At 36.8% G+C, this 57671-nt stretch carries 51 protein-coding genes, 8 tRNA genes, 1 rRNA gene and 2 pseudogenes (1 of these 62 running past the window's edge); 44 read left to right on the top strand and 18 right to left on the bottom strand.

What is annotated here, in order from left to right:
- Window positions 1-173: 173 nt before the first annotated feature.
- The 17 genes from rrf (at window position 174) to B9N79_RS22595 (ending at window position 10158) form a co-directional block, all read left to right on the top strand.
- Window positions 174-289: ribosomal RNA gene (gene rrf, locus B9N79_RS22515) — 5S ribosomal RNA — on the top strand.
- Window positions 290-298: 9 nt separating this feature from the next.
- Window positions 299-373: transfer RNA gene (locus B9N79_RS22520), tRNA-Asn, on the top strand.
- Between the two features lie 3 nt (window positions 374-376).
- Window positions 377-449, top strand: a tRNA-Thr gene (locus B9N79_RS22525).
- A 25-nt stretch (window positions 450-474) separates the two neighbouring features.
- Window positions 475-546 (top strand) — tRNA-Glu (locus B9N79_RS22530).
- Window positions 547-573: 27 nt separating this feature from the next.
- Window positions 574-649, top strand: a tRNA-Val gene (locus tag B9N79_RS22535).
- A gap of 23 nt (window positions 650-672) precedes the next feature.
- Window positions 673-745: transfer RNA gene (locus B9N79_RS22540), tRNA-Thr, on the top strand.
- A 12-nt stretch (window positions 746-757) separates the two neighbouring features.
- Window positions 758-842 (top strand) — tRNA-Tyr (locus B9N79_RS22545).
- A gap of 49 nt (window positions 843-891) precedes the next feature.
- Window positions 892-966 (top strand) — tRNA-Gln (locus tag B9N79_RS22550).
- Between the two features lie 2 nt (window positions 967-968).
- Window positions 969-1041, top strand: a tRNA-Lys gene (locus tag B9N79_RS22555).
- Between the two features lie 377 nt (window positions 1042-1418).
- Window positions 1419-1982, top strand: a complete 564-nt coding sequence (gene sigW / locus B9N79_RS22560) for an RNA polymerase sigma factor SigW (RefSeq protein WP_085118993.1) — start codon at window positions 1419-1421, stop codon at window positions 1980-1982.
- A 12-nt stretch (window positions 1983-1994) separates the two neighbouring features.
- Window positions 1995-2600 carry an anti-sigma factor family protein gene (locus B9N79_RS22565; RefSeq protein WP_019395606.1) on the top strand — a complete coding sequence of 202 codons (606 nt, stop codon included), beginning with the start codon at window positions 1995-1997 and terminating at the stop codon, window positions 2598-2600.
- A gap of 241 nt (window positions 2601-2841) precedes the next feature.
- Window positions 2842-3663, top strand: coding sequence for a diadenylate cyclase CdaA (gene cdaA, locus B9N79_RS22570; RefSeq protein ID WP_019395605.1), 822 nt, complete (start codon window positions 2842-2844; stop codon window positions 3661-3663).
- Window positions 3656-5128, top strand: coding sequence for a CdaR family protein (locus tag B9N79_RS22575; protein ID WP_048896667.1), 1473 nt, complete (start codon window positions 3656-3658; stop codon window positions 5126-5128). The genes cdaA and B9N79_RS22575 overlap by 8 nt, the downstream gene beginning before the upstream one ends.
- A 15-nt stretch (window positions 5129-5143) precedes the next feature.
- A complete protein-coding gene (gene glmM / locus B9N79_RS22580; protein ID WP_085118996.1) occupies window positions 5144-6493 on the top strand; it encodes a phosphoglucosamine mutase in 1350 nt (449 codons plus the stop codon).
- A gap of 488 nt (window positions 6494-6981) precedes the next feature.
- The gene (glmS, locus tag B9N79_RS22585; protein WP_019395602.1) at window positions 6982-8784 is read left to right on the top strand and encodes a glutamine--fructose-6-phosphate transaminase (isomerizing); all 1803 of its coding nucleotides are present in this window, start codon (window positions 6982-6984) and stop codon (window positions 8782-8784) included.
- Between the two features lie 287 nt (window positions 8785-9071).
- On the top strand, window positions 9072-9506 hold the full coding sequence (locus B9N79_RS22590) for a MarR family winged helix-turn-helix transcriptional regulator (protein ID WP_019395601.1): 435 nt from the start codon (window positions 9072-9074) through the stop codon (window positions 9504-9506).
- A 13-nt stretch (window positions 9507-9519) separates the two neighbouring features.
- Window positions 9520-10158 (top strand): nitroreductase family protein, encoded by a 639-nt coding sequence (locus B9N79_RS22595; protein WP_046218268.1) that lies wholly within the window; start codon window positions 9520-9522, stop codon window positions 10156-10158.
- A gap of 526 nt (window positions 10159-10684) precedes the next feature.
- On the opposite strand, the gene B9N79_RS22600 is transcribed toward B9N79_RS22595, so the two are convergent.
- Window positions 10685-11527, bottom strand: a complete 843-nt coding sequence (locus B9N79_RS22600; protein ID WP_019395599.1) for an aldo/keto reductase — start codon at window positions 11525-11527, stop codon at window positions 10685-10687.
- Between the two features lie 166 nt (window positions 11528-11693).
- On the opposite strand from B9N79_RS22600, the gene blaOXA reads away from it, so the two are divergent.
- Complete coding sequence (gene blaOXA, locus B9N79_RS22605) at window positions 11694-12497, top strand: class D beta-lactamase (RefSeq protein ID WP_040059913.1); 804 nt, start codon at window positions 11694-11696, stop codon at window positions 12495-12497.
- 44 nt (window positions 12498-12541) lie between these two features.
- Here the strand turns inward: blaOXA and B9N79_RS22610 are convergent, their stop codons facing one another.
- Window positions 12542-13966 carry an NAD-dependent succinate-semialdehyde dehydrogenase gene (locus B9N79_RS22610; RefSeq protein WP_040059911.1) on the bottom strand — a complete coding sequence of 475 codons (1425 nt, stop codon included), beginning with the start codon at window positions 13964-13966 and terminating at the stop codon, window positions 12542-12544.
- Between the two features lie 125 nt (window positions 13967-14091).
- Between B9N79_RS22610 and B9N79_RS22615 the strand changes: the two genes are divergently transcribed.
- The 4 genes from B9N79_RS22615 (at window position 14092) to B9N79_RS22630 (ending at window position 18319) form a co-directional block, all read left to right on the top strand.
- Complete coding sequence (locus tag B9N79_RS22615; RefSeq protein ID WP_019395583.1) at window positions 14092-14952, top strand: LysR family transcriptional regulator; 861 nt, start codon at window positions 14092-14094, stop codon at window positions 14950-14952.
- Window positions 14953-15068: 116 nt separating this feature from the next.
- Window positions 15069-15854, top strand: coding sequence for a DUF2628 domain-containing protein (locus tag B9N79_RS22620; protein ID WP_231573173.1), 786 nt, complete (start codon window positions 15069-15071; stop codon window positions 15852-15854).
- A gap of 487 nt (window positions 15855-16341) precedes the next feature.
- The gene (gene kdgT / locus B9N79_RS22625; protein WP_046218273.1) at window positions 16342-17337 is read left to right on the top strand and encodes a 2-keto-3-deoxygluconate transporter; all 996 of its coding nucleotides are present in this window, start codon (window positions 16342-16344) and stop codon (window positions 17335-17337) included.
- 31 nt (window positions 17338-17368) lie between these two features.
- The gene (locus B9N79_RS22630) at window positions 17369-18319 is read left to right on the top strand and encodes a sugar kinase (RefSeq protein WP_040059910.1); all 951 of its coding nucleotides are present in this window, start codon (window positions 17369-17371) and stop codon (window positions 18317-18319) included.
- 43 nt (window positions 18320-18362) lie between these two features.
- On the opposite strand, the gene B9N79_RS22635 is transcribed toward B9N79_RS22630, so the two are convergent.
- Entirely contained in the window at window positions 18363-19133 is a 771-nt protein-coding gene (locus tag B9N79_RS22635) for an IclR family transcriptional regulator (protein ID WP_040059908.1), read from the bottom strand.
- 204 nt (window positions 19134-19337) lie between these two features.
- Here B9N79_RS22635 and B9N79_RS22640 point away from each other — a divergent pair, with 204 nt between their 5' ends.
- The 8 genes and pseudogenes from B9N79_RS22640 to B9N79_RS22670 all read left to right on the top strand — a co-directional run bounded on the left by B9N79_RS22640 (window position 19338) and on the right by B9N79_RS22670 (window position 25800).
- Window positions 19338-20177 carry an aldo/keto reductase gene (locus B9N79_RS22640; protein WP_019395578.1) on the top strand — a complete coding sequence of 280 codons (840 nt, stop codon included), beginning with the start codon at window positions 19338-19340 and terminating at the stop codon, window positions 20175-20177.
- Window positions 20178-20377: 200 nt separating this feature from the next.
- Window positions 20378-20800, top strand: coding sequence for a hypothetical protein (locus B9N79_RS22645; RefSeq protein ID WP_040059907.1), 423 nt, complete (start codon window positions 20378-20380; stop codon window positions 20798-20800).
- An 11-nt stretch (window positions 20801-20811) separates the two neighbouring features.
- Window positions 20812-23238, top strand: coding sequence for a molybdopterin-dependent oxidoreductase (locus B9N79_RS22650; protein ID WP_040059906.1), 2427 nt, complete (start codon window positions 20812-20814; stop codon window positions 23236-23238).
- A gap of 106 nt (window positions 23239-23344) precedes the next feature.
- A complete protein-coding gene (locus B9N79_RS22655) occupies window positions 23345-24046 on the top strand; it encodes a YjjG family noncanonical pyrimidine nucleotidase (protein ID WP_040059905.1) in 702 nt (233 codons plus the stop codon).
- 11 nt (window positions 24047-24057) lie between these two features.
- Window positions 24058-24510: pseudogene (locus B9N79_RS26615) on the top strand (GNAT family N-acetyltransferase); the annotation flags it as partial.
- A gap of 39 nt (window positions 24511-24549) precedes the next feature.
- A pseudogene (locus B9N79_RS26620) lies at window positions 24550-24879 on the top strand (nuclear transport factor 2 family protein); the annotation flags it as partial.
- Between the two features lie 179 nt (window positions 24880-25058).
- Complete coding sequence (locus tag B9N79_RS22665; protein ID WP_040059904.1) at window positions 25059-25490, top strand: DUF5391 domain-containing protein; 432 nt, start codon at window positions 25059-25061, stop codon at window positions 25488-25490.
- Window positions 25491-25524: 34 nt separating this feature from the next.
- Window positions 25525-25800 (top strand): hypothetical protein, encoded by a 276-nt coding sequence (locus B9N79_RS22670; RefSeq protein ID WP_048896668.1) that lies wholly within the window; start codon window positions 25525-25527, stop codon window positions 25798-25800.
- A gap of 40 nt (window positions 25801-25840) precedes the next feature.
- On the opposite strand, the gene B9N79_RS22675 is transcribed toward B9N79_RS22670, so the two are convergent.
- From B9N79_RS22675 to garR, 3 genes are all read right to left on the bottom strand, one after another.
- On the bottom strand, window positions 25841-27160 hold the full coding sequence (locus tag B9N79_RS22675; RefSeq protein ID WP_019395571.1) for a gluconate:H+ symporter: 1320 nt from the start codon (window positions 27158-27160) through the stop codon (window positions 25841-25843).
- Between the two features lie 67 nt (window positions 27161-27227).
- Window positions 27228-28667 carry a four-carbon acid sugar kinase family protein gene (locus B9N79_RS22680; RefSeq protein WP_048896669.1) on the bottom strand — a complete coding sequence of 480 codons (1440 nt, stop codon included), beginning with the start codon at window positions 28665-28667 and terminating at the stop codon, window positions 27228-27230.
- A complete protein-coding gene (gene garR, locus B9N79_RS22685) occupies window positions 28648-29562 on the bottom strand; it encodes a 2-hydroxy-3-oxopropionate reductase (protein ID WP_048896670.1) in 915 nt (304 codons plus the stop codon). Before garR ends, B9N79_RS22680 begins: the two co-directional genes overlap by 20 nt.
- A gap of 243 nt (window positions 29563-29805) precedes the next feature.
- On the opposite strand from garR, the gene B9N79_RS22690 reads away from it, so the two are divergent.
- The 3 genes from B9N79_RS22690 (at window position 29806) to B9N79_RS26625 (ending at window position 31310) form a co-directional block, all read left to right on the top strand.
- Window positions 29806-30417: a GntR family transcriptional regulator gene (locus B9N79_RS22690; RefSeq protein WP_019395568.1), complete on the top strand. Its 612-nt coding sequence runs from the start codon at window positions 29806-29808 to the stop codon at window positions 30415-30417.
- A gap of 195 nt (window positions 30418-30612) precedes the next feature.
- Entirely contained in the window at window positions 30613-31077 is a 465-nt protein-coding gene (locus tag B9N79_RS22695; protein WP_046218265.1) for a MarR family transcriptional regulator, read from the top strand.
- A complete protein-coding gene (locus B9N79_RS26625) occupies window positions 31074-31310 on the top strand; it encodes a hypothetical protein (protein WP_048896671.1) in 237 nt (78 codons plus the stop codon). Before B9N79_RS22695 ends, B9N79_RS26625 begins: the two co-directional genes overlap by 4 nt.
- Window positions 31311-31661: 351 nt before the next feature.
- On the opposite strand, the gene B9N79_RS22705 is transcribed toward B9N79_RS26625, so the two are convergent.
- Both B9N79_RS22705 and cyoE read right to left on the bottom strand, forming a co-directional pair.
- Window positions 31662-32501, bottom strand: a complete 840-nt coding sequence (locus B9N79_RS22705; protein WP_019395565.1) for a manganese catalase — start codon at window positions 32499-32501, stop codon at window positions 31662-31664.
- 111 nt (window positions 32502-32612) lie between these two features.
- A complete protein-coding gene (cyoE, locus tag B9N79_RS22710; RefSeq protein ID WP_094041318.1) occupies window positions 32613-33530 on the bottom strand; it encodes a heme o synthase in 918 nt (305 codons plus the stop codon).
- Window positions 33531-34017: 487 nt separating this feature from the next.
- On the opposite strand from cyoE, the gene B9N79_RS26810 reads away from it, so the two are divergent.
- Window positions 34018-34149, top strand: coding sequence for a hypothetical protein (locus B9N79_RS26810; RefSeq protein WP_272541786.1), 132 nt, complete (start codon window positions 34018-34020; stop codon window positions 34147-34149).
- A 205-nt stretch (window positions 34150-34354) separates the two neighbouring features.
- Here B9N79_RS26810 and B9N79_RS22720 read toward each other — a convergent pair whose 3' ends face one another.
- Window positions 34355-34975 carry a MarC family protein gene (locus tag B9N79_RS22720; protein WP_019395563.1) on the bottom strand — a complete coding sequence of 207 codons (621 nt, stop codon included), beginning with the start codon at window positions 34973-34975 and terminating at the stop codon, window positions 34355-34357.
- A gap of 527 nt (window positions 34976-35502) precedes the next feature.
- On the opposite strand from B9N79_RS22720, the gene B9N79_RS22725 reads away from it, so the two are divergent.
- Window positions 35503-36684, top strand: coding sequence for a pyridoxal phosphate-dependent aminotransferase (locus B9N79_RS22725; protein WP_040059925.1), 1182 nt, complete (start codon window positions 35503-35505; stop codon window positions 36682-36684).
- Window positions 36685-36719: 35 nt separating this feature from the next.
- On the opposite strand, the gene B9N79_RS22730 is transcribed toward B9N79_RS22725, so the two are convergent.
- The gene (locus B9N79_RS22730; RefSeq protein ID WP_040059898.1) at window positions 36720-37622 is read right to left on the bottom strand and encodes a dienelactone hydrolase family protein; all 903 of its coding nucleotides are present in this window, start codon (window positions 37620-37622) and stop codon (window positions 36720-36722) included.
- 129 nt (window positions 37623-37751) lie between these two features.
- Between B9N79_RS22730 and B9N79_RS22735 the strand changes: the two genes are divergently transcribed.
- The gene (locus tag B9N79_RS22735; protein WP_040059897.1) at window positions 37752-38315 is read left to right on the top strand and encodes a DUF6434 domain-containing protein; all 564 of its coding nucleotides are present in this window, start codon (window positions 37752-37754) and stop codon (window positions 38313-38315) included.
- Between the two features lie 110 nt (window positions 38316-38425).
- Here B9N79_RS22735 and B9N79_RS22740 read toward each other — a convergent pair whose 3' ends face one another.
- Both B9N79_RS22740 and B9N79_RS22745 read right to left on the bottom strand, forming a co-directional pair.
- Entirely contained in the window at window positions 38426-40042 is a 1617-nt protein-coding gene (locus B9N79_RS22740; protein ID WP_040059896.1) for a glutamate/serine transporter AimA, read from the bottom strand.
- A gap of 281 nt (window positions 40043-40323) precedes the next feature.
- Window positions 40324-41271 carry an iron-hydroxamate ABC transporter substrate-binding protein gene (locus B9N79_RS22745; RefSeq protein WP_040059923.1) on the bottom strand — a complete coding sequence of 316 codons (948 nt, stop codon included), beginning with the start codon at window positions 41269-41271 and terminating at the stop codon, window positions 40324-40326.
- A gap of 231 nt (window positions 41272-41502) precedes the next feature.
- Between B9N79_RS22745 and B9N79_RS22750 the strand changes: the two genes are divergently transcribed.
- Together B9N79_RS22750 and B9N79_RS22755 are read left to right on the top strand one after the other, a co-directional pair.
- Entirely contained in the window at window positions 41503-42558 is a 1056-nt protein-coding gene (locus B9N79_RS22750; protein ID WP_048896673.1) for a FecCD family ABC transporter permease, read from the top strand.
- The gene (locus tag B9N79_RS22755) at window positions 42558-43577 is read left to right on the top strand and encodes a FecCD family ABC transporter permease (RefSeq protein WP_048896674.1); all 1020 of its coding nucleotides are present in this window, start codon (window positions 42558-42560) and stop codon (window positions 43575-43577) included. The genes B9N79_RS22750 and B9N79_RS22755 overlap by 1 nt, the downstream gene beginning before the upstream one ends.
- Before the next feature lie 12 nt (window positions 43578-43589).
- On the opposite strand, the gene B9N79_RS22760 is transcribed toward B9N79_RS22755, so the two are convergent.
- A complete protein-coding gene (locus B9N79_RS22760; RefSeq protein WP_040059894.1) occupies window positions 43590-44306 on the bottom strand; it encodes a MerR family transcriptional regulator in 717 nt (238 codons plus the stop codon).
- Between the two features lie 5 nt (window positions 44307-44311).
- Complete coding sequence (locus tag B9N79_RS22765) at window positions 44312-44638, bottom strand: magnetosome magnetite crystal formation protein family (RefSeq protein WP_019395549.1); 327 nt, start codon at window positions 44636-44638, stop codon at window positions 44312-44314.
- A gap of 144 nt (window positions 44639-44782) precedes the next feature.
- On the opposite strand from B9N79_RS22765, the gene B9N79_RS22770 reads away from it, so the two are divergent.
- Window positions 44783-45751 (top strand): 2-hydroxyacid dehydrogenase, encoded by a 969-nt coding sequence (locus tag B9N79_RS22770; RefSeq protein ID WP_046218261.1) that lies wholly within the window; start codon window positions 44783-44785, stop codon window positions 45749-45751.
- Between the two features lie 34 nt (window positions 45752-45785).
- Here B9N79_RS22770 and B9N79_RS26980 read toward each other — a convergent pair whose 3' ends face one another.
- On the bottom strand, window positions 45786-45926 hold the full coding sequence (locus B9N79_RS26980) for a GNAT family N-acetyltransferase (protein WP_082864677.1): 141 nt from the start codon (window positions 45924-45926) through the stop codon (window positions 45786-45788).
- On the bottom strand, window positions 45871-46566 hold the full coding sequence (locus B9N79_RS22780) for a GNAT family N-acetyltransferase (RefSeq protein ID WP_046218260.1): 696 nt from the start codon (window positions 46564-46566) through the stop codon (window positions 45871-45873). The genes B9N79_RS26980 and B9N79_RS22780 overlap by 56 nt, the downstream gene beginning before the upstream one ends.
- Before the next feature lie 190 nt (window positions 46567-46756).
- On the opposite strand from B9N79_RS22780, the gene B9N79_RS22785 reads away from it, so the two are divergent.
- The 5 genes from B9N79_RS22785 to B9N79_RS22805 all read left to right on the top strand — a co-directional run bounded on the left by B9N79_RS22785 (window position 46757) and on the right by B9N79_RS22805 (window position 54602).
- On the top strand, window positions 46757-48661 hold the full coding sequence (locus B9N79_RS22785) for a PTS mannitol transporter subunit IICBA (RefSeq protein WP_019395552.1): 1905 nt from the start codon (window positions 46757-46759) through the stop codon (window positions 48659-48661).
- Window positions 48662-48746: 85 nt separating this feature from the next.
- On the top strand, window positions 48747-50837 hold the full coding sequence (locus B9N79_RS22790; protein ID WP_040059888.1) for a BglG family transcription antiterminator: 2091 nt from the start codon (window positions 48747-48749) through the stop codon (window positions 50835-50837).
- A 5-nt stretch (window positions 50838-50842) separates the two neighbouring features.
- The gene (locus B9N79_RS22795) at window positions 50843-51988 is read left to right on the top strand and encodes a mannitol-1-phosphate 5-dehydrogenase (protein WP_040059887.1); all 1146 of its coding nucleotides are present in this window, start codon (window positions 50843-50845) and stop codon (window positions 51986-51988) included.
- A 369-nt stretch (window positions 51989-52357) separates the two neighbouring features.
- On the top strand, window positions 52358-53773 hold the full coding sequence (locus tag B9N79_RS22800) for an MDR family MFS transporter (protein ID WP_040059886.1): 1416 nt from the start codon (window positions 52358-52360) through the stop codon (window positions 53771-53773).
- A 97-nt stretch (window positions 53774-53870) separates the two neighbouring features.
- Window positions 53871-54602 (top strand): vWA domain-containing protein, encoded by a 732-nt coding sequence (locus B9N79_RS22805; RefSeq protein ID WP_040059885.1) that lies wholly within the window; start codon window positions 53871-53873, stop codon window positions 54600-54602.
- A 50-nt stretch (window positions 54603-54652) separates the two neighbouring features.
- On the opposite strand, the gene B9N79_RS22810 is transcribed toward B9N79_RS22805, so the two are convergent.
- Window positions 54653-55876, bottom strand: coding sequence for a 3D domain-containing protein (locus B9N79_RS22810; protein ID WP_085118999.1), 1224 nt, complete (start codon window positions 55874-55876; stop codon window positions 54653-54655).
- A gap of 485 nt (window positions 55877-56361) precedes the next feature.
- Window positions 56362-57671, bottom strand: partial view of an immune inhibitor A domain-containing protein gene (locus B9N79_RS22815; protein ID WP_046218269.1) — the 3' portion only. 988 nt of this gene lie beyond the right edge of the window; the window shows 1310 of its 2298 coding nt (coding positions 989-2298); the start codon falls outside the window, past its right edge; its stop codon occupies window positions 56362-56364.

A 57671-nucleotide genomic window follows, 5' to 3' on the forward strand; every position in this document is an offset into this window, starting at 1 on the left:
CTGACTAATACTAATCGATCGAGGACTTAACCTAAGAATTGATCATAATCGGATATGTTTTTCCTTGCCTTGTTATTTAGTTTTGAGTGAGCAATTTTTTTAAAAAACGCTTGCTTTTTCGAAAGAATGCTTGTATAATAGATAATGTTGCGTCACTTAACCAAAAGAATTTGTCTGGTAACCATAGCCAAGAGGTCACACCTGTTCCCATGCCGAACACAGAAGTTAAGCTCTTGAGCGCCGATGGTAGTTGGGACTTTGTCCCTGTGAGAGTAGGACGTTGCCAGGCTAACTATATTCCACAGTAGCTCAGTGGTAGAGCTATCGGCTGTTAACCGATCGGTCGTAGGTTCGAATCCTACCTGTGGAGCCATTTGCTTCCATAGCTCAGTTGGTAGAGCGCTTCCATGGTAAGGAAGAGGTCATCGGTTCAATCCCGGTTGGAAGCTTGCCGAGCACATATTAAGCAGTTATGGCCCGTTGGTCAAGCGGTTAAGACACCGCCCTTTCACGGCGGTAACACGGGTTCGAATCCCGTACGGGTCACTTTTATTACATAGCAACAATTTGAGCGGAGGATTAGCTCAGCTGGGAGAGCATCTGCCTTACAAGCAGAGGGTCGGCGGTTCGAGCCCGTCATCCTCCACCATTTAAAATAATATAGTAACCTATGCCGGTGTAGCTCAATTGGTAGAGCAACTGACTTGTAATCAGTAGGTTGGGGGTTCAAGTCCTCTTGCCGGCATCCTTATTTCTTGGAGGGGTAGCGAAGTGGCTAAACGCGGCAGACTGTAAATCTGCTCCCTCTGGGTTCGGCGGTTCGAATCCGTCCCCCTCCACCATTTTTGTTTAAAACAAAAGAAATTGGGTACACTACATATAGAATAATATTGGGCTATAGCCAAGCGGTAAGGCAACGGACTTTGACTCCGTCATGCGTTGGTTCGAATCCAGCTAGCCCAGCCAATGAGCCATTAGCTCAGTTGGTAGAGCATCTGACTTTTAATCAGAGGGTCGAAGGTTCGAGTCCTTCATGGCTCATCTTGATTCATTGGAACTTAAAGCCGTGAAGATTTTCATATTCTGTGAAAATCTTCACGGCTTTTTATATATTAAAAACAAATGCTTTCTATATTAACTAATCTTATCGTCTTGATTCTATTTTCCCTCTTATTTAAAGTTTAAAGGTGATAATTCTTTTGTTCTTTGTTTCCAACCCAAAAAGCTTTCTTTTTCAGAAGGTTTCTCTTTTTATACAGATAAAAGTAAAAATGGTAAAAAATTAAATTTTGTCTCTTTTGTAATATAAAAAATGTTAAAATGTATCATTGGAATGAAAAATATTTGCGGAGAAATGAAACCTTTTAGAAAAAGAATCGTACTACAATTATCCCGCAATGGGCGGAGGTACTCAGGAGATGGATTTGTTTATAAAAAGCAAGATAAAGAAAGTAAAAAAAGGGGATCAGAACGCTTTTGCTGAGGTTGTAGAATATTATAAAGATAAAATCTACCAGCTTTGCTATAGGATGTTAGGGAATGCTCATGAAGCAGAAGATATGGCACAGGAAGCCTTCTTACGCGCATATGTTAATATTGATAGTTATGATATTAAGCGTAAGTTCTCAACATGGCTTTATCGAATTGCTACAAACCTTTGTATTGACCGTATTCGAAAAAAGAAACCTGATTACTTTCTTGATGCTGAGGTTGCTGGGACTGAAGGACTGAACATGTACTCTCAAATTGCTGCAGATGGAGAGCTCCCAGAAGAAAGTGTAGAAAAACTTGAGCTTCATGAATATGTACAGCAACAAATTGCCCAGTTGCCTGAAAAATATCGAACAGTTATTATTTTAAAGTATGTAGATGAACTTCCTTTAAAAGAGATTAGCGATACTATGGAGTTACCAATTGGGACAGTGAAAACAAGGATTCATCGTGGACGAGAGGCTTTAAGAAAGAAGCTCCGTCATATGTAAGGGGTGATTGCTATGGAATGTAAAAATGTTTCACTATTTATGCATGAATATCTTGATGGAGATATAGAGGCAGCTGATGAACAGAAGCTAAGAAAACATCTCCAAGAGTGTGAGGAGTGTAGTGAGCATTTTCGTGAGCTGAAACGAACAATTGCTTTTATTCAAAGTACTTCACATGTTAATGCTCCAGCAAACTTCACAGAAGGAGTCATGAACCGTTTACCTGTAGAACGTAAACGAGCAAAAGCAAGAAGATGGTTACAAGGCCATCCCCTCCTAACCGCAGCGGCTGTTTTTTTCGTTCTAATGCTTGGAGGAGCCCTTTCTAGCTGGTCGAATAACAGTGAGTTCTCTGTGTCAAAACAGGACAACGTTGAAGTGAAAGGACATACGGCAATTGTCCCAGAAGGAAAGACTGTTCAAGGAGATCTTGTTGTGAGAAACGGTAATACCCGCATAGAAGGTAAAGTAAATGGAAGTGTGACCGTCATTAACGGTTCTAATTATCTTGCATCAGCAGGGGAAGTAACCGGTGAGATTAGAGAGTTAGACCAAATGTTTGAATGGTTATGGTACAAAATGAAGTCGACAACGGATAATATTGTGCATGCTTTTTAGAAATTAGGGAAGATGATATAAAAAGGCAGTTATTTTACTACTTTGCCTTTTTTATATCATCTTTTTTTCAACTTGTTAACAACGCTCATATTAATATGTTTTATGATATAATAAAAAAGTTATGAAGCTTTTGAAATCACTATGATAAAGCATATTAAAGTATTCACAAAACTAAATACACGAATAATAATTAGACGGTATAAAAAATAGGGTGATGATTATATAAAGAGGAAGTGAGATCATGCTCTTTGGAGAGCTACCGGTTTTGAATTATGTAGGAAATGTTATCGATGTTCTCCTAGTCTGGTTCGTTATTTATAAAATCATTATGGTAATTCGAGGTACAAAAGCCGTTCAACTTTTGAAAGGGATTACGGTAATTATTGTCGTCCAGTTCTTAAGTAAATTTTTAGGGTTAAGAACGCTCGAATGGATTATGGACCAGGCACTTACATGGGGATTCTTAGCAATTATTATCATCTTCCAACCAGAGCTAAGACGTGCTTTAGAACAATTAGGACGCGGAAAGCTCTTTTCTCGAGGATCGGTTCCTGAAGAAGATGAACAAACAAAAGTAATTGAAGCAGTTGTAAAAGCAACAAGTTATATGGCGAAAAGACGTATTGGTGCTCTTATTTCTATTGAACGTGAAACAGGAATGGGAGATTATATTGAAACAGGAATAGATCTAAAAGCGAAGGTATCATCTGAATTACTAATTAACTTATTCATTCCGAATACCCCGCTGCACGATGGTGCGGTTATTTTACAGCGCAATGAAGTAGCAGCAGCAGCTTGTTATCTTCCACTTTCAGAAAGCCCTTTTATTTCTAAAGAACTAGGAACCCGACATCGTGCAGCTGTTGGAATAAGTGAAGTGACAGATAGTATTACAGTAATTGTTTCTGAGGAAACAGGTGGTATTTCTGTGACTAAAAACGGTGAGCTTCATCGTGAATTAACTCCAGATTCTCTTGGTGAAATTCTGACAAGCACACTTATTGGCCAAACGAGATCATCCTCTGGAGCTCGCTGGCAGTGGAGGGGGAAAAGAGATGGATAAACTTATGAATAATCATTGGTTTATGAAAATCATCGCTTTACTATTAGCTTTTATGCTGTATCTATCCGTCACATTAGAAGAAACAGGAAGCAGCAGCTCTCCTTTTAACTCTTCAAGTAGCAGTGGAAGTACAAGCAATGAAGAAACCCAAACCATTCAAGATGTTCCTGTTACAGCTTATTTTGATGATGAGAAATATATTGTATCAGGACTGCCTGAAACAGTAGATATTACCTTAAAAGGATCAAAGAGTGACATTAAACTTCAGCGAGATGTAAAAGTATATGCTAACTTAGAAAACTTAAAACCAGGTAATCATCAAGTTAAACTTCATGATAATATTGATGATGGTTTAAGTGTTGAAATTGATCCGAAAACTGTGCAAGTTACAATCGAGCAAAAAGTATCAAAAAAGTTTCCACTTGAGGTTAGCTTAGCCTCAGACCAGATTAAATCTGGATATGTTGCCGGCACTCCTTCTGTTTCACCTAAAAGCGTTGTTGTAACAGGTGGAAAGTCACAGATTGAATCTATTTCTTCTGTGAAAGCATTAGTTGAAGAAGATGATGCAGATAGCACAATAAAGCAACAAGCAAAAGTTGTAGCTTTTGATCGTAACTTAAATAAACTTAACGTTGATACAAATCCAGAGTTTGTACAAGTTAATATACCAATTAAAAGGGAAAGCAAAAGTGTCCCATTAAAGTTCGAGGCATCTGGAACTCCCAGTGAGGGAGTGAAGGTAACAAGCATCGAACCACAGACAAAAGAAGCTGTTATTTATGGAGATGAAGATGCTTTAAAAAGTGTGAATGAAATTTCAGAAATCCCTGTTGATGTTAGTGATATTAGAGGTACAGAGACCGTAGAGGTAAACGTCCCTTTACCAGAGGGCATCAAGCGAGTAAGTCCTGAAAGTGTAAAAGTCAAAGTCAATACTTCTGAAGGTAGTACAAAGGAAGAAGAAGCTAAAGAAGACGAAAAAGAAACAGTAGAAAAAGAATCAACGGAACCAGAAGAGACTACTACAGAAGAGGAAGAGAAAGAACAAGAGAAGGAAGATGAAGAAGAGACGAATTTAACGAGAACTATTAGTGGTGTTAGTCTCTCAATTGGAGGTCAATCGGATTCTTTTCTTTATCAAATGTTAACTCCATCAAATGGGACAATTAGCATAAGTGCAACAGGACCTAAAAATACGGTTCAATCTCTAAGTGCAGGAGATATTAGTGCAAGTGTGAGTGCAAGCGGGTACGAAGCAGGTACATATACATTGCCTATTAGCGTAAGCGGACCAAGTGGAGTACAAATCACCCCGAACACGAGCACTGCCAAAGTAGAGATAACAGCTAAAGAAGAAGAAGAAGAAGAGCCTCCACCAGAAGAGGAAGAAGAAGAGCAGCAAGGTGAACAAACAACAAATTACGAACAGCAACAAGAACAAAATCCAGCAAACAGTGAATAAAGGAGAGAATATGAAATGGGTAAATATTTTGGTACAGATGGAGTTCGTGGGGTAGCGAACAGTGAATTAACACCTGAATTAGCCTTTCGGGTAGGACGCTTTGGGGGATATGTCCTAACAAAAGATATGGAGCGACCAAAAGTCCTAATTGGCCGTGATACACGTGTTTCTGGCCATATGTTAGAAGGAGCTCTTGTAGCAGGTCTTCTTTCCATTGGAGCTGAGGTTATGCGTTTAGGCGTTATCTCAACACCAGGAGTAGCATATTTAACAAAAGCAACAGGTGCACAAGCAGGAGTGATGATTTCCGCTTCACATAACCCTGTTCAGGATAACGGAATCAAGTTCTTTGGTTCTGATGGTTTTAAACTTTCAGATGAGCAGGAAGAGGAAATTGAAGCTCTTTTAAATAGTACTGAAGATACATTACCACGTCCAACAGGAGCCGATCTTGGTCAAGTAAATGATTACTTTGAAGGTGGTCAAAAATATCTTCAATACTTGAAGCAGAGTGTTGATGAGGACTTCTCTGATATCCATGTTGCACTTGACTGTGCACATGGAGCAACGTCTTCTCTAGCTGCTCATCTTTTCGCAGACCTAGAAGCAGAAATTTCAACAATGGGAGCTTCTCCGAATGGTACGAACATTAATGACGGGGTTGGATCTACACACCCTGAAGTGCTTGCTGAATTCGTAAAAGAAAAAGGTGCTGACGTTGGACTTGCTTTTGATGGAGACGGAGATCGTTTGATTGCTGTTGACGAAAAAGGGCAGATTGTTGATGGAGACCAGATCATGTATATCTGTGCAAAATATTTAAATGAGCAAGGTATGCTGAACGAAGGTACTGTTGTGTCAACAGTAATGAGTAACCTTGGCTTCTATAAAGCACTTGACGAGCACAGCGTAAAAAGTGTAAAAACTGCGGTAGGAGATCGCTATGTTGTTGAAGAGATGAAGAAGAATGGATACAACTTAGGAGGAGAGCAGTCAGGACATATTATTTTCCTTGACTACATTTCAACAGGGGATGGAATGCTTTCTGCTATCCAGCTTGTGAATATTATGAAGGTAACGAAAAAGTCGCTTTCAGAGCTTGCAAGTGAAATGAAGAAATTTCCGCAAATCTTACAAAATGTTCGTGTAACAGACAAGCATAATGTAACATCTAATGAAAAAGTAAAAAATATTATTGAAGAAGTAGAGAAAGAAATGGGAGACCATGGGCGTGTACTTGTAAGACCTTCTGGTACAGAACCATTAGTGCGCGTGATGGTAGAAGCTCCTACAGATAAAGAATGTAAAGAATACGTAGATCGCATTGTAAAAGTCGTTGTAGACGAAATGGGTCTAGACGCTTAATCCTTTATGCATAGGAAGTGGAACATTTTCACTTCTTATGCATATTTTTATTAATGTCTGATACTTTATGGTAGATGACAAGCCTGTTATACAGTTGTAAATATCGTCATAAAATGCTTAACAGGAGGGATGGATAAAGGATTTTATACTGTAAAAAAACAATTTTGTAAAAGAGTTCACAAAATTTTAATTGACGGTTTTTTTGGACTATTGTAATATAAAGCTGTTCGTCTCTTAAATATGGAAAAAGAGGCAACGCTACATTTAACGTATTTATAAAAGCGCCTGAACTAAGCAAAGAGACGGAACTGTTGCTTAGTTGACGAGGAGGAGGTTTATCGATATTTCGGCGGATGCCTCCCGGCTGAATGTGACCACAGCCGTAATTTTCTTGTCTAAATCAGCGAGGTGACTCGTTGGACAACGACAGAAAAGTGGTTTCTTTTGTATTTAAACTTGTTCGGTTTAACTTAAGGAGGAAAAAGTTTATGTGTGGAATTGTCGGCTATATTGGAACTCAAGATTCAAAAGAAATTTTATTACGTGGATTAGAAAAACTTGAATATCGTGGCTATGATTCAGCAGGTATTGCTGTAATCGGAGACAACGGTGTTCAACTTTTTAAAGAAAAAGGACGTATTGCGAAATTACGTGACGCAGTTGATTATGACGTAGTAGCACCGGCTGGAATTGGTCATACACGTTGGGCAACACACGGAGAGCCAAGTAAATTAAATGCTCACCCTCATAAAAGTACTTCAGGTCGTTTTACATTAGTGCATAACGGCGTTATCGAGAACTATTCACTATTAAAAAATGAATACTTACAAGATGTAACATTTGTAAGTGATACAGATACAGAAGTTATTGTGCAACTTGTTGAAAAGTTTGCGAACGAAGGATTGGATGTTGATGCAGCTTTCCGTAAGACAGTAGGTCTTTTACATGGTTCATACGGTTTAGCTCTTATCGATGAAAAAGATCCTGATACTATTTTTGTAGCAAAAAACAAAAGCCCACTTCTTGTTGGTCTTGGTGATGGATTTAACGTTGTAGCAAGTGATGCAATGGCAATGCTACAAGTAACAGATCAATATTTAGAGCTTATGGATAAGGAAGTTGTTATTGTTCGTCGTGATAATGTAACAATTGAAACCTTAGAAGGCGAAATCATGGCACGTGAGCCTTACACTGCTCTAATTGACGCAAGTGACATTGAAAAAGGAACATATCCTCACTATATGCTAAAAGAAGTTGATGAGCAGCCTGGTGTTATTCGTAAAATTATTAGCGAATACCAAGATGCTAACAACGAGCTTAAAATTGATGAAGATATCTTAAAAGCAATGAACGATGCTGATCGTCTTTACATCGTTGCATGCGGAACAAGCTATCATGCAGGTCTTGTTGGTAAGCAGTTCATTGAGCAATGGGCAAAAGTTCCTGTAGAAGTTCACGTGGCAAGTGAATTTTCATACAATATGCCGCTTCTTTCTGAAAAGCCGCTATTTGTTTTTATCTCTCAAAGTGGAGAAACAGCAGACAGCCGTTCAGTACTTGTTCAAGTAAAAGAAATGGGTCATAAAGCTCTTACAATTACAAATGTACAAGGTTCAACACTTTCTCGTGAGGCAGATTACACACTTCTTTTGCATGCAGGTCCTGAGATTGCTGTAGCTTCTACAAAAGCATACACAGCGCAACTAGCTGTTCTATCTATTCTTTCAGCTGTTACAGCTAAATCAAAAGGAATTGAGCTTGGTTTTGATTTCTTACAAGAACTTGCTATTGCAGCAAACGCAATCGAAACACTTTGCGATGATAAAGAAGAAATGGAAAAAATCGCACGTGAATTCCTATCAACAACTCGTAATGCTTTCTTTATCGGCCGTGCAGTTGACTACTATGTAGGTCTTGAAGGATCACTAAAACTTAAAGAAATTTCTTATATCCAAGCAGAAGGTTTTGCTGGTGGAGAACTTAAACATGGTACAATCGCTCTTATTGAGAACGGTACGCCTGTTATTGCTCTAGCAACGCAAGCACATGTAAATTTAAGTATCCGTGGTAACGTGCAAGAAGTAGCAGCTCGTGGTGCTAATCCTTGTATCATTTCTATGGAAGGCTTACAAACAGAAGAAGACCGCTATGTTCTTCCTGCTGTACATGAAACACTTGCACCGCTTGTAGCAGTTATTCCTCTTCAACTTATTGCGTACTATGCAGCATTACACCGCGATTGTGATGTTGATAAGCCACGTAACTTAGCAAAATCTGTTACAGTTGAGTAAGTAAGACAGTTTTATAAATAAAAACATAAAAGCCGATACTGAATTCAGTATCGGCTTTTTGTATTGTTGAAGATATTTAGAATTATACTATTATCAACTAAGCCCACTATAGCTGTGGTCTCTGATCTCATGCTTCAGTTTTTTACGAATTGAGATAAAGGAGATAGAACAAAATAAAAACTACCATAAACAAAACACTTGCCAAAAAGAAAAATACAGTGTATATTATTGATACATCAATTATTGACGTATCAATTAATTTATTTGGAAGAAAGAAGGGATAATTTTTGACAACAAGGTGTTCACAAGAAGGGGAAATTTTGTATCAACTACACTACTTAAGCAAAGTGATTGGCTTGAAATTTGAAGAATGTACTGGCATTAGCCAATCTCGATTAGAATTGCTTACATTGCTTTATCAAGTTGATGAAATCAGTCAAAGTGACCTTCAAAAAAAGGTGAATATTGATGGGGCTGCTATTACAAGACACGTCAAACAGCTTGAGAACAAAGGAATGGTATCAAGAAGAAGGAAACCTGAAGATAACCGAATAACGCTTGTTAAGTTATCTAACCAAGGACGAGAACGAATCGAGTCTTACAAGAAAGAGAAAGAGCGTTTCATGGAGGAAATGCTTGTTAATATTAGCACAGAAGAACGTAATGTACTTCTTCATTTACTATCACAAATGAAAAAAAATATAGAAAATATTAAAGCATAGAGGAGTTTTACAGATGGGGACTACAGTAAAAACAAATGATTTTATGAAAATCATGAAAGAACGTCGATCTATACGTAACTATGATCCAACAGTTAAAATCAGCAAGGAAGAAATGACTGCAATATTAGAAGAAGCAACTACAGCACCATCTTCAGTCAATGCGCAGCCATGGCGTTTTCTTGTTATTGAAAGTGACGAAGGAAAAGAAGAACTTGCGAAACTAGCTAAATTTAATCAATCACAAGTTACTACTTCCTCTGCAGTTATCGCAGTATTTGCAGACATGCAAAATGGTGAATATATCGAAGAGATTTACTCAAAAGCCGTTGAGCTTGGATATATGCCACAAGAAGTTAAAGAAAGACAAGTACAAGCTTTAACTGCGCATTTTGCGAAGCTGCCGGCACAAGACAACCGTGAAACGATTCTAATTGATGCAGGACTTGTTTCAATGCAGTTAATGCTGACAGCTCGTGCTCATGGATATGACACGAATCCAATTGGAGGATATGAAAAAGAAAATATGGCCGAAGTTTTTGGAATAGAAAAAGAGCGTTATGTACCTGTTATGCTTTTATCAATTGGAAAGTCAGTTGATGAAGGATATGCTTCATATCGTTTCCCTATTGATAAAATTACACAGTGGAAATAATACAATTTTACATTAGAAAATAGTAATGATTATTTAATTAAGATTCATATGTGTTTGAAGATTACAAAATGCTCTCTAGAATATATTAGGTATTTAAGAAAGTATAAATATCTAGTCTAATAAATAAAAAAGAGCAGACAAATTTGGGAATTTAGGGCTATTTAATCAGAATCCATTTTGAAAAACCTTTTTCAAAGTGGATTCTTTTTATTTACTGGAGAGGGTAAGTTCCGAGAAGTTTTTAGCTAATTCTAAAGTTAGTGGTTAAAGAAATAGTATGCATGTACTTGTTGGTACGGGCAGGTGCTTTGCTTCTTCTTTATCTTTTGAACTGTTTTACATTATACATTTTCATTTAGAGAAATTATATCTAGAGGACTTTATCTATTATTATGAGGTTTAATTTTTCAGCTTTTATGGGAGTAAGGATGCTTTGCTTTTATTTATATGACGGGTTCTTATTATAAGAATTATTGTCAGTTTTCATTAAAAAACCTTGCTTCTTATAAAGCAAGGTTTTTCCATATTAAAATTCCTCATATATAGCAGGATCTTGATCGTTAATTCTTCCATCTGGACGAGAAAGGGAAGCAATTTCTTTCATATCTTTCTCATCAAGAGAAAAGTCAAAGATAGAAATATTCTCAAGCTGGCGCTCAGGAGAGGCTGACTTCGGAATAGGAACCGCTCCTAGCTGATAGTGCCAGCGCAAAATAACTTGAGAGATCGTTTTGTTGTGTTTTTCGGCAATGTGAGCAAGTTGATCGTTACGAAGGACATCACTTGCACGAGATAAAGGACTCCATGATTCTGTTTTTATATTCTGTTCTACATGCCATTTATGTTGGTATTCCTGATTAAAAGCCGGATGAAGTTCAATTTGATTTATACTTGGCTTCACACCTGTTTCACGTTCAAGTCGTTCAATATGTTCAGGTAAGAAATTGCAAACACCGATTGAGCGGATAAGACCCCATTTTTTAGCTTCAATTAGTGCTTGCCATGCTTCTACATAGTGATCTTGTTTTGGGTTTGGCCAGTGAATAAGATATAAATCATAGTAATCCAAGTTAGCTCTGTATAGAGACTCTTGAATTGTTGTAACAGCTTTATCATATTCATGATAACGACCAGGAAGTTTGGATGTAATTCTTAACTGTTCTCTTGGAATGGAGCTACGGCGAATTGCTTCCCCAACAGTTCCTTCATTCTCATAGTTATAAGCAGTATCAATTAAGCGATATCCAATGTCAATAGCACTCTTAATCGCATTAGATCCCACATTTCCATTAAGAGCGTATGTACCAAAACCGATAGCAGGGATTGTTGTACCATCATTAAGCGTAACTTCTGGTATTGACTTACTCATTATGAATCACTCCTTTTATATTTAATTTACCACTTTTTGGGCAATTGAAACAATTTTAAAAGCTTATCATGGTAATGTTATGAACTTAATAGGAATTTGTCATCTTCATAATAGAGAAAAATTGGTAAGATGAGTGTAGGATTAATTTTAGTGAGGTGGAGTGGAGATGAAGAAACTAATTAGTTATATCACTGTTTTCTTGCTTGTTTGTAGTACTGTGACCATTTTTCTTGGACAACCTTCTCAAAGGGTACATGCAGCGAAAAATTCAAATGTGAAAGAGCTTAATGTAGGAGAGTTTTTTAATGATAAAAACGGTACATTTGTACTCCGAGATATGAAGACTGGAAAAACACTCTTTTATAACAAAGAGAGAGCTCAAACAAGATTTGCCCCGCAATCTACATTCAAAATTCCAAATTCACTTATCGGCCTGCAAGTTGGAGCTGTAAGGGATGAATATGATATTAAATATTGGGATGGAGAAAAGCGTGAGATTGAAGAGTGGAATCGAGACCATACGCTTGGATCTGCTTTGCGTTATTCAGTTGTTTGGTACTATCAAGAGATGGCTCGTGATATTGGAAACGATCGAATGAAAGAGTGGATAGAGAAAATATCTTATGGGAATAAGGATATTAGCGGTGGAATTGATCAGTTTTGGTTAAGTAGCTCCCTTAAAATCTCACCACTAGAACAAGTAGATTTTATAGAAGAACTGTACAAAGAAGAGCTTCCCTTTGATTTAGATGTAATGAGAACTGTAAAACGAATGATGGTTCAAAAAGAAGGAAGAACTTACACCATCCATGCGAAAACAGGTCAAGGAAGCGAACAAGGATGGTATGTTGGGTACGTTGAAAGAGAAGGACATGACTATGCATTTGCCGTTAACCTTGATGGTACATCTGCAGAAGCTAAGAGGATTACAGAAGAAGTATTGAAGAAATATAATATAATCAAAGAATAAGAAAAAGGGTAAGAAGCTGGTTGCTTCTTACCCTTTTATATGAATTAAAGCCCTGTTGAAATATATTTTACTTCAAGATAGTCTTCGATGCCGTAATGACTTCCTTCACGTCCAAGTCCACTTTCTTTAAAGCCTCCAAATGGAGCTTGTGCAGTAGATGGCGAACCATCATTTACACCAACAATTCCATATTCAAGTTCTTCAGAGATATATGTTGCTTCTTTTAAATCTTGAGTAAATACATAGCCTGCTAAGCCATATGGACTGTTATTTGCACGTTCAACAGCTTCTTCTGTTGTTTTAAACGTTACGATTGGTGCAAGTGGCCCAAATGTTTCTTCAAACATACATTTCATATCTTCTGTTACGTTTGTGATAACAGTTGGTTCCATAAAGGAGCCACCTTTGTTTGTAATAGCATTTCCACCTACAAGCACCTTAGCTCCTTTTTCAGTTGCGTCTTTAATTTGAGCAACTACTTTATCAACAGCTTTTTGATTAATAAGTGGCCCAACATTTGTATCTTTTTCAAGCCCGTTTCCAACTTTAATTTCTTTCACTTTTGCAACGAATTTTTCTGTAAATTCTTCGGCAATATTTTCGTGAACAAAAATACGGTTTGGACAAATACAAATTTGTCCGGCATTAGAGAATTTAGCAGTAGCCAATCCTTGTACAGCAGCGTCAATATCAGCATTCTCTGTTACGATAAATGGAGCATGTCCACCAAGTTCAAGAGAAAGTTTTTTCACTGTATCAGCAGCACCACGCATTAAATGCTTACCAACAGCTGTTGAACCTGTAAATGTTAACTTACGAATACGGCCATCTTTTTGCCACGTATCACCAATTGCAGCTGCATCACCTGTTACAACGTTAATAACGCCGTTTGGAACACCAGCTTCTTCTGCAAGCTCTGCAAGACGGAATGCTGTGAATGGTGTTTCTTCAGACGGTTTTACAACAATTGTGCATCCTGCTGCAAGAGCTGGAGCAACTTTGCGTGTGATCATAGCAGCTGGGAAGTTCCAAGGCGTAATTGCTGCAACAACACCAACCGGTTGTCTTTTTACAGTAATACGTTTATTAGGATGACTTGCCGGAATTGTTTCACCGTAAAGACGCTGACCTTCAGCAGCAAACCAAGCGATATAATCATTTCCATAGGCAATTTCACCTTTTGCTTGAGCTAATGGTTTCCCTTGTTCTGTTGTCATAATTTGAGCAAGATTGTCCGTATCTTTCTCAATTAATTCATGCCATTTCATTAAAATTGCACTACGTTCTTTTGCTGTTTTCTTAGACCATGTTTTAAAAGCTTTATGAGCGGCATCAGCAGCATCTTTTGCCTCTTGTGCTCCTGCATTTGGAATAGCTCCAATAATTTCATTTGTAGCAGGATTAATAACGTCTATTGTTTTTTCTACTGTTGACCATTTTCCATTAATATATAATTTATTTGGATACATTGTACAACCTCCTAAGTATGAATAAGTCTTGTTGTTATCTACATTATCTACACTAGCACCATTTTTGCTTTGGGGGAACTTCCCTTATATACTAAGGGTATAACCAAATGTTATAGGTGATGCAAATGAGAACAGAATGGCTTCAATCTTTTATAGAAACAGCTAAAAAAAGAAGCTTAAGCAAAGCAAGCGAGGCTCTGCATATGACACAGCCTGCGCTTAGTAAGCAAATGAAAAAACTAGAAAATGATTTAGGTGCAACCTTATTTATTCGCTCAGCTTCAGGAGTTGAGCTCACGAAAGCAGGAGAAATATTGTTTCGAGAAAGTGAGGACATCTTGTCTAAAATACATGCCGTTGAAAGGAGCATTAGAGCTTCTGAAGAGCAAGGGAATATTACTATTGGAACATGGCAAAGCATGGCGGCTTTTTATTTACCATACAAGCTAGCACTAGCTAACGATGAAAAGTCTCACATTGATATTAAGATTGGACATCACTATAAAGATTTGCTAACGCAGTTAGACACTAATGAAATTGATGCTGCTCTTTTTGATGACCGGGCAATTCAACATTCGCATTGGAGTAAGAGCTTACTAAAGGAGCCCTTTTATCTTTTTGTAAATGAACAACATCCGCTTGCTAGGAAAAAGAGCGTGTCTTTTTCAGAGTTTCAGCAAGAGAAGATTGTTGTTCTCCCTTCAGGATGTGATGTAAGAACGCTTGTGGAGAAAGAATATGAGCATCATGGTATCACTCTTAGAGTTAGCAGTGAAATCGAGTTTGCTCAGAGTATTATCGGGTTTATTTCGGCAAACTTAGGCATTTCTATCCTCCCAGAAATTTTCACGAAAGATATTGGACGTTCAAATATTAAGGCTCTGCCAATTGAGGATTTTCATCTTCAAAGAGAAACTTCTTTGATAACAAAAAATCCGGACATAGGGAAAAAACTTTATAAGTTATTCTTTAGTTCAGATATTTGATCCTGTTATTCCTCCTAGAGATAAGGAAGGTTTTCTTTAGTGTGAAATACTATCAAAACAGTAATATTCATGTATAATGATAGAGCTATGATTTTCTATTAGATGGAAGAGGAGAAATGGAAATAATGTTGGACGAAGATATCGTAAAAGAGCCTGTGTCATTTGAAGAGCAGCATCAAGTTGTTCGTAGAAACACAGGATTCTACGACTTGAAATGGGCTAAAAAGTTTGACCCAGCAAGCAGTTTTTCATGGAACTGGGCGGCTTTTTTTCTAAATACATTATGGTTTGCATATCGAAAAATGTACAAACAATTCTACATCTTTTGTGGCCTTGAACTTATTTGGTTTTCTTTATCTTTTTTAGTTGAAATTCCACTGTGGTCAGATGTTGGGTTTTATCTGATTTGCTCACTTGTTATTGGCATGTGTGCTAATGGTTGGTATTACAAACAAGTGATGAACATTTTATCAAAAGCAGAAGAGTTTCCTGAAATAAGAAGAGAAGCTTATTTTCAAACAAAAGGTGGTACACATATTGGCGTTGCTCTTGGACTAACAGCGCTTGCTATTGCTGTATTTCTAGGGGCAGGTACTTGTCTGTCTTATATACCAACAAAAGCTAATGTAAAATCAATTGTCAGCTCTAGTGATGAAGGGATAACGCTTGAAGCTTACAATGATGATCCAAAGTGGACATATGTAGAAGAAAGAGGACGTCATTATGTTGTTGAATTCTCAGGCTATGATTATGCTGAAAAAGAAAATGTCCTTATTACATTCAACGTTTACTTAGATAAACAGCTATATGAATGGAAGGATATTTATATTGATGGGAAGAAATTAAATCAAGATGATGCATATGATTATGAAACATGGATTGAAGAAAATTCATCCTGGTAAACATTAAATATAAAAAAAGTCAGTGCTTATTACGCTGGCTTTTTTTATATTTAATTATCTAATAATTCTAACTATAAGCTGGATATTTGCATATAGAAGCGCTATAATTATATTATGGAACGACGTATCATAATGCGGAACAAATATTGTGTTTGGGTATTGGTTTTTGAAAGCGCTTTATATAATGTATTTTATAATTCATTTCTACATTCAAGAAACTACTAGAAGCAAGGAGAGAATAAAAATGGTAGAGCCCTAATAGATGTTTGGCTAGTAGAAAAGAGTGATGACCCTACATTTATTACGAGTAATCATAATCCTATGTTGTTGACAAGGAAATTAAAGATGTGTTCATCCGAAGTTGTAGAAATCGTCATTTATCTAAAGAAGATCTTATACGAACATGCCCCCTAGAAAAGCATCACGTCTAAAATCTTAATTTCCTAATGTTTACCCCTATTAAAAAAGAAGAGTGAGGTAAATGATGATGAAAATTATGAAGACGATTGAAAAGATTCCTGGTGGTCTTATGCTTGTGCCGCTTTTTCTTGGAGCTGTTATCCACACATTTGCCCCGAAATCTGGTGAATATTTTGGATCCTTTACAAATGGCTTAATGACAGGTACTGTTCCAATCTTAGCTGTTTGGTTCTTCTGCATGGGAGCAGGAATCAATATAAAGGCTACAGGAATAGTTCTTAGAAAATCTGGTACACTCGTTGTCACAAAAATTGCTGTTGCTTGGGTTGTAGCAGTGATTGCCGCTTTGCTTATTCCAGATGGAGGAGTTCAATCAGGCTTTTTTACAGGACTTTCTGTGCTTGCTTTAGTTTCAATGATGGATATGACAAACGGGGGACTTTATGCATCAATTATGCAGCAATACGGGACGAAAGAAGAAGCAGGTGCATTTGTGCTGATGTCGCTTGAGTCTGGTCCTCTTGTTACAATGCTAATCCTTGGTACAACAGGTCTAGCTGCATTTGAACCACAGACGTTTGTTGGAGCTGTTTTACCTTTCTTAATTGGTTTTGTGCTTGGAAATATAGATAATGATTTTCGAACCTTTTTTAGTAAAGCAACACATACAATGATTCCCTTCTTTGGTTTTGCCCTAGGAAATACGATAGACCTTGGCGTAATTGTAGAAACAGGACTTCTTGGGGTTGTGATGGGACTGCTTGTTATTGGTGTAACAGGAGTTCCACTCATGCTAGCAGACAAGTTTATCGGGGGAGGAAACGGTACAGCAGGAATTGCGGCCTCAAGTACGGCAGGAGCAGCCGTTGCAAATCCGATGATTATCGCAAGTATTAAGCCAGAATTTATGCCCGTAGCTCAATCTGCTACAGCTCTTGTTGCTGCTTCCGTTATTGTTACATCCATTCTGGTTCCTATTCTCACCGCATATTGGGCGAAATATATGAATAAGAAAAAGGGAGCATCTGTTGGAGAACAAACAAACAATACAAGCACACTATAAGCAATTCAGCTAAAGGGAGGGTTTAAGGAAGATGAGTAGAATCTTAACCGCAGGAGAGCCAATGGCTTTATTTGTTGCAGAGCAGGAAGGACCGCTAGAAGATGTTGAGTATTTCAGTCGCCATGTAGCAGGTGCTGAAGTAAACTTCTCAATTGGGATGGCTCGTTTAGATCATAGTGTGACATATATTACGAAGTTAGGGAAAGATCCATTTGGAACATATATCGAGAAGTTTCTTAAACATAATGGAATTAATACATCACTTATTCAATATGAACAACAGTATTCAACAGGCATGCAGTGGAAACAGAAAGTAAAAAGTGGCGATCCTGATGTTTTCTCAGCTCGAAAAAATTCTGCTGCTTCTCATATGGATACTGATACTCTTAAAAATTTAGACTTAGCAAGTTTTGATCATCTTCATTTAACAGGGATTCCTCCTGCTTTATCTTTAGGATGTCGAGAGATGATTTTTGAGCTTATTAAATCAGCTAAAGCAAAAGGAGTCCAAATTTCGTATGATACAAATTTACGTTATGGTCTTTGGGACAGTAAGGATGAAATGATTAAAATCATTAACGAGCTTGCTTTTCAGGCTGATATCATCTTTCCGGGAATTGAGGAAGGAAGAATTTTGACAGGAAAACAAAATGAACAAGATATTGCTAACTTCTATCACCAGAAAGGAGTACAAACAGTTGTTATTAAGCTTGGACCGAAGGGAGCTTTTACAAGTTCTCAAGGCAAATCTTTTTATACAAATGGTTTTCCTGTTAAAGAAGTTGTAGATACAGTAGGAGCAGGAGATGCTTTTGCTGTAGGAGTTGTAAGTGCTTTGTTAGAAGGACAACCTTTAGATGAAGCTGTAAAGCGAGGAACCGTAACAGGAGCGCTTGCTGTTATGTCACCGGGAGATAACGAAGGGCTTCCTCATAGGCAAGAACTTGATAAAATTATGAAAGATTCGCTAGCTCAGTCATAGTTTCCTGGACAAAAAGGCATTCTCGCCTTTTGAGAATGCCTTTTTATTTATAAGTGCCTTGATAACCTAAATTTTTTGAGATTTCCTTTGTATATTGTTTCACTTTATCAATAAGGTTGGTTTGGATAGCTTCCTCTGTCACTCTATTGCTTGGACCTGAGATGCTGAAGCTTGCAACAATATGTCCTGTATGATTATAAATAGGAGCTGCAATGCACCTTATAACAGCTTCATTTTCAGCATTGTCTAACGCATAACCTTGCTTGTTCACTTGTGTAATTTCAGCTAGCAAAGCTTCTTTTGAAGTGATAGTTGTAGGCGTTTTGGGGATGAATTCAGTATGAGCAAGAATCTCATTTACCCGCTCTTCATTCATATCAGATAAAAGTACTTTTCCAACACCTGTGCAGTAAACAGGCGCTCTACTACCAATACGAGAATACATTTGTACAGCTTGGTTGCTTTCAATTTTATCAATATAAAGAACTTCTCCATTATCTTCAATACATAAATGAATAGTCTCATTTACTTCTTGACCTAGTTTTCTTAGATAAGGTCTTGCAACGCTCACAATGCTTGAATCATTGAGTAAATTTCGAGAAAGATAGAGCACTTGAAGTCCAAGCCTATATTTGTCTGTTTCTTCATCTTTTGCAACGTAGTTTAAGTTAGATAAGGTTGCTAGAAGGCGATGAAGCGTACTTTTAGTTAATCCAACTTGCTCAGCTAGGCGAGTGATTTGAATTCCTTCTGGATACTCTGAAAGTTTATTTAAAATCGTCAGAGCTCGTTCAACGGATTGAACATTTGGCATTGTATTCTACCTCTTTTATAGTTGGTATAGTACTTGCTAGTTCTAGTCTTATGATGTTTCAAGCTAGTCTTTCCTTTATGATAAAGTATGGAAATAGCTTTGTAAATTTTATTATAGGAGGTGAGGAGACTCAGAAGTGTTAAATATATTAACTTTTAATAATTTAGGGTAAAGAAAAATATCAAAATCTAGGAGGAATAAAAGATGCCAAATAGCTTAAAAGACACAACAACACTACATAACGGGGTGAAAATGCCGTGGATGGGACTTGGAGTTTTCAAAGTAGAAGAAGGAGAGGAAGTTGTAGAATCTGTAAAAGCAGCGCTAAGAAATGGATATATTAGCATTGATACAGCGGCTATCTATGGAAACGAAGAAGGAGTCGGAAAAGCGATTAAGGAATCTGGAATTCCTCGTGAAGAACTCTTTATAACAACAAAGCTCTGGAACAGCGAGCAAGGATATGAAAAAACATTAAAAGCTTTTGAGACAAGTATGGAAAAACTCGGTCTTGATTATCTTGATCTTTATTTGATTCACTGGCCTGGAAAAGATAAATATAAAGACACGTGGAAAGCTTTTGAGAAACTTTATAAAGACGGAAAAATTCGCGCTATTGGTGTAAGTAACTTTCAAGTTCACCATTTAGAAGATTTAATGAGTGAGGCAGAAGTGAAACCAATGGTTAATCAAGTTGAATTCCATCCACATTTGACTCAAAAAGAGCTTCTAGCTTTTTGTAAGGAGCAAGGGATTGCCCTTGAAGCATGGTCACCTTTAAAACAAGGACAGCTTCTTGATGAGCCTTTATTAAAAGAAATTGCAGAGAAATACAACAAATCCGTTGCACAAGTTATTTTGCGCTGGGATCTTCAACATGGAGTTGTTACGATTCCAAAATCTACAAAAGAGCACCGAATTATTGAGAATGCTGATGTCTTTGATTTTGAGCTTTCCCAAGAGGAAGTAGAGAAGATTGATAGCTTAAACCAAGACAGCCGCGCTGGATCACATCCAGACACATTAACAAAGGGATTTGAATAAGGGAAAAACAGACTAGACAAAATTGTCTAGTCTGTTTTTTTTGAGGTAAAGTACCTTTAGGGCAACATCTGTTGGAGATTTTATTTTTAGGAAACTAAAAACGGGGGTTATCGCTCATCTAAAGAAGGTTATCTAAATTTTTAGATGGGTATAAGAAAATTAATTAGGGTAACTATTTATTTTCTGAAAGGTGTGAGGGTATGACAATTTTATCACAATTATATCTTTCTATTTATAATAGCAATCAAGAAGCATTGCCTGAAATAGATAAGGACCACCATCCTTTAACAGAAATATTAAAAGAGGTACTGACAGAACAGAAGGAAGTACTTGAAAGGCTTCTTCTTTATTTGGAGGAGAGAACATTTTTATTTGAAGATGTTAAGGAACCTATCACAATTCTTTATCATAATTTTGATATTTTAAAGTCTACTTTTCATGCCTACGAACGGTCAGTGAAATGGACGAATGAAGACAAAACTGAAAAAATAGAGCGTCTCTCTCCGATTGTATCAGATATGAAGAAAAACTTAGAAAAAGCAGGGGACGAGCTTGAGAAGAGCTATGGATTTGAAACAATTCAGTTTGTTGTTCCATCATTCTATTTAAGTAAAATTCGATAGGAGGTATCGTTATGGCATGGGAGAAAGAACGAATTGATACAAATATATACAGCCAAGGTGAAGTAGAGAAATGGGTCTACAGCACATGTAATATTTGTTCTGTTGGCTGTGGTTGCTACGTGGCCGTAAAAGATAATAAGATTGTTGGTATTAAGGGGAATGGAAAGCATTCGATTAATCGAGGTAGGCTTGGACCAAAGGGAGAAAACCAGTGGTATGCAAACAATAGCGAAGACCGTTTACTTCAACCGCTCATTCGTAACAAGCAAGGAGAGCTTGTGCCTTCTACATGGGATGAGGCAATGAATATTATTGTGTCTAAAGCACAAAATTCTCTAAAAACGAAAGGTACAAATAGTATTGCTATTTATTCAACAGGTCAAGGTTTTTTAGAAGATTACTATACATTAGCTAAGATAGGTAGAGCAGGCCTTCAAACACATTTACTTGATGCTAATACGCGCCTCTGCACAGCTACAACTGAGTTTTGCCTTCTTCAATCATTTGGAGGAGACGGAACTCCTGCATCTTTTGAAGATATTGATGAAACAGATATGCTAATGCTTTTCGGTCACAATGTTGCAGAGACAGGTACAGTCTTATTTGAACGTATTATGGAGCGGAAGAAGAAAACGGGCAAGCCTTATCTTATTGTTGTGGATCCCCGACGGACTGCTACAGCGGAAGAAGCAGACCTTCATCTTAAGCTCTATCCAGGAACAAATGTAGCTTTACTAAACGGACTTCTTTATGATGTCTTACAAAACGGTAAAGTCGATACCTCATTTATTGAAAACTCCACAGTTGGCTTTGAGGAAATGAAGGAGGCTTTAGCAGGATGGACACTTGAGAAAGCTTCGAAAGTGACCGGGGTTTCAGTTGAGACTTTAAAAGAAGCAAGTGAAAAACTCGGAAAGACCTCATCACTTGTAACAACAACATTGCAAGGGACTTTCCAGAGCGCAGATGCCACGACAGCATGTGTAGCAATCAATAATCTACATCTTGTTAGAGGACTAATTGGAAAAGTTGGTTCTGGGCCTCTACATATGGCAGGGCAGCCTAGCTCTTCTGCAAACAGAACTGCGGGCGGAGTTGGAACATATCCCGCACAGCGAAACTCTTCAAATCCTGCTCATATTAAAGAAATGGCAAAACTTTGGAATATGGAGCCTGTTAAGCTGCCATTAGGACCCGAAAAAGGAATTGAAGAGCAAATTGAAATGATGGAAAATGGTGAAATTGGTCTGTTTTGGAATATTGGTACAAATCCGCTTGTTTCTCTTCCAAATAGACAAAGAGCGAAAAAGGCATTAGAAAATACATTTGTTGTTGTGCAAGACCCGTTTATAACAGAAACAGCAGCAGTGGCAGATGTTATTCTTCCAGCTGCCCTTTGGGGAGAGAAAGAAGGAACGATGGAGAATGCGGATCGTACGATTAACTTACTACGAAAAGCAGTAGATCCGCCCGAAGGAGTTAAGTCAGATTTTGAGATTCTGTTAGACTTTGCTCATAGAATGAAGCTTAAAGACAAAGATGGTAATCCTCTTATTCAATATTCAAATCCTGAAGCTTGCTTTGAAGAATGGAAAGAAATCTCTAGGGGCCGCCCTTGTGATATGACGGGAATCACATATGAAAAATTGGAACAATACAATGGCATGCACTGGCCTGTTAACGAAAAAAATCCAGAAGGAACAACTCGTCTCTATTCGGATTTTGTGTTTCCAACTCAATCAGATTATACGCAAAGTTATACAAAAGATCAGTTTACAGGTCGACCACTAACAAAGGAAGAGTTTGAAGCAAAAGGAGCAAATGGTCGAGCTTTACTTCACCCAACAAAGTATTTACCACCAATGGAACAGCCAACAGAAGAGTTTCCGCTCTGGCTTACAACAGGGAGACTTGTATGGCACTGGCATACAAGAACAAAAACAGCACGAGCTCCTATGCTACAAACAAAAGCACCACATGGATACGTAGAAATCAACAAAGAAGATGCTGATGAGTTAGGAATTATTCAAGGTGAAGTGGTGAAAATTTCCTCACCAAGAGGATGGGTAAAAGTACCGGCCCGCATTGGAGATATTGTACAAAAAGGCTTGATTTTTGTGCCTTTTCATTACGGAAGTTGGACAAGACATGAAGCTGCCAATGAATTAACAGCTGACTTTACAGATCCTCTCTCAAAACAACCGACGTTTAAACAGTCCGCCTGTAAAATTGAAAAATTGAGAGAAACTCATAGAGTAAAAGTAGACGAAACGATTGATACACTAACAGAACAGTATGGCATCTCAAGAGAAGCTTTATTAAAAGCCAATAGATTAAAAGAGAATGACCATATTGGGAATGGGAATTTACTTGAAATTCCAGTCTCAATGTTAAATACCCCTATTCCAGCTTATTTGCCTGATTATAAGAAATTATAATAAAACCCCCTCCTTTTCTAAAGGGAGGGATTTTATTATAGTTTTCAAAGCGTTCATCTTCTGTTCTAATAAAAGAGGGCATAATAAACAAACTGGAGATGGGAACATGAAGGCATATAAAACACTTTTATTTGATGTAGATGAAACATTATTAGACTTTAAAGCAGCTGAGAAACAGGCATTATCTCTTCTTTTTAAAGAACAAGACTTTCCTTTAACAGAAGACGTAAAAGTTCGCTATAAGGAGATTAATGACCGTCTTTGGCAAGCGTATGAGAACGGAGAATTAGCGCGTGATGAAGTTGTTAATACAAGGTTCTCACTTTTATTAAAGGAGTACGGAAAAGAAGCAGATGGAGTACGTCTACAAGAGCGTTACAAAAGTTATTTAGAACAGGGACATGACTTGATTGACGGAGCCTTTTCTTTAATTGAAAAACTCTCCAATTACTACGATTTATACGTTGTTACCAATGGCATTTCTTCAACCCAATACAAACGCCTCAAGGATTCGAAGATTTACCCATTTTTTAAAGACGTTTTTGTTTCTGAAGATACAGGATTTCAGAAGCCAATGAAAGAATACTTTAACTATGTATTTAAAAGAATACAAGGACATAATTTAGCACAGACGTTAATTATTGGTGATTCACTGAGTGCAGATATTAAAGGCGGTCTTGCTGCCGGAATTGATACATGTTGGCTTAATCGGGAAGGAAAAAGCAATAAAGAAATTGTTCCAACATACGAAATCGCAAAACTTGATGAGTTATATGATCTACTTTTAACGAGTAATTCTGTGCGGTAAGGAGTGAGGAATTGGATATCAAGAAAGATGATTTAGAAGATGTTAGAGTCAAAGAGCTTATTTCAGAACATCTGAACAATATGACAGAGCATTCTCCACCAGAAAGTATCCACGCTTTAGATATCGCGAAATTAAAAACAAACGATATTACATTCTGGAGCATTTGGGAAAATGGACAGTTGCTTGGGTGTGGAGCATTAAAAGAGCTTGATGAAAATCACGGAGAGATTAAATCAATGCGAACAGCATCTGTTCATCGGCGAAAAGGTGCAGGAAAGAGAATGCTTCAGCATATTCTAGAGGAAGCAAGTAAAAGAGGTTATAGTAGAGTTAGTTTGGAAACAGGAGCAATGGAGGCTTTTATCCCAGCAAGAAAGCTTTACGAAAACTTTGGGTTTCGTTACTGTGCTCCTTTTGCACAGTATATAGAAGATCCCTATAGTATGTTTATGACGAAAGAAGTAATGAACGAGGCTAGAGTTGGGCAATATGAGGAAAAGCTACGAGTAGCTATGCTTGAAGGGGATGTAGGAAGTCTTGAAGCTCTTCTTGCTGACGAATTAGTATTTGTAAATCATTTTGGACAATTTTTAACAAAGCAAGATGATCTTGTTGCTCACCGTTCAAAAATCCTAAAATTCTCAAATATTGAGATTGGAGAGCAAGTGATAAAGCTTTTAGGAGATGTTGCTGTTACCTCTACCAAAGCATTCCTTCAAGGAACAGTCGGAGAGGAAGAAATCAATCACGAGATGAGTTATTCAAGAGTGTGGAAAGAACAAAATGGAACACTTCAAATTGTTGCAGGTCATTGTAGTGCTGTCGTAAGTTAAGCTGTCTTTTTGTAAAAAGACAGCTCTTTTTCTATCTTCTTTTAAAAATTCAACTTATTTACAGTTGTTTGGATAAAAAGGATATTTATTGAAACAACTTTGCCATTCATTCGTAAGTAATAGTAAGAAGAACAATAAGTCGATATTCAAAATTAATAATAGAAAAGGAGTAGCTTTTAATGACCGAAAAGTCCTCAAAAAATGGAGTTATTATTACAACAATCCTTTCTGCCGTTTTGTATTGTCTCCTCATCATTTTTACTTCACTCTCACCTTTATCTGATACTGGAGAGCATGCTAATGAATTTGGAACAGCAGGAATGTTGTCAGCTATTGGTATGATTCTTGCTTTCTATCTTGTTCCCCTTTTGTTATATATTATAAATGTTAAAGGAATGACCATTGTTATGGCTATTCTCTGTAGCATGGGAATCCTTACTCATATTATCGTTATTGCATCTGTACTCTTGATGAGTTTAGGAACTTCTCCTTTTCCATATTTAATTGAAATTATTGCAACATGTATCTTATCTTTTATGGTTAACTTTATGTGGTTTTTCATTGCTTTTCGTACTTCAAAAGAAGCAGCGGAGATGTCTTTTGATTCATAAATAGGACGTTAATTTAGAAAGGAAAGATTTGTTGATGTTTGTAAAATTAATCATGTGCCTTTTACTGCTTGCTCTAAGTTACCCAGCTTTTTCGGATGCTCTTTCAAAACGATTTGATGATAAGTTTTTCAATACTCTATTATGGGAGGGTGGCACATTAACTCTTATAACTTTACCATCCGTTGCTCTCCTGTGGTGTTGTAAAAAAATCTTTAAACCAAGAAGCTACCAAATGGTTTTTAGGTCAGTGGCCTTTCTATTTGGTCTGCTTCTTGTATCTGGGGCAGGGGGAGTATGGTTTATTGGATAAAATAAAAAGGCAGCTTGATAGCTGCCTTTTTATGAGGAAATTACATAAATACATTTAGAAGGAGCACACACCCTAATCCAACGAGTGAAATAATCGTAACCATAACAGACCATGTTTTAATCGTTTGTCCAATGGATAAATTAAAGTACTCTTTATAAATCCAAAATCCTGCATCATTTACATGTGAAAAAGTAATACTACCTGCTCCAGCAGCTAATGCCATAAGTTCAGGGCTAACTCCTGAAACATTTACAAGCGGAGCCGCAATTCCTGCTGCAGTTAGGCCTGCTACTGTCGCAGAACCAAGAGAAACACGAAGAATGGCTGCAATTAACCATGTAAGCAGGAGGGGAGAAAGGTTCGTTCCTTCCATAAGATGAGCAATGTATTGATCAACTTTACTATCAATTAGAATTTGTTTAAAGGCTCCGCCTCCACCGATAATAAGCAGAATCATCGCAATGGATGTGATAGATTCTGTTATCGTTTTCATAACGGAGTCCATTGTTTTCCCTTTATGAAGTCCAAAGGTAAAGATTCCAAGAAGAACGGCAATTAATAAAGCAATTGCTGGGTCTCCAATAAAACCGATATAGTGTAATAAAGGAGATTTTGGGAAAAAGATTTCAACAAATGCATGAATAAACATTAAAATAACGGGAATTAGAGAAGTGAAAACGCTAACTCCAAATCCAGGCATTTCTTTATCAGTAAGCTTTTTTGGATTAAAAAGCTCTTTTGGAATATCACATTGGAGATTTTCCTTTTTGAACATTTTTGTATATAAAACGCCACCGATTAACACAGCAGGAATAGCTGTCAGAATACCAACGAGCAACATCTTTCCAATGTTTGCATGGAAAATGACTGCAATAGCTGTCGGTCCTGGATGTGGAGGAACAAATCCGTGCACCGTAATGAGAGCAGCTACAACGGGCATTCCAATATATAAAACAGGTAATCCAGCGCTAATAGCAACTGTAAAAACAAGTGGAATGAGTACGATGAATCCGGTTTCATAAAACAAAGCAATACCAACAACAAAAGCAGTAATAACGGTCGCAAGCTGAACTCTATTTTCCCCAAATTTGGCGATCAACGTATCTGCAATACGCTGAGCCCCACCAGAATCAGCCATTAACTTCCCAAGCATAGTTCCAAAGCCAAGAACAAGAGCTAAATCCCCAAGCGTTGCCCCTAATCCATCTTTTACAGATTCTAGTGCTTCAAGAGGAGCCATTCCCTCCATAATTCCAACTAGAATGGAAACAATAATAAGAGAGATAAATGCATTTAATCTAAAAACTGTGATAAGAAGTAGAAGTAAAGCTACCCCAATACAGATGATAACAATAGGCATGTTGTACCTCCTAAGTTGTAAGATATGGCATCTATTAAACTAGCAGCCTAATAGATGCCTTTTATCATTATGAAAGCATTTCGACAACTTCTCTTAATGTAGAAACTTCTCCAACATTTCCAGGGAAGATAATATAAGCCATGTGCGGGAATTTACTTTCTTCACCTGTTAACCAAACAGGGATACCTGGTTTAATTTGACCTGCAACAGTAGCACGCTGTACAGAAAGACCATTAACTCCAATGTCACTAGACGTTATTCCACCTTTAGCAATGATAAATCGAGGCTTTACTTTCAAGAGTTTGACAATGCTTGTGACAGCTTCTGAAATCTTAACAGAAAGCTCAAGCTCCTCTTCTTTTTTGTTCTCGCCAAGATCAAGTCGTTCTCTTCGTGTATAAACAGCTACTGTCTTTCCATCAGCAATGAGCTGTTCACATTGATATAAAACACGGTCTCGTTCTTTTTTAAATTTTTCAGGATGTAAGACAAGATGTGTATCAAATTGGATGAAGTCGATGAACTCACATTGTTTTAACTGCTCAAGTTGCTGAGTTGTTTTTTGTACATGAGAACCGATTAAAATAAGGCCACCATGTTCAGATGATTCAACAAGTTCACTTTTTGTTAGTAAACCACGGTCAGCTACTCCACCAATAATTTTTGTAATGGCAGCAGCAGTGCGGAACATATAATTTTTGCCGTTTTTCATAGCTCTAATAAGGGCAATCGTTACGACCATTACATCAACATAATCTACAGCATTTACAATAACTTTATTGAAGTCTTTTACTTTGAGGAGCTGTTCTGTAAGATAGTCAATGTCCAATGCTCGAATATGTTCTAATGTTAAATACGTTGCGTTTTCTGCTGTAAACCTGCCCTCTGTTTTTTCTTCAATCCACTCTCCTAGATGAGAGCTTTTATAACCAAATGTGCGGTCTTTGGCAAATTCAGTTTCACCAGCAGGTACAAGAGTTTCTCCATCTTGAACATAGTGAATATTATCGATAGTGTAGCGGCCGCCTTCTTTAAAGAAAGGGAAAATAACTTCACCATCAAACATCAGGTTTGTTTTGTTTTCCACGGTTTCTTTTAATACTTCAGTTTCAAGTGGGTAATGACCTCGAAGGGTTGAATCACCACGGCTTACAATAATGAATTCCTTATTTAACTCCTTTGCAACTGTTGCAATATGTTCAGCAATCTTTTGATGTTCCTCCTCTGTTTTAGAAGCGGAAAAAGCCCGTGAATTTGTAAGGATAAAAAACATGCTGTTTTTTTCCGAAAACCCTTTTTTAATGCTTTCTACTGACCAATCTGTGTACACAGAAATATTGTTTACGGTTTGAACACCTGTTGGATCATCATCAAGGACGATGATTTTCTTGTTTAATGTTAAAAGCTCGTCTTGAAGCTGTTTTTGTATTTTAGATGTTTCAAGAGATGGGATATTGTCTAAAGTAGATTTTACTTCTCTTAATTGTTTAGAGTTTTGTACTTTCAACGTTTTTCCCTCCCACTTCTACATTTGCTAGCTTTTCATAATACTGAACAATGCCTCCATGATCATCTCTTGACTTTCCATCTACTGTTAAGGCATGGAAAATTTCAAGAAGCTGACTTGTAAGTGGGAGAGGGACACCAATACTATGAGCAGTATCCATTACATTTGTAATGTCTTTCATATTGATATCAATTCGTCCACCTGGTACGAAATTTCGTTCTAAAATAAGCGGAACTTTAGCGTCCAGAACAGTGCTTCCTGCAAGCCCTCCGCGAATGGCTTCATACATTTTTTTAACGTCAATTCCTGCTTTTGTAGCTAGCACAAGTGCTTCAGACATAGCAGCAATGTTCAAGTTTACGATAATCTGATTGGCAAGCTTTGCTGTAGCACCGCTTCCATTGCCTCCAACCAGGATCGTATTTTCACCTAGCGTATCAAAAATAGATTTAACGCTTTCAAAATGCTCGGGCTTTCCACCGACCATAATAGAAAGTGTTCCATCAATTGCTTTTGGTTCTCCACCACTAACAGGGGCATCAAGCATAGCCAGCTCTTTCTGCTCAAGAGCTGTCGCAATTTCAATACTGTCTACAGGAGATAGAGAGCTCATATCAATTATAATTGTTCCTGCTTTTGCGTAATGAATAAGTCCATCTTCCCCAAGCACAACTTCTTTAACATGCTTGGCGCTTGGAAGCATTGTAATAATGACATCACTTTGCTTTGCTACTTCCTCAAGAGATGTAGCATCTACTCCGCCTAAGCTCACAACTTCTTGTACTGCTTCTTTATTTATATCGTAGGCAATAACTGTTTGCCCTGCTTTTAATAAGTTAAGTGCCATCGGCTTTCCCATGATGCCTAAACCGATAAATCCAACTTGCTTTTTCATTTTAACAACCTCCGAACTTAGTTCATTTTGTTGTATCCGTTTTCAATAACTATTTAATCATAAAATTTTATTTTTGTATACAATTTAATTAAAAATGTATACATTAATTTTTATTTTGTACTCATTTTTGATGTTAAAGCGGGGGATATGATTGTCTTTTGCTTTATTTTTGGTATGATTAAGGAAACTAGCTATTTCATGAGTGAAGGGAATTTCTTATAAACAAAAGGTGGATTAATATTGATGAATGAAAAGAAGAAAGCAAATCATCAATCATATGAACTTATTCGAGATAAGATATTGAGTGGGGAATTAGCGAGTGGTACAAAGATCACCGAAGAAAAACTGGCTAATGATTTAGGATTTAGCCGTACTCCCATTCGAGAATCCATTAGAAGATTAGAATATGAAGGGCTTATTGTGAAGAAGAAAGTTCTAAAACCGACGGAAAAGAACTTACGTGATATTTTCCAGGTACGCATGCTCCTGGAGAGTCATGCAGCTAAAAGTGCAGCAATATATGCTTCACAAGAAGACCTAGATGCTTTGCTTCAATGCGTAGAGACAGGAAAGAACGGTTCATATGAAGAAATTATGGAAGCAAATGAACGTTTCCATCAAATTATTGTTCAAAAAAGTGGAAATGAGGTACTAATTGATACAATTGATCGGATGCAGTCGATTATCTATCTTTTTCGCCGAACAGTTGTTTCTTATGATAGACCGTTCCTTATTGAAGAACATGAAGAGATTTATCAAGCAATTAGGAATCGAGAAATGGATAAAGCAGCAGAACTGATGAGGAGTCATTTGCAAAAAGACTTAGATTTTTGTCTTCATTTGCTTCATAACTAGAGGGAAAAGACGTCTACTTTTACAGTAGGCGTCTTTTTTTCTTAGAAGGAATACCAATAATATAATCACAGGTAATATCACACAAAGGGATAAACCTCCAATAAGGAGTTGGTTTTTTATATTAAAATTGACTTCATTAAAGTTAACCAGTAAACCAAAAAATATTAACCAGTTAACATTTTTAGGGGGAAAGCAATGAATTCTACACAAAAACAAGAAGCATTAAAAGCCATTGAACAGTTTACTATTCAGAAAGAGAAAGCAGCGAAGTCTTCAACTGGAATAGATGAATTAAAAGGGAAATGGACGCTCACTCAGCTGCATATTTTAGCGCTTATTTCAGATTATCCAACAGAAGCAAACAACACCTTTCTCTCTAGAAATCTACATATTACAAAACCTGCAGTTACAAAAGCGGTAAAACTTTTATTAGAGAAAAAGATGATTGTTCGAGAGCATAAAGAAGGCGACCGGAAGTCTGTTTATTACTGTTTAACAGATGAAGGAAAAAAGCTAGCTCTTTTACATGAAGAGCTACATATGAAGGCAGAACAAAGATATTATGATTTGTTTGAGGAATTCAATAAAGAAGAGCTTACAGTGATTACAACGTTCTTAAAAAGGTGGACAGAAACAATTAGTGAGGAGAATAGAAAATGAATAAAAATGAAGTATATACGTTTTTGTCGAACATGTATAAAGACGTCTTATTAGATTTAAATGTTAATAAAGTTTCTCAGTATTTCTCACCAGATTATATCCAAGTAACAGACGGAGTACAGTCCAACTTAAACGAGTTTTTAAACCACTTACTTACGTTAAAAAACATTGTAAAATCTCTTTCTCAATCATCTTTTATCACTTTTTATATGATGAGGAAGAAGGAGCTGTAACATTAAGATACGACGTTAACATAGAGAAGAGAACGGGTGAAACAGGAAAGGTAGAAGTTATTGCTATCTTTACACTAATTGACGGAAAGATTGTAAGGTGTCATGAATTAACATGTCCATTAAAAAATAAAGAAGAATTTGGAGATATTGGGAGTATAAACAAGTTGTAAATAGGTAAACCAGCATTATTAAATATGCTGGTTTTTTAATTTAATAAAAGGTTATTAAGTGACTTGACAAAATGTTCAGAATGTTATTGTATATAAATGTTTATACTACTCTATTTAAGGAGTGCTCAATAGGAAAGTAAAAAAGCGTGGAGGACAGGAGTGTTTTCCACGCTTTTTATATTTACATAGTATTTGGTCGTAAATCTTTAGGAGGGGTGTTATGAATATAAGAAGGGGCCGGTTTAAGTTTTGGTTTACCACCATATGCTTGAGGGTTTTGTACATATTGAAAAGTTCCTTCCCCATCCATGCTTGGTCCGCTAGCCCATCTTCCTGTTGCACTTTTATCTCCTTCAGAGAAGTTAAATAGAACATGAGATACTTCACGTTTTTCGAGTTGACGAGGAAATGTACTTGGAACAACAACGTTTTCTTTTGCTTCCAGCTCTTTAATTGCTGCAATCCATTGATTTTGATGCATTGTGTCGCGAGCGATAAGCCATGAAAGCATATCTTTTACACCGCGATCATTTGTGGCTTCATAAAGCCTTACAACTTGAAGACGTCCTTGTGATTCTGCATTTAAGTTAGCACGAAAATCTGCAAGTAGGTTGCCGCTTGCGATAATATAGCCAGCATGCCATCTGTTTCCAAGGCTATCAGCAGGCATCGCACCTAATCCTGAAACAATTGCATGTTGGGGATTCATTCCACCAAGGATAGCGCCAAGTACAGGATCTTTAGCAGCGTCCTCAAGATCTCCAACAGGTGCCCCATCAAGTAGGCGAGCAATCATTGTTGCGAGCATCTCAATGTGTGCAAGCTCTTCTGCTCCTGTATCCATAAGTAAGTCTTTATATTTTCCATCTCCTCGTACGCTCCAGCCTTGAAACAAATACTGAAGGGCAACGGAAATCTCACCAAATTGTCCTCCTAAAACTTCTTGAAGCTGTTTTGCAAAAAGTGGGTCTGGGCGCTCTGGTTTTGCACGATATTGAAGTTCCTTTGTATGAAAAAACAAGTAAGCTCCTCCTTATCTTCCTATGAATAGTCACATATGTAACTTATTCATAGGGGGATAAAGAAATGCTTACTTGTTAGAAAACATATATATATAATGTGAGAAGATGTATTAGACAAACATCCCAATTAATGAGTAAACAATAACTGTTGAGAACAACAATGTCATGTGAACAAGAGAGAAAATAAACATTGATGTTGCCCATTTTTCTCCATTCATTTTCTTATAACCAAACAAGCTTAGTCCTAGCCATAAAAGTCCTAAAATGAGAGAGACAATTGTAAGCCCTAAGCTTAGTGGCAGGAAGAGAAAGCTTGTAGCTATAAGAACAATAAGATATACGTTTGTTTGTACATATGTTCTTTTGAATCCTTTTACAACTGGAAGCATTGGAACATTTGCTGCTTTATAGTCATCATGTTTACGTATCGCAATGGCGTAGAAGTGAGGCATTTGCCAAATAAGTGTGATTACAAAAAGTCCAATAATAGCTGGATTTGTTACATCCTGACTAATTGCAGCCCAACCAATTAATGGAGGAGTTGCGCCTGAAATACTACCGATCTCTGTGTTGTAAATTGTTCTGCGTTTGCTCCACATTGTATAAGGTACAAGATAGAAAAACAGTCCAAGAAAGCCGAAAAGAGCAGCCATTGGTGTTGCTAAAGCTAAAGCTATTAATCCAAGTACAGCTAAAGAAATGCCGAGCCATAATACTGTACTTGTCTTAATTTCACCTGTTACAGTGGGTCTATCTTGAGTACGTTTCATTAAAGAGTCAATATCGCGGTCATAGAGGTTATTTAAAGCCCCCGCAGCACCCATAACAAAGATAGATCCTATCAAAGCAAACAAAAGCTCCGGTAACTTATCAATTAGCGTGAGATTGTACGTAGAGAGAGCTAATGTAAGTCCAGCAAGCATTGTAATTAAATTTGATTTAATAATTCCAGTTTTCACTGTCTGCTTTAGGATCGTCCAAGAAGTTCGTTGTTCTGTTGTAACGAGATTTTCTTCCCTTGCTATCATATTTCCTCGCTCCTTTTTATAATAGTAAGTAACCTAAAAATAGTGCTTGTATTGTTCTAATAGCTAAAAAAACAGCCCTGTTTTTTGCTGAAAAATTTTTATAGACTACTCGGGTATATTAATGTTATATTCAAATATTGTCAAGAAAAGGAGTTGGAAAAAAGGGCGAAAAAAGCGCTTATATAGCTTATAAAAACGCTTTCTATAAAATTGTGCTAATTTGTCCACTTTCTCAATCTATTCTCAATTATAACCGTAAAAAAATTCCTTATTCATAGTATGCTGGAAGTAATGTAAAACATGAGAAAATATTAAAAGAAAAAATAGACAATATAAGGTATAAGTTGGACGGACATTCATATATTTTTCTTTATAATATGAATTTATATATAAAATTAAGGAGGAATAGACATATAAATACCTTTGATTTTCTAATGGCTTTTGTATCAGGCACTATTGTTGGAGCTGTAGGATACCGTTTTTACGAGTGAAATGGCGGGTAATTACAGCATCTCGTTCAGCCAAAGAATTCATTTGGTGGCAGTCAGCAGCTCTCTTATCAGCCATCGGTAGAAGAGCTTCAGGCTCAGAAAGAGCGGTTGGAAGATATGATAGCTGAGAGCTTCAAGTAAAATAAAAAAGAAGGAGAAACAGTTCCCGGCTGCTTCTCTTTTTTATTGCTATGGGGGGAATAGATTATATATATTACTTTGACAATAGAAAGTTTGTTTCCTTTATTTTGAGGATTTGTCCAAAGGAAAATTTCATTTTATACACTTGAAATTTAAGTGAATTTCAAGAAATAGATCATAAATGTTCTATTTTTAAAGAGAAGGAAAAAGTCCTTTAATTCCTTCTGCAATCATTTGAATAGCCATCACAGCCAGAATAAGCCCCATGAGCCTTGAAATCACATTGACGCCATTTTGTCCAAGTTTTTTGATAATGGATGAAGAATAATAAAATAAGAAGAATGTAACAGCTAGAATTAGTGTGTAGCTAATAAAGACACTTGCCATTTGTTTGAGTGAGTGTGAAGTCTGGGACATTACAGTTGCAATTGTCCCCGGACCAGCCATAATGGGCAGAGCAAGAGGGGTGATTGAGATATCATTTTTAGCTTCAGCTTCTCTTTGTTCTGTTTGGTGAGGGCTTTGAGCATTAGAAGTTTTAGCATGAAGAAGGTTGTAAGCAATTCCAAAAATCAAAATGCCTCCCGCGATACGGAATGCATGGATTGTGATGCCGAACATTGAAAAAATGAAGTTTCCAAGAAGTAAAAATACAGTAAGGATGATGAAAGAAATAATAGCAGCTTTACGTGCATTGTGATGCTTTTCTTCGAGAGAATAGCCGTTTGTAAGTGAGATAAAGATAGGCATGTTCCCTAATGGATTCATAACGGCAAAAAAGGAAATGGTTAACTTTAGAATAAGAGTAAACAAAGTGGGCAGCTCCTTTCCTAATTTAATATTTATTAACGTACCCATTCTGTCTCGCTATTAATCGATAGAGTAGGCTTATAAATCTTAAATGATATATTTCCTTCCTATACTTTTAATCCTCAGAAGATTATAAGGGTCTTTAGTAACCAAAAACGACAGGTCTAAAGATCTATTTTTAGAATATAATTATTTTGTGAAAATTATTAACTTTTATTATTGAAATTATAGAGTGTTTATCAAAGGAATGTAATCGCTTTTATTAATATAGGTATATTATTGTTAAATATAACAAGTAATGTATCGTAGTTCCTTTTGTTTATATTTATTCCTTTTAAAAAACTTTAAATAGAATAAATATAAATAAAAATACCTGCTTAAAGTATTTCTTTGAGGACTACCCAATAATTAATAGAGTAAATAGTAGACTAAATTTTCATTTAACTTTATGGAAAAGATACAGGTTCTGTTGTGGAAAAAGGAAATTTAAGATATTTTTAAGTAAGAAAGATTTTAAGCAGAAGGGAAAGATTAGAGTGGCAGATTTATCAAAACGAATTGTGGCAAATCTAGAAAACTCCTCATGGATTCGTAAGCTTTTTGATGAGGGAAACCGTTTAAAGAAAGAGTTTGGAGAAGATCAAGTTTTTGATTTCTCATTAGGTAATCCAGTTGTTGAACCACCAAAATCATTCACAGAAGCGCTGCGTGAAGAAGTGAAAAAAGGAGGACACGGATACATACCAAACCAAGGGCTTGTAGAAGCAAGGGAAAAAGTAGCCGAGTTTATCAGTTCACGTTTCTCTGGTAACTTCTCCTCAAAGCACATTGTGATGACTGTGGGAGCAGGAGGAGCTTTAAATGTGGCCTTACGAAGTATTTTAAATGAAGGTGAAGAAGTCATTGTTCTTGCTCCTTATTTTGCCGAGTACAAAGCATACATTGAAAACAACGGTGGAAAGGTAGTTAGCTGTCCATTAACAGAAAAATTTGAGATTGATATTGAAGCTGTTAAAAAAGCCATTACTCCAAAAACAAAAGGACTTATTTTAAATACTCCGCATAACCCAACAGGAACGGCTCTTACACAAGAAAATGTTAATGAGCTAGGTGAGCTTTTAAAGTCGTGTGAAAAAGAAAACAGTCAAAGCATTTACGTTTTATTTGACGAGCCTTATAGCCAGCTTATTTATGACGAAGAGCTTGCAGATCCATTTAAAGCATATCATAACATCATTTTAGCCAGCTCTTTCAGTAAAGATTTAGGAATTGCTGGTGAACGTTTAGGTTATCTTGTTTTAGATAGCAATACACCTGATGTGGACCTTCTTACTGCTGCATTTGTATACTGCAACCGTACACTTGGTTTTGTAAATGCTCCAGTCTTAATGCAGCGGGCAATTGCAAGCATGGATAACTTAAAAGTAGATGCAAGCGACTATAAAAAACGTCGTGATTTAATTGTAGATATTCTACAAGAAGCAGGCTTTGACTTTATGATGCCAAAAGGTGGTTTCTTCGTTTTTCCCAAATCACCAATTGAAGATGAAGTAGCATTTTGTCAGCATGCAGCTGAAAAATATAAAATCTTAGTTGTCCCAAGCAGCGGATTCGGAGTAAAAGGGTATTTCCGATTATCGTTTAGTGTATCTCTTGACCAGATTGAACGTTCAAGAGAGGCCTTTATTGCTCTTTATAAAGACTTTGCTTAACGGAAGCAGCCTTATATTAGGCTGCTTTTGTTTTGTTACAAATACGTCTTTAAAAAGTCATAAGCTTCAGCACGCATTCCAGCTGTCTCAATGTGCCCACAGGGATAACGGCTCATTTTCCAATGATGAGCTAGTCCCCTCTCTTTATAAATTCTTTTTAATTCTTCGTCAATAATAGAAAGTCCATCATAAGGAGTTAACAGGTCATGTTCTCCTACAAGACTTAGGTGTGGTCGAGGCGCAATGAAAGATTGAATCTCGGCTGTTTCAAAATGTTTAAGAAGGCTAGGAACATAGGAGTAGAAGCCATGGGAATCAAGCCGTCTCTGTTTTACTAGTGTTCTAGCCTCTACTTGTGCTGTAATATCTATACAAACTGAAATACGCTCATCTAAAGCAGCAACCCACCATGCCATTAATCCACCCATTGACATGCCCATTGTTGCAATGCGAGTAGAATCAACATCGTCTCGTTCGAATAAGTAGTCAATTCCTCTTATGCTGTCATAGATCATCATTCCCCATAAAACTTCACCATTCCAAAGCATCTCCTTAAAAATCTCTGTTTGAGCTTTTCCTGCTCTTTCCCCAAAACCCCACATATCAAGGCAAAGCACATTGTAGTCTAAGTTTGTTAATGTTTTGGCAAATGCTTCTTCATATAAATAGGGGCTACTTTTCAGGAGTTCTTTCTTTCCCATGTGGTACAGGCCGCCATGTGAATGATTAAAAAGCACAGTTGGTCTTTTCTTGGCTTTGTTTTTTGGTTTAACGAAATAAGCAGGAACGTTTTCTCTGCCATTTAGAGATAGTAAAATTTCCTCTACAAGGTAGGTTTCCATCTCTCGCTCAAAAAGGGTTGTGACAGAGATTTTACTTTTTTCAGGCAGGTCACCAAGGAGCTCCCAAAGTTTTTGTTTCTCTTTTGTGATTTTCATGTGTTCCCTCCTTTTAAGAAAAGTGTAGTATATAAGACAAATTATAGATTTGAAAAGGTGAATTTTCTATATTAAAATTGACATAAGGGAACATTTGTTCTGTTATGGTAAATAGAGAGGAGAGATAGCATGGAAAGGCCGCCCTTAATAAAAGGTTTATCAGAACATAAATTTAGAAACTTCTACTGGCTTAAAAAAGAACTGCAGTCATTTTGCCGTGATAATGGATTAAGTACATCAGGATCGAAAGACGAGATAATAGAGCGTATAGGAATATTTCTGGGGGAAGGGAGAATCGTAAGGCCAGCAAAGAGAAGAACAGTACATTCATTAGGTGAAGAGTTATGTCTTGAAACGGTCATTACGAAACATCACAGGTGTAGTCAAAAAGTGAGGGCCTTTTTTAAGCTTCACATTCCGAATTTTCACTTTTCTACTTACATACAAAATTACTTCAAAAATAACGTAGGAAAGACATATCGGGAGGTGATAGAAGCTTGGGTGAAAGAGGAGAAGCGTAAAAAAGATCCAACTTATCGACCAAAGCTTGGATCTCAGTTTCAGTACAATCAGTTTATTCGAGATTATTTTGCCGATCCCAAGAATAAGGGTAAGGGTAGGGAAGACGCTATCTTAGCTTGGAAGCATATTAAAAGTCTTCCTGGTGATAACAAATATAGAGGAGAGGAATAGTCTTAACCTAATAAAAACCCTTCTTTTCTCTAAGAGAGAAAAGAAGGTAAGAAGAAAACGAATCTCTTAAAAGTTCAATAGTATAATAATCAATAAGATGAACTATCTGTTTATTTTTCATTTGCACGCTCTTTTTGAGCTGCACGTAAGGCGTCATTCACTTTGCGCCCTTCATCTAAAGATTCACTTTCAATACCGCTCTTAAGTGCCCAAGCGTAGAAGAAAAGAGAAAGTACAGTGATTAGAAGCATGTCCCATCCGTACTTAATAATATTTAGTCCTCCAAACTTCTCGCTTCCCAGCCAAGAGATGACTACCATTGAGAGAAGATAAACAACCATCCAAGCTCCAGCTTTGAAATTCTTCTTAAAATCTTTCCAATTATTTTTGGCTTGATAATAAAAATAAATTGGAAATCCGATTAAGATAATAAACAAAACTTGTCCTGTTAACGGCCAACGCGCCCAGTAAAGAGTTAGGGAAGCAAAAATGAAACCAAGTGGTGCAATAATGCTTAATCCTTTTAAACGAAGCGGACGGTATAAATCTTTACCGATTTTTCGCAACGTCATAACAGTAATTGGACCTGTCAAATATGAAATAAGGGTTGCAACTGAGATAATTTCAGCTAACACTCCCCATCCTCTGAATAAGAATAAGAAAATTAAAGATACGCCTAAGTTTACAAACATGGCTTGACGAGGAATCCCATAAAGGGGGTGTAGCCTACCGATGAAGCTTGGCAAGTATTTGTTCTTTTCCATTCCATAAAGCATACGAGCTGTTGTTGCTGTATACGTAATTCCTGTACCTGAAGGAGACACAAAAGCATCGGCATACAGTACAATAACAAGCCAGTTAATTCCCAATGCAATTGCTAAGTCAGCAAACGGTGAATTGAAGTTCAAGTGACTCCATCCGTTTACAATTGCTGCAGGATCAACAGCGCCGATAAAGGCTACTTGAAGAAGTACATAAATTACAGTAGCAATTAAGATAGAGCTAATAACAGCAATTGGAATAGATCTACCTGGATTTTTAGCTTCACCAGCCATATTAATAGGGCTTTGGAAACCATTAAAAGCAAATACAATTCCAGATGTTGCAACAGCTGTTAGAACGCTAGCCCATCCACTAGGTGCAATGCTGTCTCCTGCTGTGAAATTTCCACTATTAAAGCCAACAAACAACAGAGCGCCAATTGTTAATCCTGGGATTATAATTTTGAAAACGGTAATAAGCGAGTTTGCTTTCGAGAACAAACTCACTGTCCAATAGTTTAGGAAGAAGTAAACAAGTAAAAGGGCTGTTGCAACAAGTAATCCTTTACCTGTAAGTGTTCCCTCCTTTACTAGAGCGCTTGTCCACTGCGCCCATTCCCAAGGCCATGAACTCATATATTGAACTGAAGCAACTGCTTCAACAGGAATAACAGAAACAATAGCAATCCAGTTTGCCCAAGCAGCGATAAATCCTAGGAAAGAGCCATGTGAGTATTGTGTATATTTGACCATTCCCCCAGCCTCTGGAAACATTGCGCCAAGTTCACTATAAGAAAGAGCAATCATACCAATAACAATCATACCAATAATCCATGAGAAAATAGCGGCTGGACCAGCTATTTGAGCAGCTCTCCAAGCTCCGAAAAGCCAGCCTGAACCAATGATTGAGCCGATCCCAACCATGATAAGCGAAAAAGTACCCATATTGCGATTTAAATTGTTCATAAAATTAGCACCTTTCAATATCGTTAGAAAATTAAATGCAAAAAAAGCTAAATCTTGGTGAGTAGAAGATCATAGATGTGGGATATCACGACCTTTTCGCTAGGTTTTCACTATTATATCATCTTTTTTTATCTCCTGTATTTATTGATAGGTTTTCACATTGGCTAGGATATCAGGTATAAAAGGGGGGATTTGAAATTTTAAATGAGAGGATGAGATGCTTTAGGGTAAAAAATAGAAGGATGAAAAAAGCCTGGTGATAAATAATCACCAGGCTTTTCTTATTTTGTCATATCTTTTACAACGTTATCAACGATTTGCTTATTTGCAATTGTCCCTGTATAAAGCCAACTAGCATCTTGTCCATATTCGTGAACATTGCCGTTTTTAACAGCAGGGATGTTTTTCCATAAAGGATCTTCTAATGCTTTTGATCCTGATTCTTTATCACTGTTAATAAGGAAAATGTGATCTGCGTCAAGCTGTGCTAGTTTCTCAAGAGAAACAGGAAGCCAGTTTGCATCACCTTTACTTGATACTTCCTTAACAACGTTTGGTTCCTTAATACCTAAGTCTCCATATATAACAGCACCACTTGATAAATTATCACTTACCATAAAGAACTTGCCGCCAACAAGCCAAAGAGCAGCTGCTGATTCATCTGAAGCCTTCTCTTCAAGTTCACTCTTAGCTTCTTTTACTTTTTGATCATATTCTTTTAAAGCTTTCTTAGCTTCATCACTCTTATTTAGTAGTTCACCAACTGTTGTAAGTTCTTTGCGCCAATCATTATTTTGTTCTGTTCCAATTACGTAAGTTGGAGCAATCTTAGCATACTGCTCGTATTTTCCACCCTCAGCTAAGTCTGGAGAATCCAGAATAATTAAATCAGGCTTGTAGCTTGCTACCGCTTCAAGAGGCAGTTCACTTGGGATAGTTGGAACATCTTTTAAACTACTTGATAAGTATTCTTGCGTACTTTTTCCGTCTTTTACTGACCATTGGGCAACAGGTGTAACTCCAAGGGCCACAAGGTTATCTTCTAAATATGAAGCAAGGACGCGTTTTGGATTTTCTGGAATCGTTACTTCATGCCCCATTGCATCTGTAACAGTACGTTCCTTTGCAGAGTCTTCTGATTTAGATGAGGATTTCTCCTCATTGTTCCCACAGGCAGCAAGGGCAAGTGAAAAAACAACAAGACCAGTAAGTAATGCAAACAGTTTCATTTTCTTAATCACGGTTCTTCCTCCTAGTATACATCTCTCATATTCGATATAAATGATAACAATTATCATTGTCAATTACAAGAAAAACTATCATTCTTTTCTCTAAAAAGGGTGAAATTAGACTTAAAATAAGAGAGTTTAGAGGGAGAGGAAAGATTGAGAAATGAGAGCGTTTCACTTATAATGAAAAAGATTATCAATATCACTTAAAGGTAAAAGGAAGGATTATAGATGTTACAAAGCAATCAGACAAAGGACAAGCAGGGAGCTGAAGAAGAGAAAGAGATTAAAGGCAAGCCTTTAATTGCTTCTGTAATTATATTTCTAGGTCTTGGAATACTCGTTTTAGCTATTGGTGCTTCTGTTTCAATTGGAGCAGCAGATATCAAACTTTCAACTGTTTGGCAAAGTCTCTTTCAATTTGATGCAGCTTCAACTTCTCATCAGATTATTCAAAGACTGCGACTGCCAAGAGCAATAGGGGCTGCTTTGATTGGTGCATCTTTAGCTGTTTCAGGCGCTATTATGCAAGGTATGACAAGGAACCCACTTGCTTCTCCATCTATTATGGGAATTAGTGCAGGCTCTTTATTTATGATGGCTATTGCTCTTGCATTTTTCCCTCATTCCTCTTCATTTTCACTAACTATTTTTGCGATGGTAGGAGCAGGATTTGGCGCTTGTTTAGTGTTTGGGATAGGTTCTCTTTCAAGGGGAGGATTAACACCTGTTAAGCTTGCTTTAGCAGGAACAGCTATTTCTCTGCTTCTTGATTCGATCTCAACGGCAATTGGTATTCATTTTGATGTTGGAAAAGATTTAAGTTTTTGGTATGCAGGAGGCCTTGCAGGGGTTCAGAAGGAAAGCATTAGCCTGCTTCTCCCTTTTACAGCTATTGGTCTTATTTTAGCCCTCCTTATTGCGAGATCTGTTACTGTATTAAGTTTAGGACAAGAAGTTGCAAAAGGGCTTGGTCAAAATACAACAGCTGTAAGAGTAATTGGTACTATTACCGTTTTATTTTTAACAGGCGCAGCTGTTTCAGTGGCGGGCCTTATTGGTTTTATTGGTCTGGTTATTCCTCACGTTACTAGATTCCTTGTTGGATTGGATTATAGATTTATTATCCCTTGTTCAGCTGTTTTAGGAGCTTTATTGCTCGTTATAGCAGATATTGCTGCGAGAATGATTAACCAACCTTTTGAAACACCTGTTGGTGCTGTGACGGCGCTTATTGGCGTGCCATTCTTCCTTTATCTAGCACGAAATGAAGGGAGAAGGCTCTAATGCAAGAATATAAAAAACAAGACCGAAAAATGTGGACAGTTATGATTTTGCTCTTTATAGCTATTATTGGTGCTTTCTTTCTGAGTCTTAATATTGGCTATATCAAATTAGCTCCTTTTGAAGTTCTACAAACAATCGTTGGTAAGGGAGAAAGCGGAAACGAAGTTATCTTATTTGATTTTCGTTTACCACGAATGGTGATTGCCATCTTAATTGGAGCAGGTGTAGGGATATCGGGAGCTATCATGCAAGGAGTATCAAAAAATGATCTCGCAGACCCAGGTATTCTAGGGATTAATGCTGGCGCTGGTTTTGCTGTTGTTTTATATATCTTTTTCTCTGGAGGCACTACTGGAAGCCTTGGCGCATTCTCTATTTTTGCTTTACCGTTTACAGCTTTATTAGGAGCGCTTGCTGCAGCAATTTTAATTTATATTATCTCCTGGAAAAATGGTATAACTCCAACTCGTCTTGTTCTTGTAGGGATTGGAATTAACTCAGCTTTCGCTGCATTACTTATTATTTTTCAGCTTAAATTGAGTCCAAATGATTTTAAACAAGCTTCCATTTGGTTATCGGGAAGTATTTGGGGAACAAGTTGGACATTTGTATTGGCTATTTTGCCATGGGTTGTTCTTCTCATACCTTTCACTTTATACAAATCGCGCTATTTAAATGTGTTGAATTTAGGAGATCAAGTAGCTACAGGGCTTGGTACAAAAGTTGAAAAAGAGCGTAGAACTTTGCTTATTATTGCGGTTGCCCTAGCGGGAAGTTCCGTTTCGGTTGGAGGAGGAATTGCCTTCCTTGGGCTTGTAGCGCCTCATTTAGGAAGAAGATTAGTAGGTCCACGTCATGAGCGTTTTTTGCCAGTTACAGCCTTAATAGGAGCATTACTTCTTCTTGTTTCAGATACATTAGCAAGAAATATTTTGGCGCCTTCGGAAATCCCTGTTGGCCTCGTTGTAGCGGTAATTGGAGCACCGTATTTTCTTTATTTATTAATAAAGAAAGCTTAGAAGACCAGTCTTTTAAGACTGGTCTTTTTGATGTTTTGTCAAAGACTTTAAAAAACTCAGCTCTTTTTCAGTAAAAGGGTTAAAAATTTCATTAGAAATGGCAAGAGGAGTTGGAGAGAATTTATCTCCTATAATTGTTCTATTTACAAGGTCTTGCATATTAGAATACAGCTGTCTGGCTTGTGAGGAAGAAGGAGAAATATCTTTTTCTGCTAAATATTTCAGTTCAGTATAAAGAGTAAAGTACTGCTGATCAAGCTTTTTTCTTTCTTCTTCTGTAAAGTTTTGGATGGAAAGCTCACTCTCACTATGTTTTTCTCTCTCATCCCAAAGTAAAGAATATAGAACAAAACAAAATAAGCGAAGGTCAATATTCTGATGATTGGAAGTTACTGTTTTAATATGATACAAGGCAGAAATTGTTTTCTCAATTGAATCTCGTTCCTCTTTAAGGTGAGCTAGTTTAGAATCAATTGCTATATGCAAAGGTTCTTGTTCAATAGAGCTCTTATCTAATAGATTTTTAATTTCTTTTAAAGAAAAGCCTATTAACTTTAAAGATTGAATCTGCTTTAAACGCATGACGTCTTCATCTTGATAGAGCCGATGTCCACCTTCCCTATAATGACGTGGACTAAGAAGGGCAATCTTATCATAGTAGCGTAACGTTCGAATTGTTACCTCTGTTTTAGCTGCCAGTTCCCCAATTGTTAACATCTGTCGTTCCATCTTTATCACCTTCGTTCCTTTAAATATGGAAGAGCCCAATACTTGTAAGGTTTATGAATTAATATGGAAATCATGGCATTTAAAATAGAAAATGATTCAATTATGAGAATGATATATGAAAATGACTTAAATGAAGAGGGGAGAATATAGCTAACTAAAAATAATGGAAAAATGGTTAGGTGGAAATTTAAAGCTTTACGACTTGTTTCTCTATAAAAAATCTTCTTTTTTCTAGAAGCAAGAAACATAATAAGCGGTGGAATAAATCCTAAAATAAGGGAGGTTCCCAGCATTAATTGTACCATGACTTTTTCTTTCTTTCTTACGTTCATTGTTTTTCATCCTTTCTTCTCTTTTATTATTGAGTGTAAAGGGTGACGTAAGGGAAGATTCAAGATACTATTTTGTTGAATCCCTTTTAACGGGCACTGTATAGTAAAAGAAGAAACACTAATAGGAATAGGGGAGGAAAAGGTATGGGGGAGTATAAAATTGTTGTTACACGAAAAATTCCTGATGAATCGTTAGACATGATGAAAAAGTACGGAGAATTATATATATGGCCTGAAGAAGAAATAGCAATGCCTTATGAACGATTAAAAGAAGAAATCCGCAATGCTCATGCTCTTTATACAAATGTAGGAGATAAGATTGATCGTGAACTTTTAGAAAGTGCACCACATTTGAAAGTGATAAGCACAATGGCTGTTGGTTTTGATAACATTGATATGGAATATGCTAGAGAACAAGGGGTTGCTGTTGGTCATACGCCTTCTGTTTTGAATGAAACAACTGCAGACTTAGCTTTTACATTACTTATGGCAGCGGGTCGGCGCATTGTTGAGGGAGCAGGTTATATAAAGGAAGAAAAGTGGAAAAGCTGGGGGCCGATGCTGTTAACAGGACAAGACATTTACGGAGCGAGACTTGGCATCATTGGTATGGGAAGAATTGGTGAAGGTGTTGCCCGACGAGCTCTTGGATTTAATATGGATGTTGTATATTATAACCGAAATCAAAAGCCTCATATTGAAGAGGAAATGGGTGTTACATATTGTGAGCTTACAGAGCTTCTTCAAACATCCGACTTCATTGTATTGCTAGCTCCAGGCTCTGAAGAAACAAGACATATGATAGGAACAGAACAGTTTCAATTAATGAAAGAAAGTGCTGTGTTTATTAATGTTTCTCGTGGAACAAATGTAGATGAACAAGCCTTGTACAAGGCATTAAAAGAGGGGGAAATCTGGGCCGCGGGCCTCGATGTATTTGAAGAAGAGCCTATTTCTGCTTCTCATCCACTTCTTTCTCTTCCTAACGTAACAGCAGTGCCTCACATTGGCAGTGCAAGTATTGCAACTCGCAAGAAAATGGCTATGATGGCTGCAGAAAATTTAGTTGCTGGAATAAAAGGGGAGAAACTACCGTTTGAAGTGCAAGCATAGAAATAAAAACATGCTCAAACATATGAGCATGTTTTTATTTTTTTGCAAAAATAGTATAAGTTTTAGGGGTATGAAAGCCAAGTTTTTTAGCGAGGTGTTTAGAGCTTTCATTGTTAAGGTCACAATCCCAACGAAGGCGTAAGTTGCTGCTGCAAACAGTGTTTAATGAAGACATGAGCCACTTTAGTTGCTAGCCCTTTTCCTTGGTGTTGCGGAGATGTTGAAATATCTATTTCAGCAAACGTCCCTCCACGAAAGATAGTCGTACAAGTGCTTAAAATGTTTTGGTCGTGATCAACTACACAATACCCAAAACCGTTACGCAGAAAGTTATGAACAGATCCCCAATACTCGTTATAGTAGGATTTATTGAACTCCTTATGTTCCTTGATATAGTTGTAATTTATTTCTTTGATGGAAGAAGAGGAAGGGAAACCTGAACTATATGCACAAGGATTAAAGTCAAAAGAGCATCGCTGCATTTCTTTCCAATGATCCCCGATTGTATTGCGTATTTTTTGATCTGAAATTTTGTTGGGAGAAAAGAAAGTAAACCGATTTGCTTTTTCCGTAGCTTTTTGAGAGAGATAATCTCTAAACCAAGAACAGAAGAATGAATGATTTAAATCTCCATCCGCAAAATAAAGCCCTGAACGAGTTTTGAGTAAGAACATATCAATTGTGGAACAACTACTAACAAAAATATCTCCTTCTATGACACCGTGTGCAACAGCATAAGCAAATGTTGGCGAGAGAGGATTATTATTTAAACAGGGAATTATTTTTACGAAATCTAATTTTGATAAGTTCAACATAATTTCCCTCCTAAAGATATAGTTGGAAGAACGTGAAGAAGATTATGTAGTTGAGAGCCATTACAAAAGCTTTGTCTTCTTTTCTGCGACAAAGTTAGTTTTCTTCTTTGTTGAATGAAAGCAATTCATATCCTAACATTATAGCTGTAGTTATTATAAGTCTTAATACACATAGAAAGGAAGAGAGCACATGGCTCAATCAAATATAAAAGTTGCTGTACAGAAGTTCGGTAACTTTCTAAGCTCAATGGTAATGCCGAATATTGGCGCATTTATTGCTTGGGGGCTTATTACAGCTCTATTTATTGAAAAAGGTTTCTTTCCGAATGAAAGCCTTGCCAAGTTAGTTGATCCGATGGTCACGTATTTACTTCCTTTATTAATTGGATACACAGGAGGTAAGCTCGTTCACGAGCAGCGTGGAGGAGTTGTGGGAGCTATTGCAACAATGGGAGTTATTGTTGGTTCTGATATCCCGATGTTTCTCGGTGCTATGATTATGGGACCGCTTGGCGGTTATGTTATTAAAAAGTTTGACCGTGCAATTGAAGGGAAAGTTAAAACTGGTTTTGAAATGCTTGTTAATAACTTTTCTGCGGGGATTCTTGGTGGTATTTTAGCTATCTTAGCATTTCTAGGAGTTGGACCTGCTGTTGATACTTTTACAGGCTGGTTAATGGTTGGTGTAGACTGGATGGTTGCTCATGGTCTTTTACCATTAACAAGTATTCTTATTGAACCTGCAAAAGTATTATTCTTAAATAATGCAATTAACCACGGAATTCTCTCTCCAATTGGAGCTGAGCAAATTCGTACAGATGGCCAGTCTATTCTACTGCTTCTCGAAGCAAATCCAGGGCCTGGTTTAGGAATTCTCCTTGCTTATGCATTCTTTAGCAGAGGATCAGCAAAACAATCTGCACCAGGGGCAGCTATTATTCATTTCTTTGGTGGGATTCATGAAATCTATTTTCCTTACATCTTAATGCGTCCATTATTAATCGTTGCAGCTATTTTAGGAGGTATGAGTGGAGTATTCACCTTTGTATTACTTGGTGGAGGGTTACAAGCTATTGCATCTCCGGGAAGCATTTTAGCAATTCTTGCAGCAACACCAGGTGGCGCCTATATGGCAAACATTGCGGGTGTCCTTGTTGCTACTATTGTTTCATTTGCAGTTGCATCACTAATTCTAAAAACTGGAAAAGAGAAAGCAGAAGACATTGAAGAAGCCTCTAAAAAAATGCAGGAAATGAAAGGGAAAAAGAGTTCTGTAGCAAGTACACTTACAACCAACCAAGGAAATATGCCAAACAACGTTCAAAAAATTGTTTTCGCATGTGATGCTGGTATGGGTTCTAGTGCAATGGGTGCTTCACTACTTCGCAAGAAAGTAAAAGAAGCAGGATTATCTATTTCAGTTACAAACACAGCTATTAGCAATCTGCCGAGTGATGCTCAAATTGTTATTACACAAGAGGAGCTAACACCGCGTGCTCAAAATAAACTACCAGATGCTTATCACATCTCTGTTGATAATTTCTTATCAAGTCCAGAATATGACAAGCTCATTGATAAGTTGAAAAATGATCATGATATACCAACTGAAGAGTTAGTGGAAGAAGTGGAAGAAGAATCTGCTCCAGTTGAACAGGATGATAGCTTATTAAGAAAAGAAAATGTGTTCTTGAATCAGGAATTTGCTAATAAGGAAGAGGCTATTCGATTTGCAGGACGTGTTTTAGTTGATAGCGGATATGTTGAAGAAAGTTACATTGAAGCTATGATTGAGCGTGACAATATGACATCTACTTTTATGGGTAATGATGTTGCTATTCCACACGGTACGGAGGAAGCGAAGAAAGCAGTAATAAAATCAGGTTTCACCGTTCTTCAAGTTCCACAAGGAGTGGACTTTGATGGTGAAAAGGTTCGCTTAATCTTTGGTATTGCTGGGAAAGATGGAACTCACCTTGAAATTCTATCAGGAATAGCAGTTACTTGCTCTGATATGGCAAACATCGAAAAGATGGTAAAAGCTGAAACAGCTGAAGAACTAATGGAGCTTTTAAACGGTGAAGGGACTTCAAGCTAATGTATAAAATAGAAAGGCATCCAGGTGCCTTTCTATTTATGCATTTCTGTACTACATTTCACGTTATAAGAAATGAGCTGATATTTTGTTTATAACCTCAAGAGAAAAGGAAATTATTGAGCTGATTATTAAAACATCAGGTAAACATACGCCATTTTCAATTGCAACGTTTCTAAATGTTAGTGTAAGAACAGTTCATAGAGATTTGAGAGCTATTGAGAGAGTTCTAAAAAACTTTGACTTAACACTTGAACGAACAAGCGATAATGGGCTAATGATTATGGGAAAGAATGAACATGTTTTTAAATTAGTTCAAGCGTTAATGCACATTGAACCTGTTGATCAATCACCACAACAGCGCAAGTTAATTTTGCTTTTATCTTTAATAAGAGGTGAAGAATCTTTTAAGCTTCAAGTGCTTTCGCGAGAGCTAGGGGTAAGTACGACAACTTTATCTTCCTATCTAGATGAATTAGCAGATTGGCTTAAAGATTTTAAAGTTACATTGTTAAGAAAACGAGGTGTAGGAGTTAGTCTCCATGGAAGTGAAGAAAGTAAGCGTAAAATGTTAGCTGCTTATTTGCTTATGCACTTTGCTGAAGAATTGATCCAAGATTTATTTCATACTGAGAACTTTGGAAATGATAAAAAAGAAGTATTGCACTACCTTAAGGTTCCACATCTAATTAAAATAAAAGAAGCTGTTAATAGAACAATGCAGCTTAGCATTTCAAAACTTGCAGATAGTGATTATATTGGATTAATTGTTCATATTTGTATTGCGATACAAAGAACAAGTGACGGTTTTTTATTAGAAGAGGAATATGACAATTCAATCCGGTTTTCACATGAATATAAACTGATTGAGGAGATTTGCTCAGATTTCATTCATTCTGATCAAGAAGCATTAACTGAAAAGGATATTTGCTTTTTAACCATTATTTTTAAAGGCTCCAAACTTCAAGAAGGCTATTATATTTATAATGACAGTATTATCCTTAGTAGCTTAATTAAAAAAATGATTGAAGAGGTTTCGGCTCAGCTTCATGTAAATCTTGAAGATGATTTTTCACTTTTTCAAGGTTTGCTTGCTCATATGGAACCATCACTCTTCAGAATAAAACAAAAAATGGCTTTGTTTAATCCTCTTACAGAAGATATTCGCAGGAAATATCCTGTTTTATTTATGGCTGTAAGGAATAGTCTTGAGAAACATTTTAAAGAAGTATCATTTCCTGATGACGAAGTAGCGTACTTAGTTCTCCATTTTGGCTCAGCACTTGTTCTGCGTGAAGAAGCAATAGCGTTGAAAGCTTTAATTGTTTGCCCAACAGGGATAGGCACATCTAAAATGCTTGCAAGTCGAGTGAAGAAAGAAGTCATTGAAATTCAGTATGTCGAAATCTCATCTTTAATGGAGATTCAGAATCGAGATTTATCTCAATATGATGTGATTATTTCAACTGTACGACTTCCGTTCACACATCTTGATTATATTTTAGTGACCCCTCTTCTAAATGAGGATGATGTTTCATCAATTCATCAGTTTCTGCAAAATCATATCGGGGACTTAACCAAAAATAAAAGCTATGCCACTATTCATTATGATGAAGCAACCTTTTCATCTCGTTTGAAAAAACCTTTTCGTAACGTATTAAAAGAGGTAGAAGATGTTTATAGGAGTATGGAAGCTATTCTTAATCATTTTACAGTACTCCATTTTAAATCCCCCCTCTCTAATCATAAGGAAATCATAAAAAAGGTTGTTCAACAGCAAGAAGATAAAGGTCTGCTCTCTCAGAAGACTGAAGTTGTAAAAAAGCTAGAAGAGAGAGAAGAAAAAGGTGGGCTTGGTATTCCTGAAACAGGAATGGCTCTTTTCCATACTAAACATTCTTCTATTGCTACTCTAAGTTTTCAAATTGCTCATCTTGAAGAGGCATGTACTGTTAAAGGGATGGATGGTAAAGACATGGAGGTATGGAACATGTTATTCATGTTAGCTCCAGAGAATTTAAGTACGCGTCAGCAAGAAATCTTAAGTCTTATTAGTACAACACTTATTGAGGACAAAGAAGCAATGATGATTTTTTCTTCATCGAATGAAAACATTATTCGTCAAAAGTTAGAAGAAACATTTTATGAATATCTCCAAAATAATTTAATAAAGGAATGATAAAGATGAAAAAGGCAGTTCACTTTGGTGCAGGAAATATTGGAAGAGGGTTTATAGGTGCTTTATTTGCTCAATCAGGATACCATGTTACGTTTGTTGATATTGCTGAGCAAATTATTGAACAACTTAATAGGGATAAAAGTTATCAAGTAAAAACAGCTGCACAACCGCAGGAAGTTATCACAGTAGAGAATGTTTCAGGTCTAAATAATCTTCAGCAAGAACAGGAAGTTATAGAAGAAATTAAAGAAGCAACATATATTACAACAGCGATAGGGCCAAATATCTTGCCACGAATTGCTCCACTTATTGCAAAAGCTCTTGTTGAGCGAGTAAAGTCTAATGAAGAAAAAGTGCATGTTATTGCATGTGAAAATCAAATTTCAGCAACAGATATTCTTAAGGAGCATATTCTAAATGTGCTAGAAAATGAAGAAAAAGAAGCTGTTATTCAAAAAGTAAGTTTCTTTAATTCAGCTGTTGATCGTATTGTACCTATCCAAACAGAGCAAGGTTCTTTAGATGTTTTAGTGGAACCGTACTATGAGTGGGTTGTAGAAACGAGTGAAGAAATCCCTCCTGTAGAAGGAATGAAAATTGTCCCAGAGCTTGCTCCTTTCATTGAAAGAAAGCTGTTTACTGTTAATACAGGACATGCTGTTATTGCCTATCTAGGATATCTAAAAGGAAAAGAAACGATTCACGAGACATTACAAGACAGCACTATACATGAAGAAGTAAAGGCAACGTTACAAGAAACAGGGGCTTATCTAGTGAAAGCATATGGATTAGATGAAGAAGATCATAGTGCATACATCGAGAAGATTATTGGCCGATTTGAAAATCCATATCTTAATGATAGTGTAACAAGAGTAGGACGTTCTCCAATTCGTAAATTAGGTCCTCAAGATCGATTAGTGCGTCCTGCAGTTGAAGCGAAGAAAGCGGGTCTTTCTTATACACATCTTGCTAAGGCTATTGCAGCTGCATTACTCTTTGCTCCAAAAGAAGATGAAGAAGCAATGAAGCTGCAAAACCTGCTTAAGGAACAAGGGATTGTAGCAGTACTAGCACAGATTAGTGAACTTGATGAAGATGGCCCTATTATAAAAGAAATTGTACAGCATTATGAAAATTTGAAGGGTGAATAAAAGAAGCTGGGGAATTAAATCCCCGGCTTCTTTTATATAAGTTTTCTTCCTTGCATAGGGAAGATTCTAACCACATATGATAAGAAAGATTTTAGAAATGAAATACATAGTTCTAAGCGTATTATGATAAAATCCCTAGCGATATATGTTATGATAAAAGACGGAATATATTAGTGCACCATACATTTATCTATTACAAATAGAAAGTTTTTCCCTAGCATAATTAAGTTAAGGAACGGGAAGAGGATAAGTGTACACCTACGTACATAATTTCACTTTATGAAATTTTAGTAAATAGAAAAGTTTATAAATGGTAAAGAGCTTTACAAAACTAATATGTTAACAATTTAAAAAGAAAGGGAGACATTCATGGAGCAAACTTCAACACAAAAACATCACGAGTATAGTGTAAAAGTGATTATGACAGTATTGCTTGCGGGGGCCTTTGTCGCTATTTTGAATCAAACGCTATTGGCAACAGCATTGCCCCATATTATGGCTGATTTGAAAATTGATGCAACAAAAGCACAATGGCTAACAACGGTTTTTATGTTAGTTAACGGGATTATGATTCCTGTTACAGCATTTTTAATCGGGAAATTTTCAACAAGAGGATTATTCTTAACAGCAATGGGCCTATTTGCTATAGGTACAGGAGTTGCTGCTATTTCCCCAACATTTTCGGTATTGCTTGTAGGACGTGTATTACAAGCCGCAGGAGCTGGTATTATGTTACCACTCATGCAAACAATTTTACTTTTAATGTTTCCAATTGAAAAACGCGGAAGTGCAATGGGAATGGTTGGACTTGTTATTGCCTTTGCGCCAGCTATCGGACCAACACTATCTGGATGGATTGTTGACAGCTACTCATGGCGCTATTTATTTTATCTCATTTTCCCAATTGCAGTTATAGATATTATTTTTGCGTACTTTGCGCTTAAAAATGTGACAGAGCGTAAAAATCCAACGCTTGATGTTCTGTCCATTATTTTATCTACGCTTGGTTTCGGAGGCTTGCTGTTTGGCTTTAGTAATGCAGGATCAAATGGATGGGGAAGTTTATCTGTTTTAGCCCCACTTATCGTTGGAATCGTAACACTTATTTTATTTATTGTTCGTCAGTTTAAATTAAAAGAACCAATTTTAGAATTTAGAGTGTTCAAGAATCCAATTTTCACACTTACAACAATTATTGCAATGATTGTTTTCACAGCGATGATTGGTGGTGCAACAATTTTACCGCTTTACATTCAAGGAATGCTGCACTATAGCGCTTTAAGATCAGGGCTTATTCTTCTTCCAGGTGCTATTCTAATGGGTGTTATGTCACCAATTACAGGACGAATCTTTGATAAAGTAGGAGCGAGAGGATTGTCTCTTGTAGGAACAGCGCTTCTAACGATTGGTACAATCCCATTTGTAATATTAGATGATCATACATCAATTACACTTATTACAATTATGTATGCAGTCAGAATGCTTGGGATGGCAATGGTTATGATGCCTTTAACAACGGCCGGTTTAAATCAACTGCCAAGAGAGCTTATCACGCATGGTACAGCTATGAATAACACAATGCGTCAAGTTGCAGGAGCAATTGGAACAGCGGTCTTAATTACAGTGATGAGTAGTGCAACTAAAAATGCGGAGACAGCTGATCAGTTGGTGGCTCAAATTCATGGAGTCAACATGGCATTCCTTGTTACTGGAGTTCTTGCTTTCGTAGCATTATTAATGTCTATCTTTGTAAAAGGCTCAAGAAAAAGTGCCTTAAGTAAATAAGTTATTTATCAAAAGCTGTTCTCTTAGGAGAACAGCTTTTTTACATAAATAAAGTTTTGATATAATGAAAAAAAAGGAAAGGGAGAGGGGAGTATAAATGATAACAATTGATTTGCAGAAAGAAAATGTAAAACAGGTTTTAGAGAAAAAGAATATAAGAGGCATCAAAGCTCGTGTAGGCCTTGTTTTAGATATCACAGGATCGATGAGAACACTTTATAGAAATGGAACAGTGCAGAAAGTTGTAGAACGTATCTTAGCTGTAGCACACGAGTTTGATGATGATGGAGTTTTAGATGTATGGGTATATGATAATGAATTCTCAAGACTGAAGTCTGTCACTGAACTAGACTTTGAAGACTACGTAAACCGAGTGATTTTAGAAGACGAACTCATTCATAAATTTGGCCGAAACAATGAATTACCTGTTATGGAAGATGTGATTAAAAAATACATAGAAGAGGAAGATAGTAATTATCCAACTTTCCTTGTCTTTATTAATGATGGAGGATGTAAGAAAAATATTAAATCTCTTATTGAAAAAAGCGCAGTAAAGCCAATTTTTTGGCAATTTGTGGGTATCGGTAATGGAAACTTTGATTTCTTAAAAAAACTAGATGATCTAGAGGCTCGCATTGTAGATAATGCAGACTTCATACACATTGAGGATATTGAAAGCACCTCAGATCGTGAACTTTATGATCAATTATTAAACGAGTTTCCTTTATGGATAAAAGCAGCCAAAAAAAAGGGTGTAATAAAAAATGTACAAGAAGATAATCAAAAAGAAGGATTTTTTAAGAGAATTTTTGGAATACAAAGGAAATAAAGCATGAAAAAGAGAATATGAATACCATATTCTCTTTTTCTATTATTCTATTAGTTTAAAACTTTAACTTGAACAGTTCTTGAACCCCAGTTTTTAGCTTGATGTTGATCAGCCATAAAGAGATCAATACGGTTACCTTTAATAGCGCCACCTGTATCTCCCGCGATTGCTTCACCATAGCCTTGAACCCATACTCTAGAACCTAATGGAATCACGCTTGGGTCAACAGCAATTACTTTTTGATTAGGATTGCTTTTTAGATCAATTCCCGTAGCTGTTACACCTGAACATCCAGAACAGTCAGCTGTATATGCTGTAGCTGTAGCTGTAATTGTTTTAGATGCAGTTGCTTGTTGCTGTTGTTGTTGTTGTTGCTGTTGTTGCTGTTGTTGCTGTTGTTGCTGTTGTTGCTGTTGTTGCTGAGCTTGAGCCTCTTGCTGAGCTTGAGCCTCTTGTTGAGCTTGAGCTTGTTGCTGAGCTTGAGCCTCTTGCTGAGCTTGAGCCTCTTGCTGAGCTTGAGCCTCTTGTTGAGCTTGAGCTTGTTGCTGAGCTTGAGCCTCTTGTTGAGCTTGAGCTTGTTGCTGAGCTTGAGCCTCTTGTTGAGCTTGAGCCTCTTGTTGAGCTTGAGCTTGTTGCTGAGCTTGAGCCTCTTGCTGAGCTTGAGCTTGTTGCTGAGCTTGAGCCTCTTGTTGAGCTTGAGCTTGTTGCTGAGCTTGAGCCTCTTGCTGAGCTTGAGCTTGTTGCTGAGCTTGAGCCTCTTGCTGAGCTTGAGCTTGTTGCTGAGCTTGAGCTTGTTGCTGAGCTTGAGCCTCTTGTTGAGCTTGAGCCTCTTGTTGAGCTTGAGTTTGTTGCTGAGCTTGAGCCTCTTGTTGAGTAGGAGCTTGCTGCTGAACCGGAGCTTGTTGTGTAGCTGCCGGAGCGTTAGCTGTAATTGTTAATTGAACTCCTGGATGAATTATATCTGATGTTAAGTTATTTGCATTTTTTAAGTCTTGAACAGTTACGTCAAATTTTTTGGCGATTCCCCAAAGAGTATCACCTTTTTGAATTGTATATGTTTTCTCCTCAGAGACAGTTAATTTGTCCCCAGGTAAAATTTTATTTGATGTAAGGTGATTCCAATTTTTAATGTCTTTTACTGAAACGTTATGTTTTTGAGAAATTCCCCAAAGCGTGTCCCCTTTTTGTACGTCGACTTCTTTCGCAGATACTTGTGATCCGATTGTTACAGATAGAGCCGTTGCTGTTAAAAGTGAAACCATCTTCTTCTTCATAAACATATCTCTCCTTTGTTAACTCTGGATTTATAAGCTAACGAGAGTCATATTAACATAGATATGTTTCAAAAGTATTACAGAGTAATTAGCTCAGTGTTACAATTTAACTACAAGGGTATGTGTTGGAAAAAAAGGAAGGTAACTTTGTTACTATTTAGCGCTTATATCAAGGGTTATACTGCTTCTTCCCTAGATATAGAGACTTAGAAAAGAAATTTATTTTTTTAGATGGTTAGGGCTACTTTTTTATAGAAAACTAGATTGAGGTCAATCAGGAGAAGGGCTGAGGGACAAAATAAGAAAAAATTAGAGAATAATAGAATTTAGGAAAATAAAGGTTTTATTGTAATAATGTTAAAATAAGTGCAACGAATACCTACTTTTGTTACAGAATTATACAATTTAAATAAGAATGATTCCTATAAACTAGAGTGAAGAGAACAAATAAAGAAAAAGGCAGCCTTAAAAAAGGCTGCCTTTTTTTATTTGTGAATCCATACAAGTCCTGCTGAATTATCTTTTGCTTCACCCATGACTTCAAACTTTAGACCAAGTTGAGGTAAAATTTTACCTGCATCAGGAATATTTTGATCAATATATTTTTGGGAGTCATCAAAAACTCTATTTCCTTTTAGAGAATAGAAGTTATAGCTTCCACGCGTTAAATCATTTAGAGAGAATGGTTCGGTACGATCAAATGAGAAAGCTGCATCCGCGACTTGATAACGTGTGCTTTGGCTATACGTTATCTTCCCATCCTTTTTGCCTGCAATAGCTTTTGGGTGTGCATCCACTACTCCTAAGAACCCTTCACCAGGATGTTCTCCTACCCAGTTATCCGTAAAGCTTTCATCGCCATACCAAACGACAAGCCCTGTATTGTACTTCGCATTTCTTGAATACTCTAGAGCTTTGTCACTTCCGGCATAGTTTCTCCATTCTAGATAGTAGTAATGATCTTTTAAAAATGTTCCATTTGATTGAATAAACCCATCCATTTCTAATTTAGGAGTTCCTTCACTATCATCTTTAAATATATTTTCATCGTCAACAAATACATTTGCTTCATCTAATGCAAAACCATCTAATGATAAACCACCATCTGTTACATAATTAAATTCAAGATGTACTTTCTTTCCTATAAAAGGAGTTAAGTTGTAATTTTTATCAATCCATTTTCCTTTTGTAGATTCTGCACGTCCATCTCTATCTGTATCTTCGTCTCCAATTGTATCAATTTCTGTTTTAGTTCCATCATCTGTTACTGCATAAACATGAAGAAAATCATAATCATATTCAATATCATAGAAGGCTTTGTATTGGAAGCTTGCCGTTTTTGCATTTGTTAAATCAAACTGTGGTGTCTTTAACGTATGATTTAAATTATCTCCTTTTGTACTATAGTAATATTGTTTACCAAAAGCAGGGGAGATTCCGTTTACTTTTTTAGGAGGTAAATTGACTTTTACAATACCTGGGTTATTAGACTTTGTTACACTTTGATCTAAAACAGCTCCAACTCCATACTTATTAATATCTGTATAGTCTACTGTTGCAATATTAGCCCAATTTCCTCCCATTGTGGTTTGGAAAAACTCCTTGTTTTGAGGAGAGAAACTCGTTGGTTCTGTACCTGCGATCTTTCCATTCCAACTACCGCCGCTCATAATAGACCATGAGGCAACAGGTTCTCCTTCTCCGCTATATTGTGTATCATATTCATCTGGTAATCCTAAATCGTGTCCATATTCGTGAGCAAAAACACCAACTGCTCCATCTTCTGGTTGAATGG

The sequence above is a fragment of the Priestia filamentosa genome, assembly GCF_900177535.1.
Classification (GTDB): Bacteria; Bacillota; Bacilli; order Bacillales; family Bacillaceae_H; genus Bacillus_I; species Bacillus_I filamentosa.

What these genes read in the sequence shown, in the direction of transcription:
- B9N79_RS22745 (WP_040059923.1), bottom strand. Translation starts at nt 41,271, where the DNA reads ATGAAACTGTTTGCATTACTTACTGGTCTTGTTGTTTTTTCACTTGCC.
- B9N79_RS22770 (WP_046218261.1), top strand. Translation starts at nt 44,783, where the DNA reads ATGGGGGAGTATAAAATTGTTGTTACACGAAAAATTCCTGATGAATCG.
- cyoE (WP_094041318.1), bottom strand. Translation starts at nt 33,530, where the DNA reads ATGATAGCAAGGGAAGAAAATCTCGTTACAACAGAACAACGAACTTCT.
- B9N79_RS22565 (WP_019395606.1), top strand. Translation starts at nt 1,995, where the DNA reads ATGGAATGTAAAAATGTTTCACTATTTATGCATGAATATCTTGATGGA.
- B9N79_RS22755 (WP_048896674.1), top strand. Translation starts at nt 42,558, where the DNA reads ATGCAAGAATATAAAAAACAAGACCGAAAAATGTGGACAGTTATGATT.
- B9N79_RS22635 (WP_040059908.1), bottom strand. Translation starts at nt 19,133, where the DNA reads ATGCCAAATGTTCAATCCGTTGAACGAGCTCTGACGATTTTAAATAAA.
- kdgT (WP_046218273.1), top strand. Translation starts at nt 16,342, where the DNA reads ATGAAAATTATGAAGACGATTGAAAAGATTCCTGGTGGTCTTATGCTT.
- B9N79_RS22600 (WP_019395599.1), bottom strand. Translation starts at nt 11,527, where the DNA reads ATGAGTAAGTCAATACCAGAAGTTACGCTTAATGATGGTACAACAATC.
- glmS (WP_019395602.1), top strand. Translation starts at nt 6,982, where the DNA reads ATGTGTGGAATTGTCGGCTATATTGGAACTCAAGATTCAAAAGAAATT.
- B9N79_RS22675 (WP_019395571.1), bottom strand. Translation starts at nt 27,160, where the DNA reads ATGCCTATTGTTATCATCTGTATTGGGGTAGCTTTACTTCTACTTCTT.
- B9N79_RS22695 (WP_046218265.1), top strand. Translation starts at nt 30,613, where the DNA reads ATGAATTCTACACAAAAACAAGAAGCATTAAAAGCCATTGAACAGTTT.
- B9N79_RS22610 (WP_040059911.1), bottom strand. Translation starts at nt 13,966, where the DNA reads ATGTATCCAAATAAATTATATATTAATGGAAAATGGTCAACAGTAGAA.
- B9N79_RS22740 (WP_040059896.1), bottom strand. Translation starts at nt 40,042, where the DNA reads ATGAACAATTTAAATCGCAATATGGGTACTTTTTCGCTTATCATGGTT.
- B9N79_RS22735 (WP_040059897.1), top strand. Translation starts at nt 37,752, where the DNA reads ATGGAAAGGCCGCCCTTAATAAAAGGTTTATCAGAACATAAATTTAGA.
- blaOXA (WP_040059913.1), top strand. Translation starts at nt 11,694, where the DNA reads ATGAAGAAACTAATTAGTTATATCACTGTTTTCTTGCTTGTTTGTAGT.
- cdaA (WP_019395605.1), top strand. Translation starts at nt 2,842, where the DNA reads ATGCTCTTTGGAGAGCTACCGGTTTTGAATTATGTAGGAAATGTTATC.
- B9N79_RS22655 (WP_040059905.1), top strand. Translation starts at nt 23,345, where the DNA reads ATGAAGGCATATAAAACACTTTTATTTGATGTAGATGAAACATTATTA.
- B9N79_RS22650 (WP_040059906.1), top strand. Translation starts at nt 20,812, where the DNA reads ATGGCATGGGAGAAAGAACGAATTGATACAAATATATACAGCCAAGGT.
- B9N79_RS22730 (WP_040059898.1), bottom strand. Translation starts at nt 37,622, where the DNA reads ATGAAAATCACAAAAGAGAAACAAAAACTTTGGGAGCTCCTTGGTGAC.
- B9N79_RS22665 (WP_040059904.1), top strand. Translation starts at nt 25,059, where the DNA reads ATGACCGAAAAGTCCTCAAAAAATGGAGTTATTATTACAACAATCCTT.
- B9N79_RS22640 (WP_019395578.1), top strand. Translation starts at nt 19,338, where the DNA reads ATGCCAAATAGCTTAAAAGACACAACAACACTACATAACGGGGTGAAA.
- B9N79_RS22620 (WP_231573173.1), top strand. Translation starts at nt 15,069, where the DNA reads ATGGAAATAATGTTGGACGAAGATATCGTAAAAGAGCCTGTGTCATTT.
- glmM (WP_085118996.1), top strand. Translation starts at nt 5,144, where the DNA reads ATGGGTAAATATTTTGGTACAGATGGAGTTCGTGGGGTAGCGAACAGT.
- B9N79_RS26980 (WP_082864677.1), bottom strand. Translation starts at nt 45,926, where the DNA reads ATGTCTTCATTAAACACTGTTTGCAGCAGCAACTTACGCCTTCGTTGG.
- B9N79_RS22765 (WP_019395549.1), bottom strand. Translation starts at nt 44,638, where the DNA reads ATGAACGTAAGAAAGAAAGAAAAAGTCATGGTACAATTAATGCTGGGA.
- B9N79_RS22615 (WP_019395583.1), top strand. Translation starts at nt 14,092, where the DNA reads ATGAGAACAGAATGGCTTCAATCTTTTATAGAAACAGCTAAAAAAAGA.
- B9N79_RS22670 (WP_048896668.1), top strand. Translation starts at nt 25,525, where the DNA reads ATGTTTGTAAAATTAATCATGTGCCTTTTACTGCTTGCTCTAAGTTAC.
- garR (WP_048896670.1), bottom strand. Translation starts at nt 29,562, where the DNA reads ATGAAAAAGCAAGTTGGATTTATCGGTTTAGGCATCATGGGAAAGCCG.
- B9N79_RS26625 (WP_048896671.1), top strand. Translation starts at nt 31,074, where the DNA reads ATGAATAAAAATGAAGTATATACGTTTTTGTCGAACATGTATAAAGAC.
- sigW (WP_085118993.1), top strand. Translation starts at nt 1,419, where the DNA reads ATGGATTTGTTTATAAAAAGCAAGATAAAGAAAGTAAAAAAAGGGGAT.
- B9N79_RS22575 (WP_048896667.1), top strand. Translation starts at nt 3,656, where the DNA reads ATGGATAAACTTATGAATAATCATTGGTTTATGAAAATCATCGCTTTA.
- B9N79_RS22690 (WP_019395568.1), top strand. Translation starts at nt 29,806, where the DNA reads ATGAATGAAAAGAAGAAAGCAAATCATCAATCATATGAACTTATTCGA.
- B9N79_RS22795 (WP_040059887.1), top strand. Translation starts at nt 50,843, where the DNA reads ATGAAAAAGGCAGTTCACTTTGGTGCAGGAAATATTGGAAGAGGGTTT.
- B9N79_RS22630 (WP_040059910.1), top strand. Translation starts at nt 17,369, where the DNA reads ATGAGTAGAATCTTAACCGCAGGAGAGCCAATGGCTTTATTTGTTGCA.
- B9N79_RS22760 (WP_040059894.1), bottom strand. Translation starts at nt 44,306, where the DNA reads ATGGAACGACAGATGTTAACAATTGGGGAACTGGCAGCTAAAACAGAG.
- B9N79_RS22645 (WP_040059907.1), top strand. Translation starts at nt 20,378, where the DNA reads ATGACAATTTTATCACAATTATATCTTTCTATTTATAATAGCAATCAA.
- B9N79_RS22780 (WP_046218260.1), bottom strand. Translation starts at nt 46,566, where the DNA reads ATGTTGAACTTATCAAAATTAGATTTCGTAAAAATAATTCCCTGTTTA.
- B9N79_RS22785 (WP_019395552.1), top strand. Translation starts at nt 46,757, where the DNA reads ATGGCTCAATCAAATATAAAAGTTGCTGTACAGAAGTTCGGTAACTTT.
- B9N79_RS22750 (WP_048896673.1), top strand. Translation starts at nt 41,503, where the DNA reads ATGTTACAAAGCAATCAGACAAAGGACAAGCAGGGAGCTGAAGAAGAG.
- B9N79_RS22805 (WP_040059885.1), top strand. Translation starts at nt 53,871, where the DNA reads ATGATAACAATTGATTTGCAGAAAGAAAATGTAAAACAGGTTTTAGAG.
- B9N79_RS22595 (WP_046218268.1), top strand. Translation starts at nt 9,520, where the DNA reads ATGGGGACTACAGTAAAAACAAATGATTTTATGAAAATCATGAAAGAA.
- B9N79_RS22810 (WP_085118999.1), bottom strand. Translation starts at nt 55,876, where the DNA reads ATGAAGAAGAAGATGGTTTCACTTTTAACAGCAACGGCTCTATCTGTA.
- B9N79_RS22800 (WP_040059886.1), top strand. Translation starts at nt 52,358, where the DNA reads ATGGAGCAAACTTCAACACAAAAACATCACGAGTATAGTGTAAAAGTG.